Origin of the sequence: Kitasatospora phosalacinea (assembly GCF_030268885.1) — a bacterium.
Taxonomy (GTDB): domain Bacteria; phylum Actinomycetota; class Actinomycetes; order Streptomycetales; family Streptomycetaceae; genus Kitasatospora; species Kitasatospora phosalacinea_C.
Genome location: NZ_BSSA01000040.1, coordinates 1 through 53,244, shown reverse-complemented (window position 1 = coordinate 53,244; position 53,244 = coordinate 1). Strand labels below are relative to the sequence as shown.

The window sequence follows — 53,244 nt, the reverse complement described above, 5'->3', positions numbered from 1 at the left end:
AGGTGCGGGTGGTGACGGGGCCGGTCGCGCCCGCGGGCTGCACGGTGCACTGGCTGCCGGGCGAGCGCGAGCAGTGGGCGACTCCCCCGGCGGACGGCTACGACGACGACGGCCGCGTCGAGGAGGACTGGGCGCGGGCTGCGGAGCGGTTCGGCCGGGGCGAGTCGGGCGACTTCGAGGAGTGCGCGTTCGTGCTGCACGGCCCCGAGGAGCTGGTGCGCCCGCTGCTCGCCGGGTGGCGGGCGCCGGAGCGACTGCGGTGGGACGGCCTGGAGGTGCTGCGCCCGGTGGCGGCCCGGTTCGGGGCGGACGCGGTGGAGGTGCTGCTGCGGGCGGCGCGCAGTGAGCCGACGCTGCTGTCCTCGCTGCTGCTGCCGTACCTGGACGTCGAGGTGGCGCGGTGCGCGGCGGACTGGCTGGTGCGGTTGAAGTCGGCGGGGGCGACGGCCCGTTCGTGGTTCGAGCGGCACGGCGTGGCGGCGGCGCGGCTGCTGGTGCCGGACGCGGTGGGCCGGGCGGGGGCGGCCCGGCGGGCGGCCGAGCAGGGGTTGCGGCTGGTCGCGGCGGCGCACGGGGCGGCGGCGGTGTGCGGGGTGGCGGCGGAGTACGGGCCGGAGGCGGTGGCGGCGGTGGGTCTGCTGCTGTCCGCGGATCCGCTGGTGGAGGCGCTGCCCGCGAAGCTGCCGGTGGTGGAGGGCTGGGCGGATCCGCTGGCGCTGCCGCAGGTGCCGGTGCTGGGCGGCGGGGCGGCGTTGCCCGTCTCGGCGGCGCGGCACCTGGTCACGGTGCTGGCGCTGTCGCGTCCCGGCGAGGCGTACCCGGGGGTCGCCGAGGTGGTGCGGGTGTGCGAGGCGGACGGGCTGGCGGAGTTCGCCTGGGCGCTGTTCGAGCGGTGGCGGCTGGTGGGGATGCCCGCGTCGGGGGCGTGGGCGCTGCACGCGCTGGGGCTGCTGGGGAACGACACGACGGTGCGCCGCCTGGCGCCGCTGGTGCGGGCCTGGCCGGGCGAGGGGGCGCACCACCGGGCGGTGGAGGGGCTGGAGGTGCTGGCGGCGATCGGCACCGACACGGCACTGCTGCACCTGCACCGGATCGCCCAGCGCGTCCCGTTCAAGGCGCTGAAGGCGCGGGCCGGGGAGCGGATCGCCGAGGTGGCGTCCGGACTGGGGCTGACGGGTGAGCAGTTGGCCGACCGGCTGGTGCCGGACTTCGGGCTGGACGGGGCCGGGACCGCGGTCGTCGACTACGGCGCGCGGAGGTTCACGGTCGGTTTCGACGAGCAGTTGCGGCCGTTCGTGGTGGACGGCGAGGGGCGGCGGCGCAAGGAGCTGCCCGTGCCGGGGGCGGGGGACGACGCGGAGTCGGCGGCGGCCGGGCGGCGGCGGTACGCCGAACTGAAGAAGGAGGTGCGGCCGACCGCCGCGGACCAGGTCCGCCGGTTGGAGGCGGCGATGGTGGCGCAGCGCTCGTGGTCGGTGGCGGAGTTCACCGCCCTGCTGGTCGCCCATCCGCTGCTCGGGCACCTGGTGCGGCGGCTGGTGTGGCTCGCGCAGGAGGACGGGGGGCCGGTGACGGCGTTCCGGGTCGCGGAGGACGCCACGTTCGCCGACGTCGCGGACGGGGCGTTCGCCCTGCCGGAGGGGGCGCGGGTCCGGGTCGCGCACCCGGTGCTGCTGGGGGCGGAGCTGGCGGCCTGGGTGGAGCTGTTCGCGGACTACGGGGTGCTGCAGCCGTTCCGTCAACTGGAGCGTCCGGTGCACGCGTTGACGGAACAGGAGCGGGCCGGGCACCGGCTGGCACGGTTCGAGGGCGGCCCGGTGGTGCCGACGGTGCGGTTCCTCGCGCTGGAGCGGCGCGGCTGGGAGCGCGGCAGCCCGCAGGACAACGGCGTCTCGCGCTGGCTCTCCCGGCGGGTCGGCCCGGCCGGGCACCTGGTGGTCGTGCCGGAGCGCGGGATCGCGGCCGGGACGCGCGACGTCCACCCCGAGCAGTCGGTGCGGGAGGTGTGGCTGGGGCCGCGTCCCGGTGAGTACCGGGTGGCGGGGGCGGGCGCTGCGACGCTGGCGGCACTGGATCCGGTGACGGCCTCGGAACTGCTGGCCGACCTGACGGAGCTGACGGTGCCGTAGCGGGGGGCGACGAGGGCGGTCGGCGCAGGCGGCGGGGTGGGCGGTGCAGGCCGCGGGGCGGTGGAGGCGGCGGGGGCGGCGCAGGTCAGCACAGGCGGGCCAGCAGGATCCGGCCGCCCTCGTACACGCCGCCGTCGATGGCGACGACCCGGCCGTCGGCGTAGCGCAGCGGTTCCTCGACTTCCTGCGGAGGGATGCCGAAGTGCCTGGTGAGCGTGCTGTGGCCGTGGACGAGGCGGGTGCCGCCCAGGGTGTCCAGGACGAGGGCGACGGGGTCGTGGGGGTCGCCCTCCCGGGCGTTCCGGAACGCACCGCGGGAGCTCATCCGTCGGCTGAGCTCCAGCCAGGCTCCGGGGTGTTCGGCGGCGAGGGTACGGGCGGCGGCGGCGTTGACGGCGGCGACGCTCGTCCCGAGTTCGAGGTACTGGGTGGTGTCGGCGTGCACCAGGAGGTGGCCGTCGACCAGGGCCGCGGCGGGGAGCGCGGAGAGCCACTGCAGGTGGGAGGGGGTCAACCGCCGCAGGTCGGTCTCCCGGCCGCCGAAGCGGGACCAGCCGCCGTGGAAGCCGCCGGGTTGGTCCCAGCCGGGGACGGGGGTGGTCCCGAAGCGATGGGCGGCGAGCAGTTGCACCTCGTGGTTGCCCAGCAGGGCGCCCACTTCACCGCCCTCGTCGCGGGCCTGGGCGGCGAGGCGGCGGATGTCCTCGATGACGCCGATGCCGTCCGGTCCGCGGTCCACGTAGTCGCCGAGCAGCCACAGCCGGGCCCGTCCGCCGGACCAGTGCCCGTCCGCGTCGGCGAGTCCGGCGCCGCGCAGCGCGCCCAGGAACTCCGCGCGGTGGCCGTGGACGTCGGCTGCCGCGTACAGCGGGGCGGGGGAAGGGGGCACGGCGGGACGCTACCAGGACGCCGCGGGAGCGTGGCGGTGGTGGCGGCGGTGAAACGGAGTGGCACGAGGTCCGGTGTTCCGGTACGGTACGCCAGCCAACTGGCTATTTATACACACCTTATGCCCAATGGGGGGCTCCGTGAACATCGACTTCAGTCTCGACCCGACCTTCTCCTGGTACGTCGTCCTGCTGCTGATCAGCGGCCTGGCGACGGTCTGCATCGGCCTCGTCCCGGCCTCCGGGCTCAGCGCCGGCTGGCGGATCTTCAACGTGATCGCCGGTGTCGCCTTCTTCGGCTACGGCATCTACCTCGGCTTCTTCTTCGAGGGCGGCACCTACATCATCTTCTTCAAGGCGTTCATCGTTCCGATCGTGCTGATCGTCAACTTCGTGCGGTCGCTGGCGAACCGCAACAAGACGGCCGTGCCGGTCCCCCCGCAGGCCCAGGGCCCGTACCCGGGGCAGGCGCCGTTCCAGCAGTACCCGGCGCAGGCCCCGGCCCCGGCGCAGGCTCCGGCCCCGGCTCCGCAGGCCGGGGGCGAGCCGGTCGCCTGACCGTCCCGGCAGCCGGTTGACGGACGTTCAGGACCGGGGCGCCGCCGGGCTGTTGACGGACTTTACGTGTTCATGGATAGTCTCACGCGCGGGGGCGCCCCGCGCGTGAGAGGGGTGTCAGGATGGGAGTCCACGGGGTGGCGGCTACCGGCGCGCGGGAGGGGCGGGTCGATCCGCTGCTGGCCGACCGGGTCGTCGAGGCGCTGCTGCTCGTCGGCCTGCCCGTCGCGCACGGCGGCCACGGTCCCGGCGTCCACCTGCTCGCCACCGAAGGCGCCGGGGACTCCGGCGGTTTCGACGCCGACCGCTGGCCGGTGACCCTGCGGTGGATCTGCTCCCCCCGGCTGGAGGGCGCGGCCGCGGCGTCCGACGCCCGCAGCCCGTGGCCGCGGACGCGGCAGGTGGTCGCGGACAGCATGGAGACCGCACTGGCCGAACTGCTGCCCGCCCTCGGACTGCACGCCACCCGCGCCACCGCGGACGGTCCGACCCTGGTCGGGCCCGGCGACCACGACGCCCCCGCGAGGGCCGCGGCGGGCGGCTCCCCGGCCGGGGGCGCGACAGCCGCGGCCGGGGCCGAAGCCGATCCCTCCGTCGGCGCCGCCGTCCGCCGCGGCGCCGCCCTCGCGGGCCTCCCGCTCGCCCGGGGCCCCCGCACGGCCGGTGTCGCGTACGCGCCCTGCGGGCCCGCGGCGGACACGGCGGACGCCGCGGAGGCTGCGGACGGGCAGGCGACCGCGGTGGTCGACGTCACCTGGCAGCCCTCCCCGCACCTTCCCGGCACGCCGCTCGTGGCGACGGCCGTCCGGGAGGCCATGCACCACGCGGTCGGCACCGCCCTGGCCGTCTGCGGGCTCCGCACCTCCTGGCACCGGCCGGCGGACAGCGCCCCGCACCTGCACGTCGCCGACCACTGACGCCCCGCCACCCCCGCCCCTCCCCCGGCCGCGCCGCATCACCGCACCCTCACGCCGCCGCGCCCGCCGCCGACTGCTGGCGCGCGTTCAGGCCCCCTACGCAATCGGTCCGTTGGCGACCCACCCGCGCCACTCCCTGCCAGGGCCTCCCTCAGGCAATATTGAACGCGTTCAAATGGCTGGGGGCGCGATGGTGCACAGAGGCGACGCGCGGATGCTGGCCGCGGCGGCGGTGCCGTGCGCGGTGGTGTGGCTGCTGTGGCCGGTCGCGGAGGACGGCGAGGTGCTGCTCCCCGTCCTGCTGGCGGCGCCGTCGCTGCTGCTCCTGCTGCCGTGGCGGGCCCGCACCGAGGAGGGGTTCGCGGACCGCTGCTGGACGGTGGGCTGGCTGCTGGCGGGGGCCGGAGTGCTCGGGGCCCCGTTCGGACTGTTCCTGCTGTTCCCGGCGGGATCGGTGCTGCTGGCAGCGGGCTTCCGCGCCCGCCCGGAGTCGGGACGGCTCCCCGGGGTGCTGGGCTGGGCGGCGGCCGCGTTCTTCCTGCTACTGGGCACGTACCTGCTGTACGCGTGCCTGACCGACCCGTACCGAGGGCTGGAGGAGGCCCGGGAGGCGGGGCCCGCCCTGGGCCTGGCTACCTAGGTGAAATGTGAGAGCGCATGTCGGCGGGTGTTGAGAACGCTGAGGTGATCCCGGTGCTCTCGATGTCGGCGAGAAGCGAGAGCGGCCGACGTCGTGGTCGTGTCGCCGCCTGCCCGGCGCGAGTGGGGGTCCGGCGTCCTCGATCAGTCGTGCAGAAGGTCGAGTCGTTCGGTGGCCTGCTGCCATCCGCGCGCATCCGCTTCGGCACGGGCCCGTAGCTCAGCCGCTGCAGGGCCCCACCCGTTGGTGCTGGAGGCCCGGACGAGCTCAAGATCCTCGCGTTGCCGCTGCAACTCGACACCTGGGCCGGGAAGCCGCGGATCACCTTGTCCCGCAGCCACCGCGGCTGTCTGCAGACAGCGCAGGGCGCCGTCCCAGGGGCCACGGGCGCAGGCGACAACAGCCTCCGAGACTGCGTTCAGGGCGTCGAGATGCGCCATCACGGCGCCTTCGGGCACCGCCTGCTCCATGAAGTCGTCCAGGTCAACAGCGTCCTCGTCCTCGCCGTCGCCGACCGGTGTCCCGTAGGAACGGAACAATTCGGCCAGCGACAGATCCGTGTATTCGCGGGACCAGTCAGCCAATCGATCAACCAGCTCTTGGAGCTCAGCCGGGGACGCCCCTTCGTCGTTGGCGGCGTCGGTCCAGCACTTCCGGAGCAGCTCGGTGACGATCGCGGATCCCGAGTCGCCGTGTCGGCGGAAGCGTTCATCGCCAAGACACCCGGAGATCCGTGTTGCAGCTGCCAGACCCACCAGCGCCGCCCCACGGCCGTCAAGGGCGCTGAGCGCTGCCTGCCACTCGCGAAAGTCCCAGTTCTCCATGCCTGTCCTCAGCTCGACCCGTGGCGATCAACCTAGCGCGGGGCACCATGCCTGCTCCTGCCGGGCTCGGGTGGTGGCGAGGCGGTGGAAGTCGGTGCCGGTCCCGATGATGTTGCCGTCGAAGGTCAGGCGGCCGCCCCGGTGGCGGGGGCCGTGAAGGCCTCGCTCCAGCCGCCGAACGAATCACCGGCGGCGACGCCCTCCCGCTCCTCGCGCTCGGTGGGGCCCGGAAGGACAACTCGGCACCGTGGCGGTCGAGTTCCAGGGAGCCGAGCCCGTCGATCCATCACGTCGGCGCCCGCCCCGACGACGCCTGCGACGAGGTCCTGGCCCTCCTCGACCGCCCGTGGCCGTGCCTAGACGCTCGGGGCGACAAATGGTTTGCCCTCCACCGCACCGGCCTGCACACTCCCGTTCATGGTCGCAACCGTCCGCGCTCTCGCACTCGAACGCTTCCGGTGGATCGACGGCCACGCGGACGTCTGGGCCGTCTTCCGCGACCCCGAGGCGCTGGCGGCCGTGGTCCGCGGACTCGTCGCTCCCTTCCGGGACGAGAAGGTCACTGCGGTGTGCGGGATCGAGTCCCGGGGTTTCCTGCTGGGCGCCGCCGCGGCCGTCGAGCTCGGTGTCGGGTTCGTCCCGGTGCGGAAGAGCGGCGGCCTGTTCCCGGGGGACAAGGTCACGCGCCGGACCGACCCGGACTACCGGGGCCTTCGCCACACCCTGCGGCTTCAGCGGTCCTCCCTGGGACCGGGCGACAGGGTCGTCCTGGTCGACGACTGGATCGAGACCGGGAACCAGGCTGCCGCCGTCAGGAGCATGGTCGAAGAGTGCGGCGCGAGTTGGGCCGGTTGCAGCATCGTCGTCGATCAGCTCACCGGAGACACCGGACGCGTGCTCGGACCCGTCCGTGCGCTTCTCGCCGCGAGCGACCTGCCGGCCTGCGGCCCTTCGGCGTAGTCGCCGGCTCGGCACAGGCCGATCCGTGCAGGCATCCGCACGGCCGGACGCACTCGGCTCCCGGAACTCGACCGTCACGGCGCCGGACCGCTCCTCCAGGTCCCCACCGAACAGGCGGGAACCACGGCTCTCCGGAACCTCGCAGCGACTGATCAACCGCGAAGCAGCCTGGCGAGTGGCTCTCGGACGTCGGCGGGATGCAGGTTCAGCCCGTCGAACACGTCGGCCGTCACCCACCTGAGTTCGTAACTGTCCTCCGGGCCGTGCGCCTCGGCTTCGTCACCGGAGAGGACGGCGCTGCCCTCGACGTCCTTCACGAGGTGGTACCAGGCCGGTCGGCCGTTGTGTCGGCCGGTCCACGCCAACCGATCGATCCGGGCCTCGAGCATCGTCTCCTCCCGCAGCGCCGCCGTCTCGGCGCTCTCGCCGTCCTCGACATGGCCGCCCGGCGAAACGAGCGGGTTCGCCGATTTCTGGGCGGGCAGTCGCAGGAACTCGCGAGTCACATTCGGCTTCACCAAAGCGCAGAGACGGGTGCGCGCCCCGGGCTGCCGAGGTCGGGCCGGCGAAGCGGGCTGAATCGTCGGCGCGGCTAGGGTTGCGGACATGGCTGTCATGGATGTCCGCAACGATTCCAAGGGTTGGCTCGTCATGTGGCTTGAGCCACTGGGTGAGGATCGATGGCTCAGGCCGGACGAGACGTTCCGGGTTCGATCCGACTACAACGGCGATGAGCTGGCCTTCTCCATAACCTTCTGGGTGGATGACGATGACCGGTCGGCGGGGATCGAAAACGTCGCCGTCTGGATCGAGGCCGGTGACTGCTACGCGGAAGTCGTCGACAGGGCGGGCAACCTCATCGAGTGCGGCCATCAGAGGCCTGCGGAAGTCGGCAGGCGGTGGCAGGCCTCGCTCGAAGAGACGCAAAAGCGTGCGGCAGATCGGAAAGGGGGTGGAGAGACGCTCTGAAGTCCCCCATGATCTTGGACACTCGTTCCTACGCGGCGAGGGTGTGGTCACGTCCGCTGGAGTGGTGTATCGACGGCCACTCGGTGATCCGGTTTCAGGCTATGCGGTCAGGGCTGTGGGGATGCTGTCGTCGGGGGTTTCTCCCTCGATCGGGTGGAGGCGGCAGCGGCCGAGGATCTCGGAGCCGATGTAGCGGCGTTGTTCGGCCCATTCGTCGCTCTGCTCGGCTAGGACCGCGCCGATCAGCCGGATGACCGAGGAACGGTCGGGGAAGATCCCGACGACGTCGGTGCGACGGCGGATCTCCTTGTTCAGCCGTTCCTGCGGGTTGTTCGACCAGATCGACTTCCAGACCGTCCGGGGGAAGGCGGCGAAGGCGAGCAGGTCCTCACGGGCGGCCTCCAAGTGCTCTGCGGCCTTGGGGAATCGCTCGTCGAGGGCGGCGATGACGGTGGCCATCTGCTGGCGCACGGCCTTCGCGTCGGGCTGTTCGAAGACGGTCCGCAGCAGGGTGGCGACCCAGGGCTGGGCGGACTTCGGGACCTGCGAGAGCAGATTGCGCGCGTAGTGCGTGCGGCACCTCTGCCAGGACGCTCCAGGCAGAGTGGCGCCGATCGCGTCGACCAGACCGGCGTGCGCGTCGGAGACCACCAGCTTGACCCCGGTCAGGCCGCGGGCGACCAACGACCGGAGGAAGGCCAGCCAGCCGGCGCCGTCCTCGCTGGTGGCGACGTCCAGGCCGAGGACCTCGCGTTGGCCCTCGTGGTTGACGCCGACCGCGACCAGGCAGTGGACGTTGACGACCCGGCCGCCCTCGCGGACCTTCTGGGTGAGCGCGTCGACCCAGACGAACGTGTAGGGGCCCTGGTCGAGCGGACGGTTGCGGAACTCCGCGACCCGCTCGTCCAAGTGCTTCGCCATGTCGGACACTTGCGACTTCGACAGCTGGGTCACGCCCAGGGACTCGGCGAGCTTCTCCACCCGCCGCGTGGAGACGCCGAGCAGGTAGCAGGTGGCGACGACGCTGATCAGGGCCTGTTCGGCCCGGCGCTGGCGCTCCAGCAGCCAGCTCGGGAAGTACGAACCCGAGCGGACCCTGGGGATCGCGAGGTCGATGGTTCCGGTGCGGGTGTCCCAGTCCCGATTGCGGTATCCGTTGCGGGAGTTGACGCGGTCCTCGCCGGGCCTTCCGTACTCGCCGCCGCAGGCCCGGTCCACGTCCGCGGACATCATCGCCTCCGCGAACGTCTTCACCATCGCCCGCAACAAGTCGGGACTCGCCGAAGCCAGGTTCTCCTCCAGCAGGGCGGCAAAGGGCAGACTGTCAGGTGCGGTCATCGTGCTGTGACTCCTTCAAGAGCTTGGTCGTTCTCGAAGAATCAGCCGGTGGCCGTCTTACGTTCTCAGGCGACACCCGTCACAGGGACGAAACCCCCGGAACGGATGGAACCCGTACACCACTTCCCCGGACGCAACCGAGGGTGTGTCGTTGTCGGGTCTCGTGCGGGGTCAGGTAGTCCCAACTGGGGTGCTTGCGTAGCCGCCGGCGGTTGTAGAAGGTCTCGATGAAGGAGAAGACCTCGCCGCGGGCGGTTGCCCGGTCGGGCCGGATGCGGGTGCCGATCTCGGCTTTGAGGACCGCCCAGAAGCTTTCGGCTGCGGCGTTGTCATAACACGAGCCGGTGCGTCCGGTGCTCGCTCTCATGCCCAACCTGGTTGCCTCGCTGCGGAATTGAGCCGAGGTGTATTCGCTTCCGCGGTCGCTGTGCGCGATGCAGTCCGGTTCCAGGCGGCCGCGTCCGTGGGCCATCTGCAAGGCGTCGACGACGAGGTCGGCGCGGTGGTGGTCGGCCATCGCGTAGCCGACGACCTCGCGGGTGGCCAGGTCCAGCCAGCAGGCCAGGTAGAGCCAGCCCTCCTCGGTCGGCAGGTACGTGATGTCGCCGACCAGGCGGGTGCCGGGCCGGTCCGCGGTGAAGTCCCGGCCGAGCAGATCCGGCGCCGGTCGGGCCTGCTTGTCCGGGCGGGTCAGCGACCGGCGCCGGCGGCGGGTGATCCCGGCGGTGCCGTGTTCGCGCATCAGCCGCTCGATCCGCTCGCGGTTCACCTCGTGCCCCAGCCGCCGCAGCTCGGCATGCACGCGCGGGACGCCGTAGGCGCCCCTGGAGGCGAGGTGGACCACCGTGATCTCGTGCACGAGTGCATCATCGGCCCGACGGCGCGTGCGTCGTGCTTCCTCGCCGTCGGCCCAGGCGTAGAAGGAGGAGCGAGGAACTCCGAGGATGCGGCAGAGCAAGGCGACCGGGCAGGTGGCCTTCTCCGCCGCGATGAACCGGTAGATCTCGCTCACCGGTCGCTCTCCCGCGCGAAGAAGGCCGTCGCTTTTTTCAGGACCTCGATGGTCTTCTGCTGTTCGAGGTTCTGTCGGCGCAGGCGACGCAATTCCTCGTGCTCGGCGCTGGTCAGCTCACCCGGGCCGCCCTCACCGCGGTCGATCTTGTCCTGCTTGACCCAGCTCCGCAGCCCCTCCGCGCTCACTCACAGGTCCCGGGCCACCTCGGTGACCGTCTTGCTGGAGGACCGGGCCAGCGCGACGGCATCCCGCTTGAACTCCTTCGAGTACCGCTTGCCCTGCTTGTTGCTCACCTGGTTCTACTTCCTCTGGAACCTCACGTCCCAGTCTCCAGGTGTCCAGGTCCACGGGGAAGCTTCACTGCCCGTCAACGACGACAGCAACCGCCCTGGGAATCAGCCCTCCTCGATGATGGCAGCCCGCGCAGCCCTCGGCGGCCGTTGATCGGTGGTGGCCGGTCCCCAGGTGCTGCCATCTCCCGGGTTGCTGGTCCGACTTCCTTGGTACGGCTGCGTCCTGTGGCTGTTGGTCTCGCCGGGACGCCTCGCGGGTTCGGCTTCAGGTGTCTCGTTCGGGATCCTCGGAAGACGTCCGGAGGAGGTCGGTGGGGATCCGGGCGACGGCGACGGCGATCGCTTCGGCGACGGTGGTGACGCGGTGGAGGAGGGGGCCGTTCCACCACTCCCTGATGGTGTAGTCGCCGACTCCCCGGGGCGACCCGATCGAGACGAAGGACGGAGTGGAGTAGGGAGCGTCAGGCATCTCGGTGAAGCCCAGTGCCCAGTGGTTGGTGTAGGGGTAGAGCCTGCGCAGCCTCGGTTCGGCGTGGGCGGACTCGATGAGGGCTTGGTACTGCGGCCAGTCGGCGCGGTCGGCCTCCTTCAGCAGGTACTGCCACTCCGAGGCGATGACATCGGCGGGGTTGTTGTCGGGGACTTCGAAACGTCCGGTCAGGAGGTCGAAGGACGCGTTCCTCTCGATCTCGTCGAGAGCGGCTCCCTCGGCCCAGCCGCGGATCACCGGGGGAAGTTCACGCATGTCCTCGGTGCTGCCGCAGATCATGAGCCGGTTGTTGGACGAACCCCAGAAGGTCCAGTGGCGCTCGTGGTGCCCCGCCGTGACGTAGGACGAGTGTCGATGCGGCGCCACACTGGTGATCGTGGCATGACGCAGTGGATCGGACGGGGTGACGGCCAGGGGAAGGGACGTTCCTCGGGCCGCAGCTTCGGCTCGGAGGGCTGCGGCGAGGCTGCCACGGGCGGCCACGTCCGGGTAGAGGACGGCTGGGTCCGGTTCGCGACTCATGGTGTTCTGATCCTCGGTCCGGTCCGGTGCAGTGCGGCACGCGGGAGCGGCCATCATAAGTGGCTGCCGGGCAGGCGGAAGCAGGATCGGCCGGACCCGGGGCTCTGCGGGGCGTCAGCTGATCGTGGACCGCCTTCTCAGCGCGGGCTCAGCCGTGGCTCATCTCAGGTCAAGACGGGCGGCCGAGCATCGTCCGCATGACGGCAGCACCCGGAACCCGGACCTCCGCCCGCAGGCAGGAGCGTCGCACCCGGCGCACCCGGCGCACCCGGCGGATCGGACGGGCGGTGGTGGTGGCGGTGCTGCTCTCGGCGCTGGCCTCGTGGCTGGTGCTCTCCCGCTCGACGGGCGGCGAACCGGCGAGCGCGACGGCCTCGGCGACGGTCCCGACGGGCGGTGCGACGGCGGAAGGAACGGAGGGGGCGGCGGGAACGGAGGGAACGGAGGGCGCCGCGGACGCCGCGCTCGCTGCGGCGGTCGGCGCCCTCGACGGGCACTTCGCCGTCACGGTGGCCGACCCCGTCTCCGGGGCGTCCGCGACCTGGGGCGACGACTCCTTCGTCACCGCCTCGATCGTCAAGGTCGACATCCTGGCCGCGCTGCTGCTGCAGAACGACGGCGTGCTGACCGGCAGTCAGCGGTCCGCGGCCGCGCTGATGATCGAGCAGAGCGACAACGCGGCGGCCAGCACGCTGTTCGACGCGGTGGGCGGCGCGGCGGGGCTGGACGCGGCCAACGCGGCCTTCGGGCTGACCGCGACGGTCGCCGGGACGGACGGCTTCTGGGGGTTGACCGAGACCACCGCCGCCGACCAGGCGCGGTTGCTGCGGGTGGTGTTCACCGAGGACTCGCCGCTGGGCTCCGCCTCCCGCGCCTACCTGGCGAAGCTGATGGGCCTGGTCGCGGACGGCCAGGACTGGGGCGTCTCGGCGGCGGACCAGGGCGGCGCGGTGGAGCTGAAGAACGGCTGGCTGTCCCGGGACAGCACCGGGCTGTGGGTGGTGAACAGCATCGGCCGGGTCGAGTACGGCGGTCGGAGCCTGCTGGTGTCGGTGCTGAGCGACGGTTCGGCGAGCGAGGAGGCGGGCATCGCGCTGGTCGAGTCGGTGGCGTCGGCGGCGGTGCGGTCCTTCGCGGCCGACGGGCGGTAGCGGGGCCCTCCCGCTCGGGTTCAGGGCGCCGCGGCCGCGCGGACGACCGCCCGCAGGTAGCGCTCGATCGCCAGGTGCTGGAGGGCGAGCGCGACGGGGCGGCCGAGCCGGGCGTACCAGGCGGCGAGCCGGGAGAAGGCGGTGACCTCGAACCACACCTCGCCGTCCGCGTCCGTGCTCACCACGAAGGACTCCTCGCCGCACTCGGGGTGCCCGGGCAGGGTGCCGTAGGCGAAGCCGATCCGGTCAGGGGTCTCGACGGCCCAGACCACCCGGCAGGGGATGACCAGCCGGGGCAGGCGCAGCCCGGGCAGGCGCAGCCGGAGCAGGACGGTGGCACCGGGGACGGCGCGGACCGCCGCCGGGTGGACGGCGAAGCCGGAGCCGAGCTGGGCGCCCCAGCCCAGGACGTACCCGCCCGCGCGTTCCAGGACGTCCTGGCCGCGGCCGAGGTGGACGCGGCGGCGCAGTCAGGAGTAGCCGGGCGGCAGGGCGGCGTCCGCGGTGGCGCCGACCTCGGGGTAGGTGGGCGCGGCGGCGCAGGCGGCGAGGTGGCGCCGGTGCAGGTCGTTCGACGGCATCTGCCAGTTGTACGCCGCGCGGGGCCGGGTGGCCAGGGCCGCTGGTCGGTGCCGGTCCGCGGCGCCGGGCGGCGCGGCTGCTGCGCCCCGCCCGCCGGGCCCTCCGGCCGCGGGCGGGGCCGCACCGGCCGGAGGGGGCGGGCTGTCTGGGTCAGGGGTCAGCCCTGGACGGAGGCCCAGAACTCCTCGAAGGAGAGCTTGCCGTCGCCGTTGGCGTCCTTGGCGTTGATGATCGCCTGCGCGACCGTCTCGGTGACGTGGAAGTCGCCGAGCTGGGCCATGACCGTCTTGTACTCGCGCGCGGTGACCCGCCCGTCGCCGTCGACGTCCAGACGCGCGAATGCCGCCCGTGCCGCTTCGATGTCCGCCATCGGACCCACCCCTCTTCTTGCTGTCACACCGGTCTTGACGCCGTGTTCCGGCGCGCGGGCCACAATAGCCGCAGTTCCGGGCGCACCGACAGGCCGGTCCCGGTGGAGGGGGCGACGGCGGGCGACGGCCGCGGCCGGCCGGGCGCTCCGGGGGTGCGGCCGCGGCCCGCGGCCGGTGGGGTCAGCGGCCGATCTCGTCGAGTTCGGCGAGGTCCTCCTCGGAGAGCGGGCGGGCCGCGCCCGCGACGTTCTCGCGCAGGTGCGCGACCGAGGAGGTGCCGGGGATCAGCAGGATGTTCGGTGACCGCTGCAGCAGCCAGGCCAGGGCGGTCGACATCGGCGTCGCGTCCCGTCGGGCGGCCACGGCCGTGAGGGCCGCGGACTGCAGCGGGGTGAAGCCGCCGAGCGGGAAGAAGGGCACGTAGGCGATGCCCGCTCCGGCGAGTTCGTCGACGAGTTCGTCGTCGTGGCGGTGGGCGAGGTTGTACATGTTCTGCACGGACACGATCGGGGCGATGGAGCGTGCCTCGGCGACCTGTTCCGGCGTCGCGTTGCTCACGCCGAGGTGCCGGACGAGGCCCTGCTGCTGGAGTTCGACGAGCGTCCCGAACGCCTCGGCGAGCGAGCCGGGCACGGGGCCGCGGGCGTCGCCGAGCCGGAGGTTGACCACGTCCAGTGCGTCGAGGCCGAGGTTGTGCAGGTTCTCCCGGACCGCGCGGCGCAGGTCGTCGGGTTCGCGGGCCGGGGGCCAGCCGCCCTGCTCGTCGCGGGTCGCTCCGACCTTGGTGACGATGTGCAGGGAGTCGCGGTAGGGGTGCAGGGCTTCGCGGATCAGCCGGTTGGTGAGGTGCGGACCGTAGGCGTCGGCGGTGTCGATGTGGGTGATGCCGAGGTCGACGGCCTCGCGCAGGACGGCGAGGGCGCCGTCCCGGTCGGCGGGCGGGCCCATGACCCCGGGGCCGGCGAGCTGCATGGCGCCGTAGCCGAACCGGGTGACGGTCAGGTCGCCGAGGGTCCAGGTGCCGCCGGGGAGCGGAGCGGGGAGCGTGCTCATTGCTGGTGCTCTGCCTTTCGCGTCGAGCCGGGTGCTGGTGCCCGCCGGCTTCGTGCACCATCATTTGACGCGTAACTCTCCAGGGGGAAGTAGGCACCTCGGAGTGCGTAAGCCACCCGCGGGTGAGAAAGGTGGTTCCGATGGCGACGATGACGGCGGCCCAGCAGCGGGCGCAGGCCAAGGTGCAGTACGACGCGTTCGTGGCGGCGTGCCCCAGTCGGCAGCTGCTCGACCGGATCTCCGACAAGTGGGTCACGCTGGTCCTGGCCGCGCTCGGCAACGGCAGCCCGCACGAGGCGGGCACCGACTGCGCGGGCGAGCCCCGGGCGATGCGCTACTCGGAGCTGGCCCGCCTCCTGGCCGGGGTCAGCCAGAAGATGCTCACCCAGACGCTGCGCTCCCTGGAGCGCGACGGCCTGGTGACCCGTACGGTGACGCCGACCGTGCCCGTCACGGTCTCCTACGAGCTGACCGGTCTCGGCCTGTCGCTGTACGACATGGTGCGCGGCATCAAGAGCTGGGCCGAGACGCACATGGACGACGTGCTCGCCCACCGCGGGGCCTACGACGCCCGCGTCGGCTGAGCCCCGGGGGGCGGCAGGGCGTTCCCGGCTCCCCGCTCCGCGCGGGGGCCGCACCGTCCCGCTCCCGGCCGGACGGGCCGTCAGTCGCGGCGGACGCTGACGCCGCCGAGCAGGCCCCAGGCGGCGACGTGGACGGTGGGGCCGCCCTCGCGGGTGGGCCCGTCGTCGCTGACGCCCCCGAGCCGGATGCCCGTGACGACCACCCGGACGTCGGGGCGGACCCGCAGCGAGACGCCGCCGACCAGGCTGAGCTTGGTGATGCGCAGTTCGGCGCCGTCCGGGATGTCGACGTCGGTGAGGTCGACGTCGGCGCCGCCGACGAGGGAGGCGGTGAGGGTGCGGCGGTGGATCTCCTCGCCCCCCAGGCGGGTGCCGCCGATCAGGCTGATCCGGATGTCGGTGCGGTCGTTGTCCCCGGTGTTCCCCGTGTTCGTCATGTCGGCAACCCTAGGGACCGTCAGGAGGCTCGCAGAAGTGGCCCGTTGCACGGCTCGGGCATGACGGACGTCACGGGCCGACCGGCGCGCGGGCGGGTGTGCGCTCCCCCGGCGTACGGGTGGGGACGGGGTGTGCGACCGCGCGCCGCCGTAGGACGGGCGGGGGCGGAAAGGATCAGCCTCGCACGTCCGGGAGAGGTTCCAAGGAGAGGCACGGCCATGGCGAGCGAGTTCCAGCGCTACAAGTTGACCAGCGTGTTCCACGCGCTCGACACCGACGGGAACGGGTACCTCGACGAGGAGGACTTCCGGGCGCTGGCGGACCGCTGGCGGCGGCTGCCGCGGGTGGCGGCGGACCGGGAGCTGGCGGCCCGGGTGGAGCGGGTGATGCTCGGCTGGTGGGACGCGCTGTACGAGGCGGCGGACACCAACGGCGACGGGCTGGTGGACATGGACGAGGTCCTGGCCATGGTGGACCGGCTGCCCGGGATGCGGGAGGCCGTGACGGCGACGGCGGACACCGTCTTCGACGCGGTCGACGAGAACGGCGACGGCCGGATCTCGCGGGAGGAGCACCGCCGCCTGGTCGACGTGTGGAACGGGCGACCGACCGACACCGTCGGCGTGTTCGAGCTGGTCGACCTGGACGGCGACGGCTTCCTCTCCCGGGAGGAGTTCACCGAGCTGTGGGCGCAGTTCTGGATCAGCGCGGACCCGGCGGACCCGGGCAACCACCTGTGCGGGGTGCTCGCCCCGGTGGCGGCCGGCTCCGCGGAGGAGTTCACCACCGGGGCGTGAGGGCGCAGCAGTTGACGGCCCGTCGGCGCGGCGGCCCGCCGGGTCCGGCGAGTCCGGCGGGCCCGCCGGGTCCGGCGGGTCAGCGCTTGGAGATCCCGACGTTGCGGATGGTGACGGGCAGCGTCGGGTAGCCGTCCCCGGGGCCGTTCTGGTCGTCCTCGCCGCCCGCGGCGATCTTCTGCAGCACGTCGAGCCCGGAGGTGACGCGACCGAAGGGGGTGTAGGCCGGGGAGAGCTTGGTGTCCTTCCAGACGATGAAGAACTGGCTGCCGTTGGTGTTCGGACCGGCGTTGGCCATCGCGACGGTGCCCGCGGGGTAGGTGGCGCCCTCCAGGTTCTCGTCGGGGAAGGAGTAGCCGGGGCCGCCGCTGCCGGTGCCGGTGGGGTCGCCGCACTGCAGGACGTAGATCCGCTGGGTGGTGAGGCGGTGGCAGTGGGTGCGGTCGAAGTAGTCGCGTTCGGCGAGGAAGCGGAACGAGTAGGTGGTGCAGGGGGCATGGTCGGTGAGCGCCCGGAAGGTGATCGCCCCCTGGCTGGTGCGGAGGGTGGCGCTGTAGGGCTTGGCGGCCTTCGCCGCGTCGAAGACCGGGATGCCCTTGAAGTTGTCGGCGGGGACGGCCGCGGTGTAGGTGCACGCGGCGGCGGCCGCGGGCCCGGCCCCGGTCGTGGGGGTGGCGGCGGACGCCGTGCCGGCGGTGGTGGTCAGGGCGAGCGAGACCGTGGCCAGGACGGTCAGCCCGGCACTGCGGGTCGTGCGCTTCATTCGTCGGCCTCCGTGGTGGGAGCGGGTCGGGCAACGGACGGGTGCGGATCGAGCAGCGGACTGGCTTGGCAGGGACCTGCCCACCGCACCCGCCGTTCGAACCTCCCGACACCCTCGCCCCACCCTCCCGCCGACCCGCCCGGGGCGCTCCCGACCCTCGCCGCTCCCCCTCCCCGCACGTCACCACCCCGGCGGCGGGGCGCGGCGTGCAGGTGCCGGCGGGCGCGGGGCCGCCGGCGGGCGCGGGGCCGGCGGGAACTCGCGCTCCGAACGGTGGCCGTGGCCCGGCGCGGGCCGTCGGCGGGCGTCCGCTCAGTGCTGGGGCGCGCGGGCCCGGACGGCGGCGACGTAGCGGACGGTGAAGACCATCGGGACGACGAAGCCCGCGATCTGAACGGCCAGGGAGACGGTGGAGTGCCCGCTGCCGCCGTGGGCGAGGACGGCCAGGACGACGGCGGTGACCGCGAAGGCCGCGGTCCACACCGCGGTGATGACCGTGTTGACCCGGACGAACGGCTTGAGCGTCCAGAACTCCTGCGGGGTGGTGCGCTTGGCGATGCCGAGCGTGAACGGCTTGCCGATCAGCAGCGAGCCCCCGGCGATCACCGCGAGGACGGCGGAGGACAGCGCCGCGGAGTAGCCGCGGACACCGGAGTGCGGGTCGGCGAAGGCGATCGCGGCGAGGACGGCGAAGTACAGCGCGGAGCCGGTCTCGATGATCAGCGCGTCCCACCCGGCGCCCGCCCGGCGCTGCTGGGCGATGACGGCGGCGGCCGCCGCCAGACCGGCCAGTGCGGCCCACTGCCACTGGGACGCGGGGACCACCGCGAAGATGATCCAGGGCAGGAAGGTGCGCAGGTACGACATGGTTTCGAAATCCCCTCGGTGGTCGGCCGGCCTTCCCCCGGGCCGTCTTTCCGCAGGATATCCACCGTTCGGCCCGCCCGTACCGCCCGTCGGCGGGCCGGATTATGACACTCCGTCGGCTGGACGGATCATGCCACCGGCGGGCGGACGGGCGGTGCGCGTCGAACGGGCCCTCAGCCGACGGCGACCGCGGCGACGGTGGCTGCGGCGACGGTGGCCGCGCCGTGCGCGGGGCGGCCGGCTGGCTCGGGGTCGGTGGCGGTGGTGTGCGCCCGGGGGCCGGTGGTGACGGTGCGGTCGGCGGGCGAGGAGTACGCCCGGGCGCTGGCCGCGGTGAGGACCGCGGCGACGGCGAGGGCCGCGGCGGCAGCGGCGGCGCGCCGGTGGAGGGGGGTCATGCGACTCCTGGGGAGGGACTGGCTCAGCACGGGCGGAGCGATTTGAGCGCGTTGTCGTGGGCGCTGCCCCGGGCGCCGGGGGCCATCGCGCCGGCGGTGCCCGCGTAGTCCTTGCCGGGGTACCAGCAGTAGGCGACGGGCGAGTTGTTCACCCAGGCGGAGATGCCCTCCTCGCCGGTGAACCGGGAGCCGTCGGGCAGGTTCAGCCGTTCGGTGTCGGCGAGCTGGGTGCCGGGCAGCAGCGCGACGGCGGCGTGGTCGTAGTGGACGCCGTCGTAGAGGCAGACCCACCCGGCCGGGCAGGCGACGTGCCGGGCGACCCGGCTGTCGCCGTTGAGGACGTGCACGCCGGGCGGGTTGCTGACGGCGGCCGCGGGGACGGGGGGCGTGGGGGCGGGGGTGGCCAGGGCCGGGGCGGCCAGGGCGGGGGCGGCGCCGAGCACGAGGGCGGCGGCGAGGGCGAGCGGGCGCAGACGCATCGGAGGGGTCCTCCCTGACGGCGGGGCGGGGGTGCGCAGCGGGCGGTCGGCGGTCAGGAGTTCCACGGCGTCCCCAGCAGTCTGAGGTCGCTGGCCCGGTCGGTGCCGTCGGCGGTCCACCACACCTGGGCGTTGGCGCCCTTCGGGATGGCGAAGTCGGCGTGCACCGACTCCTTCGGCCCGACCTGCCGCCAGATCACGTCGCTGGTGCCCTTCAGGCTGGCGGCGCACTTCGCGGCGTCCACGGCGGGTGCCTTGCCGCCGTCGCAGTCGTACACGACCAGCGAGAGGTCGGCGTACCCGGGCCCGGTGTTGGTGAAGACCAGTCGGCCGCCCTCCCCGGTCGGGCACCAGCTGACCGTGCCGCCGGTGACCGGGACGGCGGGGCCGAACGGGCCGGTGCAGAGCGGCTCGGCGTCACGGGCGGCGGGCGGCATCGCGGCGGCCCCGCCGGGGCCGGTCGGGCTGACGGGGGCGGTGGGGCCGACAGGGGCGGTGGGGGCGGCGGCGGTGAGTGCGAGGACGCTCGCGGTAACGGCGAGGGCCGCCGGGAGGCGGTGTCGCCAAGGGGTGCGGGACATGTCTCTCCTGCTCGGGTCCTGCTGGGGTGGGACGCCCGTGGGACGGGACGGCCGCCGAACCGGTCGGCGGTCACGCTCAGTCATCACCAGGGCGGCCGTCCGCCTATCGCTTCGTTGACGCACTGTCACCCGATCGGCCAGCACCGGGCTCGCCCGGACCATCCGCCGGCGGGCCGGTGGTGACGGGGCGTCAACGCGTCGGCCCGGGCCCCGGAGTCTTCACGGGGTCCGGGCCGACGGGCGCGGGAGGAGCGGAGGTCAGACGGCCAGGAGGTGCTGGAGCAGGTCGCGGTACTCGCGGAGCGCCAGGCGCAGGTCCTCGGTGCGGGAGGAGCCGTCCGCCGTGCTCCCCTGCCACGCGTCGCGCAGCGTCGTGCGGCGCCCCTCCAGGTTCTCGACCAGCTGCCGCACCGCCTCGTCCAGCGCCTCGTCGGCCTCCCGCACCGCCCGGCCCGGGTCGTCCACGAAGCCGGCCATCGCGCGGTCCAGGCGGCGGGCCGACTGCGCGGCGAGGTCGGGCGGGAGGAGGACGGGGGCACCCGGGCCGCAGCGCTCCTGCCCGGCGCCGCCGGGGGCGGTGGCAGCAGCGGGGCGCGCGGCGGCCGGGGCGGTGGCGGCAGCGGCAGGGGCGGCCGAGCTGCTCCGGGAGGCCGGGGCGGTGGGAGCAGCGGGGGCGGCTCCGGCCGTGGCCTTCGGGTCGGCCGCGGTGCCGTGCGGCGCGCCGTCGGCCGTGGCGGCGTGCGCTGCGCCGTCGGCCGCGGTGTCCCGGTCCGGCGTCTCGTGCAGGACGGGGTCGGTCGCCTCGCCCAGGCCGTTGCGCGGGAAGTTCCGTCCGCCGGTGGTGCCGCGCTGCGGGGCGTCGGTCCGGACGAACCTGCCGGTGGGGCGGGTCCCGGTGGTGTCGCTGCGGTGGTCGTGGTCGTGCTCGCTGATGGTCATGCCGTCCTCCTCGCTGGGGGTCGGATGGGTGGTCGGGGCCGGTCGGGCTCAGGCGTGGTGCTCGCGCTGCGGTGACAGCGGCCGGGTGCGGTCGGCGGCGGGCGTCCGCGGCTTCGTCAGCACCTCGCGGCGCGCGTGCTCGGGCTCGCCGTCCGCGCCGACCAGGGCGGTGAACAGTTCGCGGGCGCCGAGCAGGGCCCGGCGCTGCTGTTCGGTGTCCGGGGCGGACCCGGCCGGGTCCGTCGTGGTGAGGGTGCGCAGCGCCCGGTAGGACTCGACGTGTTCGCCGTGGTCGACCGAGATCGCGTCGATCTGCGCGTCGACGTCGGAGTCGGGGTAGCCGCGGTCGCGGGCCACCCGGAACAGCAGCGCGTCCGCCTCGGCCAGGGCCTGCCCGGGGGCGTCCACGAAGTGCGCCTGCGCCTCTCTCCACTGCTGTTCGGCCCGGGCCCGTTCGGCGCTGCCGAGCGGGGTCAGCGTCAGTTCCCGGTGCCGTTCGAGGCGTCGGGCGAGTTCCCGTTCGGCCGCGGCGGTGTCGCCGTCGTACCGGGCGACGGTGCGCTCGTACTCGGGGCCGAAGCGGCGGCTCAGGCTGGGGTGTTGCTGGCGGCGGAGGGCGAAGACGCCGATGGCCGCCACCACCGCCAGGACCAGGACGAGCGCCACGATCAGACCGCTGGACATGCTCTGCCTCCTCACCGCGGGCACCCGTCCGCCGGGCCGCCCTGTTGGGTTCGCTCGCCGATCCGGGTGACCCGATCGGCGATCCGCAAACCCCGTGGTGCCGCTGACGCCGGGTCGGCCGGACACCGGCGGTGTCCGGCCCGTACCGACGCACCCCCCGCCGAACGGGGGAAAGGTGCGGTGAAACCGGCGGATGCGGGTAGTCGGGCACCGCGTCACCGTGCAACCCGTCGCCCCGTCCGACAGTGAGGTCCGTCCGTGCCAGGTTTCACCGCCCTCGACACCACCGCCCGCCTGCCGTACAGCTCCCACCCCCACCTGCCCGTCCGCGCGCAGTTCCGCTTCGACGCCGAACTGCCCTACGGGGTCTGCCTGGTGCTCGGCCCGGACGGGGTCGAGGACGGGGCGGTGACCTGGTACTTCGCGCGGGAGCTGCTGAACGACGGCTGCTACGGGCCCGCCGGGCAGGGCGACGTCCGGGTGGCGCCCGGGCGGCGGGGCGAGATCCGGGTGACGCTGTGCTCGCGGACCGACCAGGCCGTGCTCAGCCTCCCGGCGGCCGACGTGGTGGCCTTCCTGCACGACAGCTACGTGCTCGTCCCGCCCGGCACCGAGTCCGACTGGCTGGACCTCGACGCCGCCCTGGCCCGGATCACCGCCTGAGCAGCCGTCGGGCCGCCGGCCGCCGGGCCGTCAGCGGGGGGAGAGCCCGGTCAGCAGGAGGTCGACGACGGCGTCCAGGTCGGTGTCGTTGGCCGGGGAGGCCCAGTCGGCGGCGTGCGCGGGGTGGTGGAAGCGGGCCGTGGCCTGGAAGACGGCGCGGCCCGCGGCGGCCGGGTCGGCTGCGGCGAGGTCGCCCGCGGCCACCCCGGCCGCGACGATGCGGCCGAGCTGTCCGGCCAGTTCGGCCTCGTGGGCGGCGACGACCTCGGTGGTGGTGCTCATCAGCTCCCGGAAGGTGCGCTGCAGTTCGGGGTCCTGGGTGGCGTAGTGCCGCTTGGTCGCGTTGAGCGTGCGGATCCAGTGGCGCAGCCGTTCGGGGGCGGGGCGGGCCGGGTCGTCGGCGACCGCGGCCATCGGCGCGGAGACCCGGTGCAGCCAGCGTTCGGCGACGGCCTCGCGCAGTGCGGCCTTGGTGCCGAAGTGGCGGTAGACGCTGCCGTGGCTGACGCCGAGCGCCCGGGCGACGTCCACCACGGTCGCCTTGGCGGGGCCGTAGCGGCGCAGGACGTCCTCGGCGGTGTCGAGGATGCGCTCGGCGGTCAGCTGTTCGGTCATGGTCCGAGGTTATCGTCCGGGGACGTCAACACCGGTGCGGGCCGGTGCGGCCGGTCCGCACCGGCGGCCGCTTCTCACCGCTCGCTGTCGAGCATCCGCATCTGCGCGGGGTCGTAGCGGTCGCCGCGGGCCGAGTCGGCGGGCACCGCCGCTTCGATCTCGGCGAGGTCGGTCGCGTCCAGGGTCACGTCGAGGGCGCCGAGCGCCTCGTCGAGGCGGTCGCGGCGGCGGGCGCCGATCAGCGGGACGAGGCCGTCACCGCGGCCGAGCACCCAGGCGATGGCCAGCTGGGCGACGCTCACGCCCTTGCGGTCGGCGATCGCCCGCAGCGCCTCGACCAGGGCGAGGTTGTGCTGCAGCGCGTCGCCGCTGAACCGCGGCAGGTGGGTGCGGAAGTCCCCGGCCGCGGCCTGCGGCGTCCAGTGGCCGCTGATCAGGCCGCGGGAGAGCACTCCGTAGGCGGTGACGGCGACGCCGAGCTCGTTCGCGGTGGGCAGGAGGTCCTTCTCGATGCCGCGGGAGATCAGCGAGTACTCGATCTGGACGTCGGTGACGGGGTGGACGGCGTGCGCCCGGCGCAGGGTCTCCGCGCTCACCTCGGACAGGCCGATGTGCCGGATCCAGCCCTTGTCGACCAGTTCGGAGAGGGTGCCGACGACCTCCTCGATCGGGAACTCGGGGCTGATCCGGGCCGGCCGGTAGACGTCGATGTGGTCGGTGCCGAGCCGCTGGAGGCTGTAGGCGACGAAGCTCTTGATGGCGGCGGGGCGCAGGTCTACGCCCAGGAAGGCGCCGTCGGGGTCGCGCAGCGCCCCGAACTTGACGCTGATGACGGCCCGGTCGCGGTCGCGGCCGCGCAGCGCCTCCTGGAGCAGCATCTCGTTGTGCCCCATGCCGTAGAAGTCGCCGGTGTCGAGCAGCGTGACGCCGCGGTCCAGGGCCGCGTGCACGGTGGCGATGCTCTCGGCCCGGTCGGCCGGGCCGTACATGCCGGACATGCCCATGAGCCCCAGGCCGAGGCGCGAGACGGACGGGCCGGTGGTGCCGAGCGTGGTGTTCTCCATGGCTCCACCGTACGCCCCTCTGCTGACATATTTCAAAATCTGTCAGCCCAATTTTGTCGACGCTTGGCGTTCGGAACGCTCAGCGCAGGAGGGCGAGGATCTCCGCGTGGTGGGCGCTGACGGTCGGGAGGTCGTCGAGCGGCGCCCAGCGGTGGGCGTCGTGCTCGGTGAGCACGACGGGCGTGCCGTCGGGGACGGTGGCGGTGAAGGCGAACTGGCGGGCCCGGAGGCCGGTGCGGCCGACGAAGTCGGCGGCGTGCAGGTAGCCGAGGTCGAGCCCGGTCAGACCGGTCTCCTCGGCGAGCTCGCGGGCGGCGCCGGACAGCGGGTCCTCGTCCGGGTCGAGCGAGCCGCCGGGGATCTCCCACAGGCCGCCGAAGTGGTCGTCCGCCTTCCGGCGGACCGTCAGGACCCGCCCGCTGCCGTCCCGGACGACGACGCCGCCCAGGAGCGCCTCGATGCCGTCGGCCTGGGCCTGCCGGAGGAGTTGCTGGGAATCGGTCACTGCGGTGCCCCCGTTCGTTCGTGTGTCTCCCCCGACCCTACCGGCGACCACCGACAGCCCACGGGCGGCTTCCTGACGTCCGGTCAGCGACGGCGGGGGCGGGCCGGGACGGCGAGGACCCCGCGGTGGCGGGCGGCGGGGGACGCGCCCGGGGCGCTCCGGCTCCTCGTCCGGCGGCCGCCTCACGGGCGCCCCCCTTCCCCGGCCCGCGCGGGCGGCGGCGCGGGGGCGAGGAGGCTGTGCAGGGAGCGGTTGTGGCGGTGCAGCCACTCCCGGTAGACGGCGTTGCCGCCCGCCAGGTCCAGGTAGGCGTGGCGGAGGTCGTCCCAGAGGCCGTCGAGGGCCGGGCCGCCGACGGTGTCGGGGCGCCAGGTGAGCAGCAGCCGGACGGCGAGCGGGTCGCCGTGGACGGGTCGCAGGACGGTGCCGGGGCCGGGCGGCGAGGTGGGCTGGCAGGGGCGGACGGCTTCGCCGGAGGCGACGAGTTCGGCGGCGGTGGCGTTGTCCCGGACCTGGATGACGCGCGGGTCGAGTCCGGCCTCGGCGAAGACCCGGCGCAGTGCGGCGTACTCGTGGTCGGCGGTCGGGTCGACCATCCAGGTGTCGCGGGCGAGGTCGGCCAGGCTGACGACCGGACGTCCGGCGGCGGGGTGGGTCTCGGCGAGGGCGACGAACTGGGGTTCGCGGGCGAGCAGCACCCGCTGCTCGGTGCCGGCGGGCAGGTGCAGCGGGAAGCCCTCGCTCTCGTGGACGAAGGCGGTGTCGAGCTGTTCGGCGGCGACCAGGTGGAGCAGGGCGATCGCCGAGATGTCGATGTGGATGGTGGTGTCGGTCTCCGGGAGCCGGTCGTGGATGCGGCGCAGCCAGGCGGGGACGGCGCGGCTGCCGACGCTGCCGATCCGCAGTCGGCGGCGGCCCGGTCCGGCGGCCTCGGCGCGGGCGGCGGCGACCAGGGCGTCCATCTCGGTGATCAGGGGCCGGGCGCGGGAGAGCACCGAGTGGCCGAGGGCGGTGGGGCGGCTGCCGGTCCGTTCGCGGGTGAACAGGCGTCCGCCGACGGTCCGCTCGATGCGGTGGAGTTGGGTGGTCAGCGACGGCTGGGTCATGCCGAGTCGACGGGCGGCCTTCCGGACGCTGCCGGTGTCGGCTATCGCGCACAGCACCCGCAGGTGTCGGACGTCGAGCTCCATCACGGGAGCATAGCCAGGCGCCCACCTTCTGCCAAGAGCATGTCAAGAGATGCCCACGGCCCGTCAAACCCCTTGTCGTGCACGGGTATTGCCCGGGGCTATCGCCGGTTGGCATCTCCGCGCCCGGCCCGCCCTGCCCCAAGCTCGGTGCAACAACTCGTCACCGCGTCCCGGACGGCCCCCCACGGCGCCGGGACCCGCGAATGGAGTCCCCACATGAACCGCTCCATGACCGTGCTCGCCGCCGCCCTCGGCCTGGTCCTCGCGGCCGGGACCGCCGCCGTGCCCGCCGCGGCGGCCACCACGGCCGCCGCGCCCCCCGCGGCCGCCGCCCAGGGCTACACCCCGTCCGCGGGCGTCGCCGCCAACTCCGCCGAGGCGGCCGGCAACAAGGCGTTCTACGAGGCCGTGATGAAGTCGGCCCGCGCCAAGCAGGCCGCCAACCCCTACCTGCTGGCGGTCACCGTCACCTACGACGCCAGCCAGGCCCCGACCTTCCGCACCGTGATCTCGCAGAGCGCGCAGATCTGGAACTCCTCGGTCACCAACGTCAAGCTAAGCTCCGGCACCAACGCCGACTTCCGCTACTACGAGGGCAATGACTCCCGCGGCTCCTACGCCTCCACCGACGGCCACGGCCGCGGCTACATCTTCCTCGACTACGCGCAGAACCGGCAGTACAGCTCGCTGCGCGTCGTCGCCCACGAGACCGGCCACGTGCTCGGCCTGCCCGACCACTACACCGGCCCGTGCAGCGAGCTGATGTCCGGCGGCGGGCCCGGCACCTCCTGCACCAACCCGTACCCGAACTCCACCGAGCGCAGCCGGGTCAACAGCCTCTGGCTGTACGGCCTCGCCGCCGCGGGCTGACCCCGCCCGCCCGGGCCCTCCCCCGGCCCCCGCCCGGCCGCCTTCCTCCGGGCCCCTTCCCCGCGGCTCCGCGAACGGGCGGCCGCCGGGCGGGGGCCCGGAGCGCGTCGCGGGAACGGCCCACCGGCCCCGGACCCCTCCGGGCGCACCGGCTTGTAGGCTCGGGGGGAACAGCTCTGAACATTCTTGGAGGGGGAGCCCGGTGCACGCCCGTCGGTGGATAACGGTGGTGGCTGGAGTCGTCGCGCTGAGCAGCCCGGCGGTCGCGTACGCCCGCGGCGGAGGCGGCAGCCACGGGTTCGGTGGTGGCGGGGGCGGCGGGGGCAGCCACGGCGGCTCCCACGGGTCGGGCGGCGGCGGCGTCTTCTTCTTCGGCGGCGGTGGCGGCCACGGCGGCGGGATCTTCCCCCTGCTGGTGCTCGTGGTCGTCATCCTCCTGGTGCTGTGGTTCCTGCACCGGCGCCGGAAGGAGAAGCAGACGGCCGGCCTGAACACCGTGTCGGACCGCACGGCGCACCGCGCGGACGAGCAGGCCCGCGAGCGGGCCGCCCAGGTCGGGGCCCGGGTCGACGCCCTCGCCGAGACCGACCCGACCTTCGAGCGCGCCGCGCTGGAGAGCCGGGCGGTCTGGCTGTACGAGACCGCCCAGCGCGCCTGGAGCCGGAACGACCAGGCCACGCTGCAGCAGATCCTCTCCCCGGTGCTGTACGGCAAGTGGGCCGACGAGCTGAACGACTACGCGTCGCGCGGCGAGGTCAACGTGGTGGAGATCGTCTCCGGCCCGGTGGTCGAGCTGGTCGACCTCGCGAACCGCGCGGGAGAGGTGAACGACACCGTCACCTTCCGGATCACCGCGACGCTCAACGACTACGTGCGCAACAGCTACGGCGCCGAGGCCGCGCGCAAGGACGGCTCGACCCGCCCGGTCGAGTACTGGACGCTGCGCAAGAACCAGGCCGGGGAGTGGATCGTCTCCTCGGTGGAGCAGGCGGCCGAGGGCGCGCACCACCTGACCAACGCCATCGAGACGGACGGCTGGGACCAGAAGGAGGTCGCCCGCGAGGCGGTGCTGGAGGTGGCCGGGAGGACCGCGGTCCGGGGCGCGGGCGACCTGCTGTCGCTGACCAACATCTCGTGGAGCACGGACGCCGACACCGCCGCGGGCGATCTGAGCGTGCTCGACGGCCGGTTCGACCGGGCGGTCCTGGAGGTCGCCGTCGAGCGGTTCCTCGAGGAGTGGGTCATGAACGACGGCAGCCTGGACTTCACGTCCGTGCGCACGGCCGACCGGACGGTGATGCGCGACGCGCTCGTCAAGTCGGTCACGGTGCGCTCGCTGGTCTCCCGCGAACCGGTCGTCTTCCGGGTCGCGGCCGCCGCCGAGGGCTTCTACTACGAGGTCGACCGGCGCAGCGAGCAGGTGCTCCGCGGCGACGCGCGCGAGCGCCGGCCGATCACCCTGGTGTTCGACCTCCGGCTGGACGAGGCGTCGGACGAGGCGTGGTCCGTGGTCGCCGCCCACGTGGAGTAGCGGGTTCGCCGCGGAGGCGCCCCGGGCCCTGTCGTCGGGTCCGGGGCGCCTCCGCGCGTGCGGCGCCGGAGCTACTCGGTGGTGGTGAACTCGGCCATCATCGCCATGTCCTCGTGCTCCAGGTTGTGGCAGTGCAGCAGGAACCGCCCGGCGTAGTCGTTGAACCGGACGGCGACCTCGACGCCCTGCGCGGGCAGCACGTCGACGGTGTCCTTCCAGCCCGCGTCGTTGGCGCCGGGCCCGCCGCCGGCCCGGCCGAGCACCTGGAACGGGTCGAGGTGCAGGTGGACGGGGTGGTGGAAGTCGGTGACGAACCGCCAGACCTCGATCCGGCCGAGCCGGGGCGCGGCGATCGAACGGCCGGGCCGGTACTCCTGGCCGTTGACGGTCCAGTGCTGCTTGCCCTTCTGGAACACGAAGGTGCGGGTGTTGACGGCCTTGGCGGGGTCGAGCCGTTCCACCGAGGACAGCCTCTCGGGCAGCCGGAACCCGTTGTCGCCCGCGGCGGAGCCGACCTCGAAGGCCATCACCTCGCCGGTGGGGCCGTCGCCGAGCCGGTTGCGCAGCCGCACCCGCGTCCCGGCGGGGTAGCGGGAGAAGTCGACCAGCACGTCGCAGCGCTCGGCGGGCGCGAGGTCCACCGCGTCGTGCCGCAGCGGGCGCTCCAGCAGGCCGCCGTCGGAGCCGATCTGCACCAGCGCCCCGCCGCCGCCGGGCTGCGGGTCGAGGGCCAGCCGCAGCCGCCGGGCGTTGGAGGCGTTGAGCAGCCGCAGCCGGTACCAGGTGCGCTCGACCCGGGCCAACGGCCAGGGCGCGCCGTTGACCAGCATCACGTCGCCCAGCACGCCGTTCATGTACGCGTCCTGCACGCCGGGGGCGCCGCCCGGGAGTCCGGGGTACGCGAAGGAGCCGTCGGCGGCGAACGAGCGGTCGGCGATCATCAGCGGCAGCTCGTGCGGGCCCTGCGGCAGCCCGAGCGCGGCCTCCTCCTCGTCGCGGACCAGGTGGAACCCGGCCAGCCCGCGGTACACCTGCGGGCCGGTGAAACCCATGGTGTGGTCGTGGTACCAGAGCGTGGCGGCGCGCTGCGCCATCGGGTAGGTGTAGTCGCGCTGCGGCAGGACGGTGGCGCCCTCCGCTCCCGCCGTGCCCGGCATGTCCCCCATGCCGGGCATGTCGTGGTGGGCGGCGCTGCCGACCAGGTCGAGCGGGTGGCCGTCGCTGTCGTGCGGGGTGTGGCCGCCGTGCAGGTGGACGGCGGTGGGGCGGGGCAGTTCGCTGCGGTGCGTGACGACGGTGCGCCGCCCGCTGCGGGACTCCAGGGTCGGGCCGGGGAAGGTGCCCTGGTAGCCCCAGACCTCGGTGTCGTGGCCGGGCAGCAGCCGGGCGGTGGCCCGGCGCGCGGTGATCTCGTAGTAGTCGGCGCCCGCGTCGCTGCGCACCGGCTTCAGCACGGCGGGGACGGGCAGTTCGGCCGCGTAGCGGGCGGGCAGCGGCAGGGCGCTGCGCAGCAGCTTGCCGGGCTCCCCGCCGGGCAGCAGCCGGTTCATCAGCGGCGGCACCCCGATCGACACGCCCAGCCCGAGCGCGGCGACCCCGCCCGCGCCGAGCAGTTGGCGCCTGGTCAGCGGCCGGCTCACTCGGCACCTGCCCCGGCCACGGTGCCCTCGGCCGCGCCCTTCGCGCCCCGGACGGTCTCCTGGGCGCCCTGGGGGGCCTCCTGGGCGTCGGCGTTCCCGGCCTTGGCCCTGAACGCCTCCACCGCGGACTTCTCCGCCATCACGAACACGCCCACGCCGAGCGGGACGTGCAGCAGCAGGATCCGCTCGTCACCGAAGGCGAACTGCACGATGCACATCAGCGTGAGCACCCCGTACTGGACGGCGGGGCCGCTGGGGCCGCGCGAGACGCGCCACACCAGCAGGCCGGAGACGGCGGCGAGCAGGGCGACGATGCACAGCACCGTCCCGGTCTGCTTGTGGGCGTCCAGCAGGGGGTAGTAGCCCTGCAGGAAGCCGCCCGCCAGGAACGGCATGAGCAGGGCGAGCAGGGCGGTGAGAGCGGCCGTCACCCGGAGGGCGATCAGCGGCCAGCGCGGTGGTTCCCGGTACTCGGACATGGCATCCCCCGTGATCGAAATGATTCGCGATCATACTGCCCGACAGCCGCTAAGTCTGTTTATTTTTCAAGAACTTTGACCGACCGTCAGTTCCGGGCGACGGCGGTGCCCCGCTCCCCCGCCGAGCGGCCGGGCGGGGGAACGGGGCACCGGGTGCGGGTCAGCTGCCGGGGACGGTGTCCTTGAACGCGGTGCCGGCCGAGCGCAGCGCGGCGACGTTCGCGGCGACCTGGGCGGGGCTGAGCACTTGGTCCTTGACGAAGTACACGTAGTCGACCTGCTGGTCGTACGAGCGCGGCGTCGTGGAGTACTGCCCGGCCAGGTCGATCAGCCAGTGGTTGAAGTCGATGAACTGCGGGGTCTCGGGCAGGTAGGGCTCGCCGTGGGTGGCGACGACCTGGCCGTCGATGTAGTAGGTGATGGCGCTGTTGTCGATGGTGAACTGCAGCAGGTGCCAGCCGTCGTAGGACTGGCGCTGCTCGCCGTGGGTGTTGACGGCGTTCCACGGGTCCGGGTTGTAGGTCTCCCAGCTGGTCTCGTACATGATGTTGCTCGGCTCGCCCCAGCCGCCGTTGGGCAGGTACTCGAAGTCCTGCTCGCTGTAGTTCGGGTCCATCGGGGCGTTGAGCGGGGTGAAGGCGAAGAAGGTCTGGTTGACGTGGTCGCCGTCGGGGCCGCTGTTCGGGGCGTCGGCGAACTTGACCCGGGCCGCGTAGGTGCCGTTCTTGAACTTCCGCGCGGTCGTCTGGATCTCGGTCTCCCTGGTGCCGGAGGCCGTGCCGTCGGTGGTCAGCCGCAGGTTGAGCACCTTGCTGCCGCCGACGGTCGGGAAGGTGACGTCGGCCGGGGACCAGGTGGCGCCGGAGACGCCGGGGCCGCCCTGGCCGGACTTGACGGTCCAGCCGTGCTGCTGGACGGCGGCGTCCGAGCTGGTGGTGTAGGAGAAGTCGTCGAACAGGACGGGCGCGTTCGGGTCGACCGGCGGGGTGGAGGTCGAGCCGGACGGCGAGGGGGACGAGGACGAACTCGGCGACGGGGAGGGGTTGTTGCCGGTGGGGGCGGTGCCCCAGATCAGGGCGCCGTCCTCCTGCAGGGTGACCTTCTGCCAGTCGGCGTAGCCGGTCTGGGTGCTGCTGAAGGAGTAGTCGTCGGACTGGGTGAGGGTCTGCCAGTCCGAGCGGTAGAAGCGCAGCTGCATGTCACCGGTGGACTGTCCGGGGGCGAGCGAGCCCGCTCCGGCGGTGAAGCCGATCTCCAGGTAGCGGTCGGCGGTGGCGGTGGGGTTGGCCAGGGTGCCGAAGGTGCCGGTGATGTTGGCGCAGCCCTTCACCGCCCAGGAGCAGGCGAAGCGGTAACCGACCGACGGGCCGTCGGACTTGAAGTAGTAGCGCAGGGTGATCCGGCTGAGCGCGACGGTGCTGCTGCCGGTGTTGGTGACCTGCAGCCAGGGCTCGGACTGGTCGGCGGTCGCGCCGGAGGCGCTGGTGCGGTACTGGACGCTGAACGCGTCGGCGGCGGAGGCCGGGACGACGGTCAGCGCGGTGGCGGCCAGGCCGGCCGCGGCGAGCCGGGCGCGGCGGCTGGTCGTGCGGGGGCGTGCGGACACGGTGTTTCCTTCCGTGGGGGGAGCGCCCCGCGGTGCGGCGGGGCGGCAGGACGTTCCGGCGGTGCACGTGCGGGGTGCGGCGGCGGAGGTGGTCCGCGTGCTGCGGGCGGCCGCCGACGGTGGGTCGGCGACCGGGTCTGTGGGGCCTCGGGCCGTCAGGTGGTGAGGAGTTCGCGTCCGGCGTGGTGGACGCCGAGGGCGGCGAGGCGGGGGCGGTGCGCGGCGAGGGCGGGCAGGAAGTCCCGGACGTAGTCGCTGTCGGGGTTCCAGGCCCGGTCGGCGATGGCGCACAGCCGCGGGTAGGCGAGGTAGTCGAAGTGCTCGGCGGTGGTGACGAACTCGCTCCACAGCTGGGCCTGGGTGCCGAGCACCCGGGCCCGCTCGGCCTCGTCCCAGTGCGCGGGGGCGGCCCGGTGGGCGTGCGCGGTGGCCAGGTCGACGACGTGCTCGGCCTGGCCGAGCGGCTCGTCGGGGCGTCCGCTCTGCGGGTAGTCGAGGTAGGTGGCGCGGTGCGGGGCCATCACCACGTCGTGGCCGCGCCGGGCGGCCTCCCGGCCGTGCTCGGCGTCCCGCCAGGGCATCACGGTGAACTCGACGGGCAGCGTGGCGCCGTCGGTCTCGGCCCAGCAGACCGGGACGCGCCCGGCCGCCAGCAGGTGCCGTCCCATCTCGCCGAGGAACCAGCCGCGCAGCTGGGCGGGGGCGGCGAGGCCGAGTTCGGCGGCCCGGCGGCGGGCGGCGGGGCTGTCCTCCCACTCGACGGTGGGGCACTCGTCCCCGCCGAGGTGGACGTACCGGGAGGGGAACAGCTCCGTCGTCTCGTCCAGCACGGTGCGGCAGAACGCCAGCGCCTCCTCGTGCACGCCGAGCACGGTCTCGCACACGCCCCAGTCGGTCCACACGTCGAGCTGCCGCTCGGGGTGGTTGCCCAGGTGCGGGTAGGCGGCCAGGGCGGCCCGGGTGTGGCCCGGCATGTCGATCTCGGGGACGACGGTGACGCCCCGCGCGGCGGCGTGCGCGACCAGCTGCCGCAACTCGGCCTTGGTGTACGCGCCCTGGTGCGGCCGCGGGTCGTACGCGGTGGAGCCCGCGTGCCCGGCCATGCTGCGCTCGCGGCGGGCACCGACCTCGGTGAGCCGGGGGTAGGAGTCGACGGGCAGCCGCCAGCCCTGGTCGTCGGTCAGGTGCAGGTGCAGGACGTTCAGCTTGTGCAGGGCGATCCGGTCGACGGCGGTCAGCAGGCGGTCGAGCGGCTGGAAGTGCCGGGCGGTGTCGATCATGAACCCGCGCCAGGGGTGCCGCGGCCGGTCGGTGATCCGCACCGCGGGCAGGCTCCACTCGACGCCGCGCACCGGGCCCGCCGAGAGCGCCTCCGGCGGCAGCAGCTGGCGCAGCGTCTGCACCGCGTGCCGCAGTCCGGCGGGCCGGGCCGCGTGCAGCGTGACCTGGAACGGGTCCACCGTCAGCCGGTAGCCCTCCTCCCCCAGCTCCCGCCCGGCGGCGGGGTCCAGGGTCAGCGCCACGGTGCCCTCCGCCCCGGCCGCCAACGGCAGCCCGGTCGCGGGGCGCAGCAGGGTGCGCAGCAGGTCGGCGACGGCGGCGGCCTCGCCGTCGGCGCGCACGGTGGTCCGTTCGGTCAGGGTGAACCGTCCGGCAGCGGGAACGAGATCGACCGGGGTCGGCAGGATCACGGGGTGGTCTTCTTCCGGGGGTAGGGAGGTGGGTGGGTCGAACGGAACACCGGCGGGGCGGGTCGGCCGGACGCGAACTCGGGGCTGCGGGCTCCGGGCTGCGGGCTCCGCGCTCCGGGCGGCTCCCGGCGGTGCCCGGTCCGGGCGTTCCGGGGGCGGCGGGAGGGACGTGCACGGGTTCGGGGCCCGGCCTCCGGGCGGCGCGCCGCAGGCGGTCGCCGGTGCCGGGTCCGGGTGCTCCGGGCGTTCCGGGTGTTCCGGGCGTTCCGGGGCTCGTCGTCCTCGCTGCGGCGCGGCCGTCGGCCCGGGCGGGTCAGCCCTTGACCGCTCCGGCGGTCATGCCGGTGGTGACCTTGTTCTGCAGGAACAGGAAGACCAGCAGGACGGGGAGCATGAAGAGGCTGGCGGCGGCCATGGTGGCGCCCCAGTCGGTGCCGAAGACGTTGGCGAAGGAGGAGAGCCAGACGGGGAGGGTGCGGGCGTCCTGGTTCTTGATGATCAGCGTGTTGGCGAAGGCGAACTCGTTCCAGGCCGTGATGAAGCCGAACAGCGAGGTGGCGAGCAGGCCGGGGGCCAGCAGCGGGAGGGTGATGCGGCGGAAGGCGCCGGCCCGGGTGCAGCCGTCGACCTGGGCGGCTTCCTCCAGTTCGGCGGGGACGGCGGCGAGGAAGCCGCGCAGGGTGACGATGGTGAAGGGGAGGGTGGTCATGAAGTAGACCAGGGTGAGCATGCTGAGACTGTCGAGCATGTCGGTGTCGCGGGCGATGACGTACATCGGGATGAGCAGGGCCTCCCAGGGCGCCATCTGGGCGGTGAAGACCAGCAGCAGGAACGCGCGGCGACCGCGCCAGCGCAGTCGGCCGACGGCGTACGCGGCGAGCAGGGCGACGACCAGGGAGAGCAGGACGGCGCCGAGGGTGACCAGCAGGCTGTTGCGCCAGTAGCCGCCGAAGCCGGGGGCGTGGACCGCGGTGGAGAAGTGTTCGAGGGTGGGGTGCAGGGGGAGGAAGGCGGGAGTGGCGGACTGGATCTCGGCGGTGGGTTTGAAGGCGGTGACCACCATCCAGTACACGGGGAACGCCGCGGTGACCAGGACCGCGAGGGCGGCGAGGTTGAGCGGGAGGCGACGCAGCCGGCGGGGGGCGAGGAGGTGGCGGGGGGCGAGGGGGTTCACGCCTCGGCTCCTTCCTGGCGGTGCATCCGCCGGAGGGTGGTGACGAGCGCGGCGAGCAGGATCAGCACGGTGAGCGTGGAGGCCGCGGAGCCGAGGTCGTACTTGTGCAGGTTCTGGGCGATCTGGAAGGCGTAGACGGGCAGGGTGGTGGTGGCGCCGTTGGGGCCGCCCTGGCTGACCACCCAGATCTGGGCGAAGCACTTGAAGGTCCAGATCACTTCGAGCGAGGTGACCAGGGCGAACAGCGGCCGCAGGACGGGGACGGTGACCAGCCGGAAGGTCTGCCAGGCGCTCGCGCCGTCGATCCGGGCGGATTCGTAGAGCTCGTGGGGGATGGTGGTCAGCCCGCCGTAGAGGGTGAGCGCGGCGAACGGGACGGACTGCCAGACCACCAGCAGCACCAGGACGGTGAAGGTGGCGCCGGAGTGGGCGAACCAGGCGTAGTCGTGGTAGCCGTGCAGCCCCAACTGGTCAAGCGCCCAGTTGACCACTCCGAAGCGGGACTGGAACAGCCACTGGAACACCGTGGTGGCGGCGATCACCGGGGTCGCCCAGACCAGCACCAGGGCGCTCATCACGGCCAGCCGCATCCGTCGGCCGAGCCGGACCAGCATCAGCGCGACCAGCGTGCCGAGGCCGGTGATCAGCGCGGTGTTGAGGGCGGTCCAGCCGAGGGTGCGGACGGTGACGGTCCAGAACTTCGGGTCGGAGAGCAGCTCGGTGTAGTTGTCCAGGCCGACGAACGGGGCGCCGCCGCGGATCAGTTCGGCCAGCCGGAAGTGCTGGACGGAGATCAGCAGGTTGCGGGCGACGGGGTAGAGCAGCAGGTACGCCGCGCCCACCAGGGTCGGGGCGATGAGCAGGTAGGGCCGGATCCGGGTGCGGAACGGCGGTGACGCGTCGGCGGGCACGGCGGGGGTACTCCTGTCGGGGTCGTGCGGGGGCGGGCGGCGGCCCGGGCTGTCTCGGGCGCGGGCCCGGGCGGGCGGTGGGCCCGCGCGGGCCGGGCCGGGGAGCCCGGCCCGCGCGGGGGTCAGTTGCCGCTGAGCGCCTTGGTGATGGCCGCGCTCGCGGTCCTGCCCGCGGCGGACGGGTCGGCACCGGTGAGGACCTGGGTCATGTACTGCTTGATCGGGTTGTCGGCTTCGACGGCGGCCCAGTCGGGCGAGTTGGGGGTGGCGTGGCCGTTGACGGCGCCCGCGGCCATCGCGGCGGCGCCCTCGTCGGCGCTGAGCACGGAGGCCAGCGTGGTCCGGTTGGGGACGTAGCTCATCTGCTGGGCGATCGCGGTCTGCCACTTGTCCCCGGCCAGTGCCTTGACCACTTCGTAGGCGGCCTGCTGGTGGCGGGAGGACTCGGGGACGATCAGGTCGGAGCCGCCGGTGAACACCGCGCCGGGCTTGTCGGCGGTCTTGCCGGGGATCGGGAAGAAGCCGAGCTTGTCCTTGAGGTCCGGGTTGGCCTTGAGGATCGCGGCGGCGCCGCCGGGGGTGGAGATCACCTGCGCGGTGTGGCCCTGGGCGAACACCTCGGCCTGCGGGGGCTTGGCCTCGTCGGAGTCCTTGGGGCCCTTGCCGAGGGCCTGGAGCTGCTGGTAGAAGCCGATCGCGGCCTTGGCCTGCGGGGTGTCCAGGGTGCCGGTCCACTTGCCGTCGGAGCCCTTGGCGGCGAGGTCGCCGCCCTCGTCCCAGAGGAAGCCCGCGAGCACGTACCAGGTCTGGCCGGTCAGGTAGATGCCGTCGTTGCCGCCGGTGTTGAGCTTCTGGGTGTCGGTGATCCACTCCTCGCGGGTCTTGGGCGGGGTGGTGATGCCGGCCTGCTGGAACAGGTCCTTGCGGTAGATGACCACGCGGTTGGCGGCGTACCAGGGGATGCCGAACTGCTGGCCGCCGATGTTGCCGGGCTGGGCGAGGCCGGGGATCCAGTGCGCGCCGTCGAGTTCGGCGGTCTTGTCGCTGAGGTCGTGCACGCCGCCGCTGGCCGCGTACTGGGCGACCTGGGTGTTGCCGACCTCGATCACGTCGGGGGCGTCCTTGCTGGCCAGGGCACTGGTGACCTTCTGGCCGATGCCGTCCCACTCCTGGATCTGCACCTTCAGGGTGATGCCGGGGTGGCCGGCCTCGAAGTCGGCCTCGAAGTCCTTCAGGAAGCCGTCGGTGACGCTGTCCTTCATGATCCAGACCGTCAGTTCGGCCGGCCCGGCCGACTCCTGGGAGCCCGCGCCGGAGCCGGAGGAGCAGGCGGTCAGGGTGGCCGCGCCGAGCAGCAGGGCGATCGCGGAGCGCAGGGTGGTCGGGAGTGCGGTGGATCTCACGGTGGGTGCCGCCTCGGGGTGCCTAGGGGTGCCGGTGGGGGAGGTTCGAAGAGGGCCGACTGTTTACCAGTAGACTCAACTGGTCCGGTCGGTGGTAAGAGAAGGTGGCACAGCCGCTGCGGCCCGTCAAGGCCCTGAGCGCCCGCCTCACCTGGCCTCCGACCTGCAAAGAAGGTTTCCAGTTCGGGCCTTCCGGGGCCGGGGCGGCAACTGGTAAGGTCCGCGAACTGGTCTGGTATGGTCTGACCAGTTCGAAGCGAAGGGATGGAACGATGGCGACGGATTCGTCCGGCGGAGCGGGATTGAAGCGCGACCAGGTCCGGGAGTACCTGCGCGAACTGGTCGAGTCGCTGACCCCCGGCGACCCGGTCCCGTCCGAACGCGCGCTCTGCGCCCAACTCGGCGTCTCCCGCCCGACGCTGCGCGCCGGGGTGGACGAACTGGTGGCCGCGGGGCTGCTGGTGCGCGAGCACGGGCGGGGCATGTTCGTCGCCCCCGCCAAGATCGTCCAGGAGCTGACCCCGTCCGGCGGCCGCGAGCCGTCCTTCAACGTGCCACGGGCCTCCGGCAGTTGGACCAGTCGGCCGCTGGAGTTCAGCTCACTGCCGGCCGGTGCGGCGATCGGCCGCAAGCTGCGGCTCTCCCCCGCCGCGCCGATCCTGCACATCGTCCTGCTGCGCCTGGTCTACGGCGAGCCGATGGCCATCGAGCACCTGCACGTCCCCGCCGAGCTGCTGCCCGGCCTGGTGCCCGCCGACCTGGAGCACGGGGACCTCTACCAGCTCCTGGCCGTGCGCGGCGTCCACGTCCACGAGGCCGTCCAGGCGATCGAACCCACCGTGGTCAGCGACCGCGAGGCCCGGCTGCTGGCCGTCCCCGCCCTCTCCCCCGCGCTGCGCTTCGACCGACTGACCACCGACGCCTCCGGCCGCCCGGTCGAGTACACCCACTCGATCTACCGCGGCGACCGCTACCGGATCGTCTCCCGGATCTCGCTCGCCGACCCCTCCCCCGCCACCCCCGGCGACTCCCGCCACCACCCCGGCATCCCCCCGGGCGACCTGACCACCCGCGGCACCGGCCCCACCGTCACCACGGGGGACATCCAGCCCCTCCTGTGAGCCGGGCAGTTCCGACCCCCGACCCACGGCAGCACCCCGTGCCGTGGACGTCCTCCACGACGGGGGCGGCAGGGACGGGCGAGCCCGCCTCCGCGAACGGGGCGGCGACCGGGCCGCTGAGCGACGGGCTTCAGGGGCACCGACACCGCGCGGTCCCTGCGCGAGGACGACGAGGACGACGAGGACGTCGACGCGAACCCGGGGCCCGGCCCCCGGAACTGATCCGGGTCCCACCGACCGCCGGTCCCGCCGCAGCGGACCGACCACCGTCGGGCGCGGGAGCGGCGGGTCGGCGCTCAGTCGCGCGGGGCGCTGTACCAGCGCCACTCGGCGGGACGCTCCCGGCCGGGCAGGTCGCCGCGGCCGGTGGCCCACAGCAGGGTCGGCCAGGGGTCGGTGTCGGTCGGCGCCGCGGGGAAGAGGCGGGCCAGCACCCGGGCGCTGATCCCGGCGGGCGCCGTCCATTCCAGGCCCAAGCCGAGCGCCAGGTCCTGGGCGTGGGCGAAGAGTTCGACCAGCCCCATGGCGGCGCTGCCCTCGGCGTCCGCCGTTCCGAAGCCGTGGAAGGCCCGGTCCTGCGGCCGGGCCGTCCGGACCATCGCCACCAGCAGCGCCCCGCACGCCTCCAGCACCTGCACCAGCCCCTGCGGCCCGGCCTCCCGCTGGGCGAAGACCACGTTGGCGGGCTTGCCCGGCGCCTCCCGCCGCCAGACCAGCGGCAGGAACCCGTCGACGGGCGGCGACTGCGGCCCGAGCTGCGCGGCGTAGGAGAACAGGTCGTCCGCCAGGTGCTCGGCGGTCTCCCAGCAGCTCCACTCCAGCGTCCCCGCGGGCCGGTCCCAGTCGGCGGCCGTCGCCTGAGCCCCGCTCAGCAGGGCCACCACCAGCCGGACGCCCTCGGCGAGGTCGTCCGCCGTCACCGGGCCCGCCGTGCCGGAGGGTTCCACACGCTCGTGATCAGCCATGTGCCGAGCGTACCCACCGGACCCCGGCAAGGCATCTCGACATCAAGCATCTTGATATCAAGACATTCATCGGGCAGAGTTGCTCCTCGCACGGACGAACGACCCTCAGTACGAACGGGAGAACGGGGAGCACCATGCGCGAGCGCGCGAAGGCGGACGGACTGGTGGCCCAGCTGCGGCGCCCGCCGGGCGGCCGGGACGGGCGGACGATGCTGTGGACGCTGTTCGTCGACCGCACCGGGACGGGCGTCTGGGCGGCGGCCTGCGTGCTGTACTTCACCGAGCTGGACAAGCTGACGGCCGCCCAGGTGGGGCTGCTGCTGGGGGCGTCCTCGGTGGCGGGCATCGCGGGGACCCCGATCGCGGGGCGGCTGGCCGCCTCGTACGGGGTGCGCCGGGTGCTGATCGGGTGCCACCTGCTGCGGGTGGCGGCGCTGACGGCGGTGCTGGGGTGCTCGGCGTTCACGCCGTTGTTGCTGCTGGTCGCGCTGGCGACGCTCGGCGACCGGGCGGCCCGGGCGATGGAGATGCTGTACGCCACCGAGGTCGCGGGCGAGCGGCGCAGCGCGTACCGGGCGCTGTCCCGCACGGCGATGAACGCCGGGTACGCGGCGGGTGCCGGGGTGGCCGCGCTCGGGCTGGCCGTGGGCACCGCGGCCGCGTACCGGGCGCTGGTGGTGGTCGACGTGGCCTCCTTCCTGGTCGCGGCCGCCCTGGTGGCCACCCTCCGCGAACCGGAGCGGGCCGGGGACGGCCCCGGTACCGGGAGCGCAGCCGCCGCGGAGCACCCCGTCACCCACGCCTCGCCCCGGCCCAATCCCTGGCGGGACGCCGGCTACCTGCGCTTCGTCGCCCTCGACGCGGTGCTGACCATCGACGACGCGATCCTCAACGTCGGCCTGCCGCTCTGGCTGATCCACTCCACCCGCGCCCCGCACGCCCTGGTGCCCGCCTTCCTGGCGGTGAACACCGTCGTCGTGGTGCTGGCCCAGCTGCGGGTGTCGGCCCTGGTCAGCACGGCCCGCCAGGCGGTCCGGGTGGTGCCGTTGTACGGGTTCGCGATCCTCGGCTGCTGCGCGGCGGCGGCCCTGGCCCACCGGACGGGGGCACCGGCCGCCTCGGCGCTGCTGCTGGTCGCGGCGGTGCTGGTGACCCTGGCCGAGCTGGTCCGCTCGGTGGTCTCCTGGGAGCTGTCGGTGGCCCTGGCCCCGGAGCGGGCCCGCCCCGAGTACCTGGGGGTGGCGGGCATGGCCCACTCCACCGAGAAGGCGGCGGGTCCGCTCCTGCTCACCGGCGCGGTCCTGGCCGCGGGCCCGATCGGCTGGCTCACCCTCGGCGCGGCCACCACCGCGGCGGCCTACGCCCAGCGCCACTACGGCGCCGGACGCCTGACCCTCACCCGCTGAGCCCGCCGAGCCCGCCGAGCCCGGCGGGCACCACCGGCCCGGTGAGGTCGGCGACCTCCGCCAGCACCGTCCCGTACAGGTCGCCGACGGTGGCCAGCGCGGCAGCGTGCAGCTGCGCCGCCGGGACGACCCGGCCGTCCGGCCCCGGCAGCGGCCGGGTCGCGCAGGCTTCGGCGACCACCGTGGGCCGCCATCCCTCGCGGAAAGCGCCCTGGGCGGTGAAGGCCACGCACATGTGGGTCATGAACCCGGCCAGCACCAGGTCGCGCCGCGGCCCGTCCCCGTCGAACCCGGCCAGCACCCGGGCCAGTTCGGTGCCGTGGAAGGCGTCCGGGAAGGTCTTCACCACCACCGGCTCCCCCGCCGCTGGGGCGACCGGCGCGCTGATCGCCCCGATCTCGGCCCGGACGTCGTAGGGCGTCCCCGGCCCGCCGTCGTTGACCACGTGCACCACCGGCGCACCGGCCGCCCGGGCCGCCGCCAGCAGCCTCGCCCCGGCCGCGAGCGCCTCCTCGGCGCCGTCCAGGGCCATCACGCCCTCCCGGTAGGTGTTCTGGTAGTCGATCAGCACCAGCGTGGCGTCGGCGAGCCGCGGCGGGGTGCCGTCCAGTCCGATCACGGTGCGCAGGGTCGCGGACGCTTCTTGCATGCTCATGTCAGTAATCTCCTTCTGGTTCTGGTTCTGGTTCTGGTTCTGGTGCACAGAGGGCGGGTGCCCGGGGTGCCTCCGGCGCTGCCGGTGCCCGAGGTGCCGCTAGCTGCCGCCGTCCGCCACCCGGAAGCGCTTGCGGTACGCGGCCGGTGTCGTGCCCAGGCGGCGGCGCACCGTGCGGTGGAGCGTCTCGACGGAGCCGAGGCCGCTCGCGGCGGCCACCTGGTCGAGCGGCTGGTCGGTGCCCTCCAGCAGGCGCCGGGCGGCTTCGAGCCGCGCGGCTTCGACGTACGCCGCCGGGGTCGTTCCGGTCTCCTGCCGGAACACCCGCGCGAAGTGGCGTTCGCTGAGGCACATCCGGGCCGCCAGCGCGCCCGCCGAGAGGTCGGCGTCCGGGTGCTCGGCGATGTGCAGGCGCAGGTCGTCGATGTCCCGGCGGGAGGTGGGCGGGGCGCTGAGCGGGACGGAGAACTGGCTCTGGCCGCCCTGCCGCTTGAGGTACACCACCAACTGCCGGGCGACGGCCATCGCCAGTTCCTCGCCGTGGTCCTCGGCGACGAGGGCCAGTGCGAGGTCGATGCAGGTGCTGATCCCGGCCCCGGTCCAGATCGCCCCGGAGCGGACGAAGATCGGGTCGGGGTCGACCGTCACCTCCGGGTGGTCGGCGGCGAGTTGGGCCGCCGTCGACCAGTGGGTGGTGGCGCGCCGCCCGTCGAGCAGCCCGGCGGCGGCCAGCAGGTGCGCACCGACGCAGACCGAGGCGATCCGCCGGGCGGACGGCGCGAGCCGCCCCACCCAGGCGACCACGTCCCGGTCGATCCGGGCCCGGAAGCCCTCCCCGTCCGGCCCGGGCTCGACGGCGCCCGGCACCAGCAAGGTGTCGACGGGCCCGGCGACCTGGTCGAACGTCAGGTCGACCGCCAGCCGGACCCCGGCGGAGGTCCGGACGAGGCCGTCGGCCGGCCCGGCCAGTTCCACCCGGTAGCCGGCCCGGCCGCCGCTCTCGCGGTCGGCCAGGGCGAACACCTCGGCCGGGCCGGTGACGTCGAGCAGGTCGACGTCCGGGAAGACCGCGATCACCACGCGGCGGTTGCTGGGCATGACCCCATCCTCGGACGCCGCGGTCGGTGTCCGCAATGACACCGTTCTGTCGGATCCGGCCATCCCCCGGCCCCGCCCGCGGGCACCCCGGAGGAACGGACGGACAGCCGAACACCCGCTCGACACCGTCGCCGTCCTCCGCGCCGCCCCGCCCCGGGCACCCCGGGCACCCCGCCCAGCCCGACCTCCGCCCCGGCCGAACGGCGGCCCCGAACCCCCGCCCCGCTCAGCCCGCGGGCGGCCGGGCACCCACTCGACGCCGTCGACCTCCGTGCCCAAGTGCCCCGCCCGGCCGACGGCTTCCCGACCCGACCTCCGCCCCCGGCCGCCCGGCTCCCGCCCCGCTCAGCCCGCGGGCGTCCAGCACCCGGCCGCGGCCGCGGCGGCCACGTGCTCCTCGAAGGTGCGGGGCGGGCGGCCGAGTGCCTGCTCGACGCCGTCGCCGACCTCCGCGCCGCGGCCCTCGCGGACGTCCGTCAGCAGGTCGGCCAGCCGTCGGGCGGCCTGGGCGGGGGCGCCGTGCGCGGTGGCGGCGGCGACGAACTCCTCGGCGGTGACGTCCTGGTGGCGGACCGGGCGGCCGGTGGCGGCGGAGATCAGGGCGGCGGCCTCGGCGAAGTCGATCGCCCGCGGACCGGTCAGCTGGTAGGCGCGTCCGGCGTGCCGGTCGCCGTCCTCGGCGAGGGCCGCGGCAGCGACCTCGGCGATGTCCTCGGCGTCGACGAACGGGGTGCGCCCGTCGCCGGTGGGCAGCGCGAGGAGGCCGGAGAGGACGGCCGGGCGCCAGAAGGTCTCGCTGAAGTTCTGGGCGAACCAGCCCGGCCGCAGGATCGTCCAGTCGACGCCGCTGTCCTGCACGGCCCGCTCGGCGGCCTTCAGCGGGTGGCTGTCGTCGGCCTCGCCGACGCCGTACGCGGAGAGCAGCACCAGCCGCCGGGCGCCCGCCGCGACGGCGTGGTCGACCAGCAGCGGGAGCCGCTCGCGCCGGTCGGTGGCGGGTCGCAGCTCGGGGTCGAGCAGGTAGAGCGCCCGCACCCCGTCGAGCACGGGCGCCCAGCCCGCAGGGTCGTCCAGGTCGAAGCGGTGGCCCCCGGCGCGGGAGGCGGTGCGGGAGGCGGTGCGGACGGGGTGGCCCAGGGCGGCGAGGCGGTGGGCGACGCGGCGCCCGGTGGTGCCGGTGCCGCCGAGTACGAGGATGTCGTTCATGCCCCCAGCCAACCCTGCCGGGCCGGGACGTCCCATGGGTGTCCGTCCGCGGTCCCTTGGCGATCGTCCCGCGGCGGCCGGGCCCCCGCCGGTGACGGGCGGCGCCCGGGGGCCTAGCCTCGGCGGTCATGGACGTCCTGAGCGATCTGCTGCACCGGGCCCGCCCCCGGCACTCCCGGGTCCACCAGCTCATCCAGCGGCCCCCGTGGTCGATGGCCTTCGCGGACCCGCCCCCGCTCACCGTGGTCGCCGCGCTGGACGGCCCGGCGTCCGTCCGCCTGACCGGACCCTCCTCCGCCGCCTCCGCACCGCCCGCCCCCGTGCTGCTCGCCTCCGGGGACGTCGCCCTGGTCCGCGGCAGCGCCGGACCGTACGTCCTGGCGGACCGGCCGGGGACGGCGCCGCAGGTGCTGATCCGCGACGGGACCAAGCAGGTCGTCGACGGTGCCCCGGGCGTCGAGCGCAGCCTCGCGCCGCGCACGTACGGGGACGGGCTGCCCGGTGCGACCACGCTGCTGCACGGCGCCTACCGCTTCCACGGCGCCGCGGGCGCGCACCTGCTGGGGCTGCTGCCGCCGCTGGCCGTGCTGCCCGCCGGGGGCGGGACGGAGGCGGCGCTGCGGCTGCTGGCCGCCGAGACGGCCCGGCAGGACCCCGGGCAGGAGGCCGTCCTGAACCGGCTGCTCGACCTGGTCCTGGTCATCGCGCTGCGCGCCTGGAGCATCCGTCCGGGCACCGAACCACCGTGCTGGAACGCCGCGTTGGGCGTCCCGGCGGTCGGCGAGGCGATCCGGCTGCTGCACGCCGACCCGGCCCGCCGCTGGACGGTCGCCGAGCTCGCCGCCCGGGTGGGCCGCTCGCGCACCGCCTTCGCCGCCCAGTTCACCCGTGCGGTGGGCGAGCCCCCGCTCGCGTACCTCACCGCCTGGCGGATGGTCCTGGCCGCGGACCTGCTGCGGGACACCGACGCCACCGTCGCCGCCGTCGCCCGCCAGGTCGGCTACCGGGACGCCTTCGCCTTCAGCACGGCCTTCAAGCGCACCCGCGGTCTCACCCCGTCCGCCTGGCGCGACCTGCCGGATGACTGACCCGGGGCCGCTCCGCCCTTCCCCGCCGGGCCGCCTGACGCGACGGCAGGGCCCCGCAGGACGGCGTACCCGTCCTCGGGGCCCGGCTGCGTGCGGACCGGAGCGGCCGTCAGTAGCGCTCCTGGCCGAACAGGTCGACCCGGATCGGCTCCACCGCGGGGCCCTCGCCGGACTCGGGGTCCTGCGGGGAGAGGGCGATCGCGATGCCCGCGACGGCGAGGACGACCATGATGCCGACGGCGAGCGGCAGGGCGAACTGCGAGGCGGGCGTGCCGCCGCCGAGCGGGCGGCCGTCCAGGGTGACGGTGACGGCGGCCATCGCGGTGTAGTGCATGGCGACCACCGCGACGCCCGCGATCAGCGCGGCACCGAGCGCGGCCGCCAGGCCCTTGACGTTGAGCGTCATCCACAGGGCGGCGGTGGCCGCGGCGACGGCGATCGCCACCGAGGCGACGACCAGCGGGGTGTCGTAGGAGACCGCGCCCTCGACCTGCATCGCGGCCATCCCGAGGTAGTGCATGACGGCCACGCCGCAGCCGGTGAGGACGCCGCTGACCAGCAGGGTTCCGGTGCTCTTGCCCCGGTAGCCGACGATGCCGATGCCGAGGCCGACCACGACGACCGCCACCAGCAGGCTGAGCAGGGTGAGCGGGACGTCGTAGACCAGGCCGGAGGAGTCGACCGTGAAGCCGAGCATCGCGATGAAGTGCATGGACCAGATGCCGCAGCCGAACGCGCCCGCGGCCAGCGCCAGCCAGCCGGAGCGCCGGTTCGGTCGCAGGGTCATGGCCCGCGCGGTGCAGCGCAGTCCGATCGCGGCCCCCACGCAGGCGATGAGGTACGCCACCACGGGGTTCACCCACCCGTACTGAAAGCCGTCGAGGTGGGCCGTGGTGTCGTGGTTCATGGAAAATCCGATCGAAAACGTGTGCACGTGCGAGTTTGCCGCAGAGACAATACCGCCCGGTAAGGATTGGTCTGCACCAAGGTCGGTGTTCGGCCTTCACCCCGCCTTTTCCGCCCCTCCGCATGTCCGCGGCGGGCTCCGGCCCACTGTGGCAGGCTTGCCGACCATGGAACAGCGCGCCGAGACCACCGCCGGACCCTCCGCCGGACCGCCCGACCCGCTGCTGGTGGTGGACGGCGCCAACGTGGTCGGCTCCGTTCCGGACGGGTGGTGGCGGGACCGCCGGGGCGCGGCCGAACGCCTGCGCGACGGGCTGGTGGAGGTGGCGGCGGCCGGGGTGCCCGGGGTGCCCGGGCCGCTGGCGGTGGTGCTGGTGGTGGAGGGCGCGGCGCGCGGCGTGGCGGAGGTGCCGGGGGTGCGGGTGGTGTCGGCGCGGGGCAGCGGCGACGACCGGATCGTGGAGCTGGTCGCCGCGGAGTCCGCGCTCGCCCCGGACCGCCGACTGCTGGTGGTGACGGCCGACCGCGGGCTGCGCGAACGGGTGGCCGCCCTGGGCGCGGAACTGCTCGGCCCGCGCGCCGTCCGCCGCGACCCGCGCACGCACCGTCCGACCGACTGACCGGCCGCCCGTCCGACCGACTGACCGGCCGCCCGACCGAGCGGGCGGCCGTCCTGGATGACGTCCCGCCGGGCTGGCGCGGAGTCAGTGTTCTTGCCCCACGGGCAAACTGGCGGGCGGCCCGCCCGGCTCAGGCCAGGCGGCTGCGGGCCGCGGCCGGGTGGGTGCGACCGCGGGAGCTGACCGCGGGACGGGTGGGGCGGCGGTCCGGGCGGGGCGGCTGCCCGGCCCCGGTGACCGACCCGGCCGCCCCGGCTGCCCCGGCTGACGGGCCCGGCCGGGCGGCGAGGGCGGACTTGAGCGCGCGTACGGCCAACAGGACTGCGACGGCGGCGAGTTCGGCGGGTTCGGTGGCCCCGCGTTCGGCCGCGTCGCGCTGACAGGCGGAGCACCAGACCGCGCTGGCCCGGCCGCCGTCGGGGTAGTCCAGGCCCACCGGCACCAGGTAGTGGCAGCCGCAGGCCTGGCAGACGAAGAGCAGTCTCACCGCTGCACCACCCCCGAGCCCCCGCACACCGAGCACGGCGACCAGTAACTGCGCTGCACCGGTTGCTGCCTCCCCTGCGGGTCGGTCTCCACCGAGTGCTCCGTCTTCTCCGTTCCGCGCGCCCCGCCGCAGCCGGGGCAGGTCTGCTGCTCAGCCATCGGTCACCTCCAGACCACAGACCGTAGCGCGCCGACCCCGTCCGCGACAGCGGTTCGCGCTCGGAGCACACCCGAGCTTTACCCGCCCGCCCGGAGAACACCCGCAGGACGCCCGGAGAACGCCCGGAGGAGAGCCGGAGGAGGTCCGGAGGAGGGCCACCGGGGCCGTCCTGACGGGGCGGCGGCGCACCGCCCCCGCAGGGGCTCGGAGGATGTGCCCTGCGCCGGGGCGGTGCTCCGCGCGCCGTGTCCGATTCCCGCCAGCCGGGCGGACGGACGGTGCGCGATGATCGCGCGCATGAACACGAACTCGCAGGGCGTCCGGATCGAGCACCGCGGCGCCGCCCCCCAGGTCCACCCCACCGCGTACGTCGCGCCGACGGCCACCCTGGTCGGCGACGTCCGGATCGGCCCGCGCGCCCGGGTGATGTACGGCGCGGTGCTGGACGCGGAGGGTGCGCGGATCGAGGTCGGCGAGGCGGCGGTGGTGTGCGAGAACGCGGTGCTGCGCGCCTCCGCCGTCGCCGCCGAGCAGCCGGTGCTGGTCGGCGACCACGCGTTCGTCGGCCCGCACGCGACCCTGCTGGGCTGCACCGTGGAGCGCGCCTGCTACCTGGCGACCTCGGCGAGCGTGCTGCAGGAGGCCGTGGTGGGCACCGGTTCGGTGGTCGCGGTGGCCGCCCTGGTGCACGCCCGCACGGTGCTGCCCCCGGAGTTCTTCGTCCCGCCGTACACCACGGCCCTCGGCGAGCCGGTGCGGCTGCTGGCGCCGGGCGACCCGGAGCTGCCGCAGGCGATCGGACGGCTCGGCTTCGCGGGGACGGCCTTCGGCGTCGACGCCTCCTGGACCGACCGCGTCGCCCGGCACGAGCGGATCGCCGAGATCCGCTCGGCGGAGTTCGGCGCGCACCTGGACGACCGTCCTGCCACCGACTGAACCCGCCCCCGGACCGGACCGGGCGTCCCGCGGGCGGCTCAGCCTCCCGCGGGGCGCTCCGACGCACTACCGGGCGCGGCCTCCGGCGTCGCGTCCGGCCAGTCCGCGGGGGACGCCTCGACGTCGTTGCCGCGCACCCAGACGGTGGAGACCCCGAGCAGTCGGCGCATCACCGCGAAGCCGCCCTCCCAGCCGTCGGGCAGCCGCAGGCGGCCGGACCGGATGCTGCCCGCGCTGAACCGGGTGTCGCCGCTCTCCAGCACGCCGGTCCAACCGGGCAGGCCCATCTCCGGGACGTTGCCGGTCAGTTCGGCCTGGACCTGGATCTCCAGTCCGTCGGCCAGCAGCAGGGCGGGGCCCCGGTACACGGGTGAGGTCATGCCTAGAAGGGTGCGGGAGGCCCCCGGTCCGCGCAAATCACGCAATCCCGGTGGTTCCGGGCGGGCCGGGACCGTTTCGTCGGGTGGAGTCGTCCGTTCCGTCACCCTCCGGCTACCTTCCCTCACCCTCCATCATGCAATATGACATTGCACAGCCGGGAAGGACCCGGCTGGAGGAGCAACGGGAGAACCCTCATGATCAAGCCCCTGGCCGCCCTGGCCGGTGCGGCAGCCCTGTCGGCGTCCCTCACCGCCCCGGCAGCGGCATCCACCTCCGACACCGCGCAGAGCACCACCGTGTGCAGCCCGTACGCCCTCCAGGGCGGCCTGGCCACGCACCTGTGCGCCGAGCGGACCGGTGACCAGGTCCGGCTGTACGGCACCCTCGCCCTGGCCGGGCCGCCCTCCCCCGGCACCCCGCTGCCGTACCGGAAGGACGTGACCGTCGCCCTGACCGGCACCGCCCCGGCGGGCACGGTCGACCGGTACGTCCTGTTCACCGGCTCCTACCAGGAGGTCGGCGCCGTCACCGGCACCGTTCCCTGCGACGCCCCGGTCCGGGGCAGCTTCTCGGTGTCCTCCTACCCGCTGGGGCCCGACCCGGTCCGGCTCGACGCCGTCGTCCCCTGCTGACACCCGTCCACCGGCCCGCCCCTCGGCGGAGGGGCGGGCCGGCCCGGGCGCTCCGTGTCCGCCCTCGGCGATACCGGTGCGCGGCGCCGCCGCCGCGGGCAGGCTGACGGCATGGCACCGCGCATCGAGGTCGTCCTGGGCGACCTGACCGAGCAGGACACCGACGCCCTCGTCACCGCCGCGAACGAGTCCCTGCTCGGCGGGGGCGGCGTGGACGGGGCGGTCCACCGGGCGGCCGGGCCGCGACTCGCCGAGGCGGGCGGGGCGCTGGCCCCGTGCGAGCCGGGCGACGCGGTGGCGACCCCGGCCTTCGACCTGTTCCCGCCCGTCCGCCACGTGATCCACACCGTCGGCCCGGTCTGGGACGGCGGCGGGTACGGCGAGGCGGAGATCCTGGCCTCCTGCTACCGCCGCTGCCTGGCCGTCGCCGACCGGATCGGCGCCGCGAGCGTGGCCTTCCCGGCGATCGCCACCGGCGTGTACGGCTTCCCCGCCGACCTGGCCGCCCGGATCGCCGTGGACACCCTCACCGGCACCCCCACCGACGTCGCCCTGGTCCGCCTGGTCGCCTTCGACGCGCCGTCCCACGCGCTGCTGCGCGCCGCCCTCGCCGGAGGCTGATCCGCCACCGGGTGGTCGTCACCCGGTCGGCGACCGTGAGGGGGGCCGCAGTCCGGGCAGGTCGCGCGAGGCCGAAGAGGTGGCGCAGGGCGTGAGCGACGGGGCGGTGCCCGTCGACGAGGGCGCGGGCGTGCAGGCGGTGGGCCGGGGCCGAGCCGCCCGGGAGACGCGGCGTGCAACGGCGTCCGCTCGACGTCGGGGCGGTCGTCCTCGTCGGTGGTGGCGTGGCAGCCGGAGCCCGGAGCAGTCCTCCGCGCCGCCGGTCACCAGCAGCACGGGGACGCCGCAGGTTGGCTGCGTACTTCTGTGAGGCGGACGCCCAGGGGGAGTTCACCGCACATCGCTCGAGGTGAGGCTCTGGCACCATACTGCTGTGGAGACGGGCACAGCGGAGGCTGTCATCGAGGCCGAATGGGCAGAGCTCTTTGCCTCGGATCGCGTCGAGGGGAGCCTGGTGCGCGCCGCCTACGCAGAACCCAGACTGCGACAGCTCTTCCCGTGGGTCGGCATGTGGGAGCTGCACTTCAGCCGGTGCACCGAGCATCCCTGCACGTGGGACGTGCCCTATATCGCCCCACGGCGGGGTGGGGGCTATGTTGTGGCAGGCCCGTCGAGGGAGCAGTGGGTCGGCGAGGCCGATACCGCTGAGGCGGCCGTGAACATGGTGGCGGAGCATCTGCCTCCGGGCTGCGGTCGAGCCGTGGTCGGCAACCGCCACGACGTTGCCGCGTTGGTGCAGGAAAGCTGACGATCGGGTCGCGGCTCCCTGAGCGACGCACCCGCAGAAGTGGGACCAGAACCGAAACTCGGCACCATCACTCTCCCGTGGCACAGGGTGCTCTCGCTGTCGAGCGACAGGTGCTCTCACCACTCAGGTTCTGGCTCGATTTCCGTGATGCAGATACGGTGAGTGATCGTCAGTGGTTGAGCGCGTCGAGAATCATCTCCACTTCACGGCGCCATTCGCTGGCGTCGCTGCTGTCCGTCCAGCCTTGTGCAAGTTCGGAGCCATCGCCGAGGACTCGTTGAAGTGCACTGCGGGCCAGTGAGTGCAACGAGGACGGCAACGGAGGCAACGGTTCCTTCGGCCCGTCGTCCGGGTCTATGAAGATCCCGCTGTCAGGAAGCTGCGCGGCAACCAGCACTGCCGCGGCCACGGCTTCCTGTCCGTCCCCGCCATCGACATGGTCGCCGGCGCTGACGACCCGCTGGAGCGCGCTTCCCAGCACTGCGACGAGTTCTTGCGCTGGGAGCCCGTTGAGTCCATCGATGAAGTCACCAGCGAGATCACTGTCGAATGGTCCGGTTCCCCACGTTCCCATCATCAACTCCTGGTAGTGCTGATCTGTGTCGGAGGCAGCATGACATCAACTACCGGCGCGGCAATATCACGGGGCCATAAGTACCCGCTTGCCGAGCAGTCGGAAGCCTGCGCGGCCGAACATCTGAAGTTCCTCCATGATCTTGGACACTCGTTCCTACGCGGCGAGGGTGTGTCGTTGTCGGGTCTCGTGCGGGGTCAGGTAGCCCCAGCTGGGGTGCTTGCGTAGCCGCCGGCGGTTGTAGAAGGTCTCGATGAAGGAGAAGACCTCGCCGCGGGCGGTTGCCCGGTCGGGCCAGATGCGGGTGCCGATCTCGGCTTTGAGGACCGCCCAGAAGCTTTCGGCTGCGGCGTTGTCGTAACACGAGCCGGTGCGTCCGGTGCTCGCTCTCATGCCCAACCTGGTTGCCTCGCTGCGGAATTGAGCCGAGGTGTATTCGCTTCCGCGGTCGCTGTGCGCGATGCAGTCCGGTTCCAGGCGGCCGCGTCCGTGGGCCATCTGCAAGGCGTCGACGACGAGGTCGGCGCGGTGGTGGTCGGCCATCGCGTAGCCGACGACCTCGCGGGTGGCCAGGTCCAGCCAGCAGGCCAGGTAGAGCCAGCCCTCCTCGGTCGGCAGGTACGTGATGTCGCCGACCAGGCGGGTGCCGGGCCGGTCCGCGGTGAAGTCCCGGCCGAGCAGATCCGGCGCCGGTCGGGCCTGCTTGTCCGGGCGGGTCAGCGACCGGCGCCGGCGGCGGGTGATCCCGGCGATGCCGTGTTCGCGCATCAGCCGCTCGATCCGCTCGCGGTTCACCTCGTGCCCCAGCCGCCGCAGCTCGGCATGCACGCGCGGGACGCCGTAGGCGCCCTTGGAGGCGAGGTGGACCACCGTGATCTCGTGCGCGAGTGCATCATCGGCCCGACGGCGCGTGCGTCGTGCTTCCTCGCCGTCGGCCCAGGCGTAGAAGGAGGAACGAGGACCCCGAGGATGCGGCAGAGCAGGGCGACCGGGTAGGTGGCCTTCTCCGCCGCGATGAACCGGTAGATCTCGCTCACCGGTCGCTCTCCCGCGCGAAGAAGGCCGTCGCTTTTTTCAGGACCCGGCTGAGGGTGGGCTGCATCCGCTGGCAGCACGATGGGACACCGATCGCTGGCGACTCGCAGCAGGTCCTGGCCCGCGACGCGGTCTGCCTGCTCGACGTTCCCACCCACAAGACCGGCACCGCCTTCACCAAGCCGGTCGACCCGATCCTCGGCCAGGCCGTCGACGCTTGGCAGGCCGTCCGCCCCGACCAGCCGAAGTTCACCGACGCACCGGCGAGCTGGTCGACCCGCTGTTCGCCGTCCGGGCCCGCCGCGTCTCCACCAGCTACATCAACAACACCATCATCCCGATGCTGTGTCGCAAGGCCGGAGTCCCGGCCGCCGACGTCCGCGGCAACATCACCAGCCACCGCGCCCGGTCCACCATCGCCAGCCAGCTTTACAACGCCAAGGAGCCGATGACCCTGTTCGAGCTGCAGGCCTGGCTAGGACACCGATCCCCGCAATCCACCCAGTACTACGCGAAGATCGCACCCAACACTCCGTCCAAGGCCTACTCCGAAGCCGGCTACTTCGAGCGCAACGTGCGCACCATCGAGGTCCTGGTCGACCGCGACGCTGTCGCCTCCGGCGCCGCCGCGGCCGGTGAGCCCTGACAGCACTACGACCTCGGACACGGCTACTGCAGCCACACCTTCTTCGAGCAGTGCCAGCACCGCATGGCCTGCGCACGCTGCGACTTCTACACCCCAGAGGAATCCACGCGATCCCAACTCCTCGAAGCCAAGACCAACTTGCAGAAAATGAGCGTTGCCATCCCGCTCACTGACGACGAGCAGGCCGCGGTCGAGGACGGCCAAGCCGCCCTCGACCGGCTCCTCAACGGCTCGCCGACGTCCCCCCTGCTGGCTCAACACCCCGCGACATCGGAGTCCCGGCAGCGGCGACCTTGTTGCCCATCGTGGAGGTGAGACAGGCACGGCCCACGCCACTATGACGGTCCCGAGCAGGTCGTCACTCTTGGACCGGATATCCGATCTGGGCGACGTCCTCCGCGAGGCGGGAGATGTCCAGCTCCGGGTTCAGCAGCGACACGATGTGCTGGGTGAGAGGGCGCAAGGCATAGACATGCCGGACGGCAGCTATGTCCACCGCTAGCTCGTAGTACTCCTCCGCGAACTGCTGATATGCCTCGGGCCGGCCATCCAGCAGAACATCGAACAACCACTCGGCGCTGCCGCCGTCCTCCACGTCCTCCGGCAGGGGCTCGACGGGCCCTGCCCTCCACTCGGTGTCGGCTTGTTCGCGCCAGAAGCACACCGTCGCTCGCGGCGTCCCACTGTCGCTGAAGGCGGGCTCTGCTACGTGGGCGCGGAGTGCCTCCGGCACCCCGTCGAACAGGCCCGGCCACGGTGCCGGGGGTGTCACTCGATACGGAGTCATCGGCGACTCGTGATCGAATCCGCGGGCAAAGACACCCGCCGGTGAGAAGACGATCGAGTATTCGTTTCCGCAGCCGTCTCGCATCGAGGCCATCGCCTCCGTCGATGACCAGCGGGAGTCGAACGAGAAGTACCGATCCCCCCACTCCGGGCTCAGGATGGCGTCCAGCATCGCCATAGCGCGGGACCGGTCCCGGACAAGCGAAATCTCGGGCAACTGGTGGATCAGATCAGAGACAGGCACGGCCACATCAAAGTCGATCCCACTGACAACGCCCACACCGCCCACCACCCTGAACACACATGCGAGATCGCCAACCCCGCAGCTTGACATCGCTGATTCCACAGAATGATCCGGTTGACGTGGCCTTCGACGAGGGTCTGTAAAAAGAACGGTGTAACTCCCGATCAAGGAAGTAGCACCTGATGACAGACGTGACCGTCTCGGCCGAGGCCGTGGAGGCCGTGCGACCGGTCGAGTTGCAGCCGGACGCCCTGGACGACCAGTTGATCGGGCAGCTGGTCGACCGTGCCCGCGCGAGCGGGCTGCAGCTCACCGGCACCGGCGGCCTGCTCCAGCAACTGACGAAGAAGCTCCTGGAG

The 53,244-nt window shown here is 73.7% G+C and carries 62 protein-coding genes and 1 pseudogene (1 of these 63 only partly in view); 22 read left to right on the top strand and 41 right to left on the bottom strand.

The features are described from left to right. Positions 1–2,129: the 3' portion of a DUF4132 domain-containing protein gene (locus QSK52_RS35675; RefSeq protein WP_285740418.1), read on the top strand. Its footprint begins 1,222 nt before the window's first position; 2,129 of the gene's 3,351 nt are visible here — the last part of the coding sequence; its start codon lies beyond the left edge, outside the window; the stop codon is at positions 2,127–2,129. A gap of 85 nt (positions 2,130–2,214) precedes the next feature. On the opposite strand, the gene QSK52_RS35670 is transcribed toward QSK52_RS35675, so the two are convergent. After that, positions 2,215–3,018, bottom strand: coding sequence for a metallophosphoesterase (locus QSK52_RS35670; protein WP_285740417.1), 804 nt, complete (start codon positions 3,016–3,018; stop codon positions 2,215–2,217). A 127-nt stretch (positions 3,019–3,145) separates the two neighbouring features. Here QSK52_RS35670 and QSK52_RS35665 point away from each other — a divergent pair, with 127 nt between their 5' ends. The 3 genes from QSK52_RS35665 (at position 3,146) to QSK52_RS35655 (ending at position 5,131) form a co-directional block, all read left to right on the top strand. Next, positions 3,146–3,574: a hypothetical protein gene (locus QSK52_RS35665; protein ID WP_285740416.1), complete on the top strand. Its 429-nt coding sequence runs from the start codon at positions 3,146–3,148 to the stop codon at positions 3,572–3,574. Between the two features lie 122 nt (positions 3,575–3,696). Further along, the gene (locus QSK52_RS35660; RefSeq protein ID WP_285740415.1) at positions 3,697–4,491 is read left to right on the top strand and encodes a hypothetical protein; all 795 of its coding nucleotides are present in this window, start codon (positions 3,697–3,699) and stop codon (positions 4,489–4,491) included. Positions 4,492–4,681: 190 nt separating this feature from the next. Next, positions 4,682–5,131, top strand: a complete 450-nt coding sequence (locus QSK52_RS35655; RefSeq protein WP_285740414.1) for a hypothetical protein — start codon at positions 4,682–4,684, stop codon at positions 5,129–5,131. Positions 5,132–5,274: 143 nt separating this feature from the next. Here QSK52_RS35655 and QSK52_RS35650 read toward each other — a convergent pair whose 3' ends face one another. Further along, on the bottom strand, positions 5,275–5,955 hold the full coding sequence (locus QSK52_RS35650; RefSeq protein WP_285740413.1) for a hypothetical protein: 681 nt from the start codon (positions 5,953–5,955) through the stop codon (positions 5,275–5,277). 417 nt (positions 5,956–6,372) lie between these two features. Between QSK52_RS35650 and QSK52_RS35640 the strand changes: the two genes are divergently transcribed. Beyond that, the gene (locus QSK52_RS35640) at positions 6,373–6,915 is read left to right on the top strand and encodes a phosphoribosyltransferase family protein (protein ID WP_285740412.1); all 543 of its coding nucleotides are present in this window, start codon (positions 6,373–6,375) and stop codon (positions 6,913–6,915) included. A 152-nt stretch (positions 6,916–7,067) separates the two neighbouring features. Here the strand turns inward: QSK52_RS35640 and QSK52_RS35635 are convergent, their stop codons facing one another. Further along, on the bottom strand, positions 7,068–7,421 hold the full coding sequence (locus QSK52_RS35635; protein WP_285740411.1) for an NUDIX domain-containing protein: 354 nt from the start codon (positions 7,419–7,421) through the stop codon (positions 7,068–7,070). Positions 7,422–7,521: 100 nt separating this feature from the next. On the opposite strand from QSK52_RS35635, the gene QSK52_RS35630 reads away from it, so the two are divergent. Then, a complete protein-coding gene (locus QSK52_RS35630; RefSeq protein WP_285740410.1) occupies positions 7,522–7,884 on the top strand; it encodes a hypothetical protein in 363 nt (120 codons plus the stop codon). Between the two features lie 99 nt (positions 7,885–7,983). Here QSK52_RS35630 and QSK52_RS35625 read toward each other — a convergent pair whose 3' ends face one another. The 5 genes from QSK52_RS35625 to QSK52_RS35605 all read right to left on the bottom strand — a co-directional run bounded on the left by QSK52_RS35625 (position 7,984) and on the right by QSK52_RS35605 (position 11,386). After that, positions 7,984–9,222 (bottom strand): IS256 family transposase, encoded by a 1,239-nt coding sequence (locus tag QSK52_RS35625; protein ID WP_285740409.1) that lies wholly within the window; start codon positions 9,220–9,222, stop codon positions 7,984–7,986. A gap of 79 nt (positions 9,223–9,301) precedes the next feature. Next, positions 9,302–10,234 carry an IS3 family transposase gene (locus QSK52_RS35620; protein WP_285740408.1) on the bottom strand — a complete coding sequence of 311 codons (933 nt, stop codon included), beginning with the start codon at positions 10,232–10,234 and terminating at the stop codon, positions 9,302–9,304. Continuing rightward, positions 10,231–10,422, bottom strand: coding sequence for a hypothetical protein (locus tag QSK52_RS35615; protein WP_285740407.1), 192 nt, complete (start codon positions 10,420–10,422; stop codon positions 10,231–10,233). Before QSK52_RS35615 ends, QSK52_RS35620 begins: the two co-directional genes overlap by 4 nt. Further along, positions 10,423–10,530, bottom strand: a complete 108-nt coding sequence (locus QSK52_RS35610) for a transposase (RefSeq protein WP_285740406.1) — start codon at positions 10,528–10,530, stop codon at positions 10,423–10,425. A 265-nt stretch (positions 10,531–10,795) separates the two neighbouring features. Next, positions 10,796–11,386 carry a DUF6193 family natural product biosynthesis protein gene (locus QSK52_RS35605; RefSeq protein WP_285740405.1) on the bottom strand — a complete coding sequence of 197 codons (591 nt, stop codon included), beginning with the start codon at positions 11,384–11,386 and terminating at the stop codon, positions 10,796–10,798. A 353-nt stretch (positions 11,387–11,739) separates the two neighbouring features. Here QSK52_RS35605 and QSK52_RS35600 point away from each other — a divergent pair, with 353 nt between their 5' ends. After that, a complete protein-coding gene (locus QSK52_RS35600; RefSeq protein ID WP_285740404.1) occupies positions 11,740–12,693 on the top strand; it encodes a serine hydrolase in 954 nt (317 codons plus the stop codon). Between the two features lie 20 nt (positions 12,694–12,713). Here the strand turns inward: QSK52_RS35600 and QSK52_RS35595 are convergent, their stop codons facing one another. The 3 genes from QSK52_RS35595 to QSK52_RS35585 form a co-directional block, all read right to left on the bottom strand. Beyond that, positions 12,714–13,163 carry a DUF1990 family protein gene (locus QSK52_RS35595; protein WP_285740429.1) on the bottom strand — a complete coding sequence of 150 codons (450 nt, stop codon included), beginning with the start codon at positions 13,161–13,163 and terminating at the stop codon, positions 12,714–12,716. Positions 13,164–13,432: 269 nt separating this feature from the next. After that, a complete protein-coding gene (locus QSK52_RS35590) occupies positions 13,433–13,645 on the bottom strand; it encodes an EF-hand domain-containing protein (RefSeq protein WP_285740403.1) in 213 nt (70 codons plus the stop codon). 181 nt (positions 13,646–13,826) lie between these two features. After that, on the bottom strand, positions 13,827–14,699 hold the full coding sequence (locus QSK52_RS35585) for an aldo/keto reductase family oxidoreductase (protein ID WP_285740402.1): 873 nt from the start codon (positions 14,697–14,699) through the stop codon (positions 13,827–13,829). Positions 14,700–14,839: 140 nt separating this feature from the next. On the opposite strand from QSK52_RS35585, the gene QSK52_RS35580 reads away from it, so the two are divergent. Continuing rightward, on the top strand, positions 14,840–15,283 hold the full coding sequence (locus QSK52_RS35580; RefSeq protein WP_285740401.1) for a winged helix-turn-helix transcriptional regulator: 444 nt from the start codon (positions 14,840–14,842) through the stop codon (positions 15,281–15,283). A gap of 80 nt (positions 15,284–15,363) precedes the next feature. Here QSK52_RS35580 and QSK52_RS35575 read toward each other — a convergent pair whose 3' ends face one another. Continuing rightward, entirely contained in the window at positions 15,364–15,720 is a 357-nt protein-coding gene (locus tag QSK52_RS35575; protein WP_285740400.1) for a hypothetical protein, read from the bottom strand. 219 nt (positions 15,721–15,939) lie between these two features. Here QSK52_RS35575 and QSK52_RS35570 point away from each other — a divergent pair, with 219 nt between their 5' ends. Further along, positions 15,940–16,518, top strand: coding sequence for an EF-hand domain-containing protein (locus QSK52_RS35570; RefSeq protein ID WP_285740399.1), 579 nt, complete (start codon positions 15,940–15,942; stop codon positions 16,516–16,518). Between the two features lie 79 nt (positions 16,519–16,597). Here QSK52_RS35570 and QSK52_RS35565 read toward each other — a convergent pair whose 3' ends face one another. The 7 genes from QSK52_RS35565 to QSK52_RS35535 form a co-directional block, all read right to left on the bottom strand. After that, positions 16,598–17,281: a peptidylprolyl isomerase gene (locus QSK52_RS35565; RefSeq protein WP_285740398.1), complete on the bottom strand. Its 684-nt coding sequence runs from the start codon at positions 17,279–17,281 to the stop codon at positions 16,598–16,600. A gap of 312 nt (positions 17,282–17,593) precedes the next feature. After that, positions 17,594–18,148: a hypothetical protein gene (locus QSK52_RS35560; protein WP_285740397.1), complete on the bottom strand. Its 555-nt coding sequence runs from the start codon at positions 18,146–18,148 to the stop codon at positions 17,594–17,596. A gap of 173 nt (positions 18,149–18,321) precedes the next feature. Next, positions 18,322–18,546, bottom strand: a complete 225-nt coding sequence (locus tag QSK52_RS35555; protein WP_285740396.1) for a hypothetical protein — start codon at positions 18,544–18,546, stop codon at positions 18,322–18,324. A gap of 23 nt (positions 18,547–18,569) precedes the next feature. Beyond that, positions 18,570–19,025, bottom strand: a complete 456-nt coding sequence (locus QSK52_RS35550; RefSeq protein ID WP_285740395.1) for a peptidase inhibitor family I36 protein — start codon at positions 19,023–19,025, stop codon at positions 18,570–18,572. A 53-nt stretch (positions 19,026–19,078) separates the two neighbouring features. Further along, positions 19,079–19,606, bottom strand: coding sequence for a hypothetical protein (locus QSK52_RS35545; protein ID WP_285740394.1), 528 nt, complete (start codon positions 19,604–19,606; stop codon positions 19,079–19,081). 258 nt (positions 19,607–19,864) lie between these two features. Then, positions 19,865–20,545: a hypothetical protein gene (locus tag QSK52_RS35540; protein WP_285740393.1), complete on the bottom strand. Its 681-nt coding sequence runs from the start codon at positions 20,543–20,545 to the stop codon at positions 19,865–19,867. Positions 20,546–20,593: 48 nt separating this feature from the next. After that, positions 20,594–21,229 (bottom strand): hypothetical protein, encoded by a 636-nt coding sequence (locus tag QSK52_RS35535; RefSeq protein ID WP_285740392.1) that lies wholly within the window; start codon positions 21,227–21,229, stop codon positions 20,594–20,596. 258 nt (positions 21,230–21,487) lie between these two features. Here QSK52_RS35535 and QSK52_RS35530 point away from each other — a divergent pair, with 258 nt between their 5' ends. Then, positions 21,488–21,892, top strand: coding sequence for an SsgA family sporulation/cell division regulator (locus QSK52_RS35530; RefSeq protein ID WP_285740391.1), 405 nt, complete (start codon positions 21,488–21,490; stop codon positions 21,890–21,892). Between the two features lie 30 nt (positions 21,893–21,922). Here the strand turns inward: QSK52_RS35530 and QSK52_RS35525 are convergent, their stop codons facing one another. The 4 genes from QSK52_RS35525 to QSK52_RS35510 form a co-directional block, all read right to left on the bottom strand. Continuing rightward, positions 21,923–22,507 carry a TetR/AcrR family transcriptional regulator gene (locus tag QSK52_RS35525; protein WP_285740390.1) on the bottom strand — a complete coding sequence of 195 codons (585 nt, stop codon included), beginning with the start codon at positions 22,505–22,507 and terminating at the stop codon, positions 21,923–21,925. 74 nt (positions 22,508–22,581) lie between these two features. After that, a complete protein-coding gene (locus tag QSK52_RS35520) occupies positions 22,582–23,571 on the bottom strand; it encodes an aldo/keto reductase (protein ID WP_285740389.1) in 990 nt (329 codons plus the stop codon). Between the two features lie 79 nt (positions 23,572–23,650). After that, positions 23,651–24,076 carry an NUDIX hydrolase gene (locus QSK52_RS35515; protein WP_285740388.1) on the bottom strand — a complete coding sequence of 142 codons (426 nt, stop codon included), beginning with the start codon at positions 24,074–24,076 and terminating at the stop codon, positions 23,651–23,653. Positions 24,077–24,258: 182 nt separating this feature from the next. Beyond that, positions 24,259–25,266 (bottom strand): LysR family transcriptional regulator, encoded by a 1,008-nt coding sequence (locus QSK52_RS35510; RefSeq protein ID WP_285740387.1) that lies wholly within the window; start codon positions 25,264–25,266, stop codon positions 24,259–24,261. Between the two features lie 216 nt (positions 25,267–25,482). On the opposite strand from QSK52_RS35510, the gene snpA reads away from it, so the two are divergent. Together snpA and QSK52_RS35500 are read left to right on the top strand one after the other, a co-directional pair. Further along, complete coding sequence (gene snpA, locus QSK52_RS35505; RefSeq protein ID WP_285740386.1) at positions 25,483–26,136, top strand: snapalysin; 654 nt, start codon at positions 25,483–25,485, stop codon at positions 26,134–26,136. A 229-nt stretch (positions 26,137–26,365) separates the two neighbouring features. Continuing rightward, positions 26,366–27,667 carry a Tim44 domain-containing protein gene (locus tag QSK52_RS35500; protein WP_285740385.1) on the top strand — a complete coding sequence of 434 codons (1,302 nt, stop codon included), beginning with the start codon at positions 26,366–26,368 and terminating at the stop codon, positions 27,665–27,667. Positions 27,668–27,738: 71 nt separating this feature from the next. Here QSK52_RS35500 and QSK52_RS35495 read toward each other — a convergent pair whose 3' ends face one another. The 7 genes from QSK52_RS35495 to QSK52_RS35465 all read right to left on the bottom strand — a co-directional run bounded on the left by QSK52_RS35495 (position 27,739) and on the right by QSK52_RS35465 (position 36,571). Next, positions 27,739–29,307 (bottom strand): multicopper oxidase family protein, encoded by a 1,569-nt coding sequence (locus QSK52_RS35495; protein ID WP_285740384.1) that lies wholly within the window; start codon positions 29,305–29,307, stop codon positions 27,739–27,741. Continuing rightward, positions 29,304–29,786, bottom strand: coding sequence for a hypothetical protein (locus QSK52_RS35490; protein WP_285740383.1), 483 nt, complete (start codon positions 29,784–29,786; stop codon positions 29,304–29,306). Before QSK52_RS35490 ends, QSK52_RS35495 begins: the two co-directional genes overlap by 4 nt. A gap of 160 nt (positions 29,787–29,946) precedes the next feature. Beyond that, complete coding sequence (locus QSK52_RS35485) at positions 29,947–31,392, bottom strand: cellulose binding domain-containing protein (RefSeq protein ID WP_285740382.1); 1,446 nt, start codon at positions 31,390–31,392, stop codon at positions 29,947–29,949. A 155-nt stretch (positions 31,393–31,547) separates the two neighbouring features. Continuing rightward, positions 31,548–33,083, bottom strand: a complete 1,536-nt coding sequence (locus QSK52_RS35480; protein ID WP_285740381.1) for a beta-N-acetylhexosaminidase — start codon at positions 33,081–33,083, stop codon at positions 31,548–31,550. A gap of 313 nt (positions 33,084–33,396) precedes the next feature. Further along, positions 33,397–34,257 (bottom strand): carbohydrate ABC transporter permease, encoded by an 861-nt coding sequence (locus QSK52_RS35475; protein WP_285740380.1) that lies wholly within the window; start codon positions 34,255–34,257, stop codon positions 33,397–33,399. Next, positions 34,254–35,168, bottom strand: a complete 915-nt coding sequence (locus QSK52_RS35470; protein ID WP_285740379.1) for a carbohydrate ABC transporter permease — start codon at positions 35,166–35,168, stop codon at positions 34,254–34,256. Before QSK52_RS35470 ends, QSK52_RS35475 begins: the two co-directional genes overlap by 4 nt. A 122-nt stretch (positions 35,169–35,290) precedes the next feature. After that, entirely contained in the window at positions 35,291–36,571 is a 1,281-nt protein-coding gene (locus tag QSK52_RS35465) for an extracellular solute-binding protein (protein WP_285740378.1), read from the bottom strand. Positions 36,572–36,843: 272 nt separating this feature from the next. Between QSK52_RS35465 and QSK52_RS35460 the strand changes: the two genes are divergently transcribed. Then, positions 36,844–37,692: a GntR family transcriptional regulator gene (locus QSK52_RS35460; protein WP_285740377.1), complete on the top strand. Its 849-nt coding sequence runs from the start codon at positions 36,844–36,846 to the stop codon at positions 37,690–37,692. 296 nt (positions 37,693–37,988) lie between these two features. On the opposite strand, the gene QSK52_RS35455 is transcribed toward QSK52_RS35460, so the two are convergent. Further along, positions 37,989–38,657 carry a hypothetical protein gene (locus tag QSK52_RS35455; RefSeq protein WP_285740376.1) on the bottom strand — a complete coding sequence of 223 codons (669 nt, stop codon included), beginning with the start codon at positions 38,655–38,657 and terminating at the stop codon, positions 37,989–37,991. Positions 38,658–38,791: 134 nt separating this feature from the next. Between QSK52_RS35455 and QSK52_RS35450 the strand changes: the two genes are divergently transcribed. Beyond that, positions 38,792–40,063, top strand: a complete 1,272-nt coding sequence (locus tag QSK52_RS35450) for an MFS transporter (RefSeq protein WP_285740375.1) — start codon at positions 38,792–38,794, stop codon at positions 40,061–40,063. Here the strand turns inward: QSK52_RS35450 and QSK52_RS35445 are convergent. From QSK52_RS35445 to QSK52_RS35435, 3 genes are all read right to left on the bottom strand, one after another. After that, positions 40,053–40,718, bottom strand: coding sequence for an isochorismatase family protein (locus tag QSK52_RS35445; RefSeq protein WP_285740374.1), 666 nt, complete (start codon positions 40,716–40,718; stop codon positions 40,053–40,055). The genes QSK52_RS35450 and QSK52_RS35445 overlap by 11 nt on opposite strands. Before the next feature lie 99 nt (positions 40,719–40,817). Then, a complete protein-coding gene (locus tag QSK52_RS35440) occupies positions 40,818–41,816 on the bottom strand; it encodes a GlxA family transcriptional regulator (RefSeq protein WP_285740373.1) in 999 nt (332 codons plus the stop codon). A 345-nt stretch (positions 41,817–42,161) separates the two neighbouring features. Then, positions 42,162–43,022, bottom strand: a complete 861-nt coding sequence (locus tag QSK52_RS35435) for an NAD(P)H-binding protein (RefSeq protein ID WP_285740372.1) — start codon at positions 43,020–43,022, stop codon at positions 42,162–42,164. A 128-nt stretch (positions 43,023–43,150) separates the two neighbouring features. Here QSK52_RS35435 and QSK52_RS35430 point away from each other — a divergent pair, with 128 nt between their 5' ends. Further along, entirely contained in the window at positions 43,151–44,110 is a 960-nt protein-coding gene (locus tag QSK52_RS35430; protein ID WP_285740371.1) for an AraC family transcriptional regulator, read from the top strand. A 109-nt stretch (positions 44,111–44,219) separates the two neighbouring features. On the opposite strand, the gene QSK52_RS35425 is transcribed toward QSK52_RS35430, so the two are convergent. After that, the gene (locus tag QSK52_RS35425; RefSeq protein WP_285740370.1) at positions 44,220–45,017 is read right to left on the bottom strand and encodes an MHYT domain-containing protein; all 798 of its coding nucleotides are present in this window, start codon (positions 45,015–45,017) and stop codon (positions 44,220–44,222) included. A 166-nt stretch (positions 45,018–45,183) separates the two neighbouring features. Between QSK52_RS35425 and QSK52_RS35420 the strand changes: the two genes are divergently transcribed. Then, on the top strand, positions 45,184–45,636 hold the full coding sequence (locus QSK52_RS35420; protein ID WP_285740428.1) for an NTP pyrophosphohydrolase: 453 nt from the start codon (positions 45,184–45,186) through the stop codon (positions 45,634–45,636). A gap of 130 nt (positions 45,637–45,766) precedes the next feature. Here QSK52_RS35420 and QSK52_RS35415 read toward each other — a convergent pair whose 3' ends face one another. Together QSK52_RS35415 and QSK52_RS35410 are read right to left on the bottom strand one after the other, a co-directional pair. Then, a complete protein-coding gene (locus QSK52_RS35415) occupies positions 45,767–46,123 on the bottom strand; it encodes a hypothetical protein (RefSeq protein ID WP_285740369.1) in 357 nt (118 codons plus the stop codon). Further along, positions 46,120–46,281, bottom strand: a complete 162-nt coding sequence (locus tag QSK52_RS35410; protein WP_285740368.1) for a hypothetical protein — start codon at positions 46,279–46,281, stop codon at positions 46,120–46,122. Before QSK52_RS35410 ends, QSK52_RS35415 begins: the two co-directional genes overlap by 4 nt. Before the next feature lie 298 nt (positions 46,282–46,579). On the opposite strand from QSK52_RS35410, the gene QSK52_RS35405 reads away from it, so the two are divergent. Beyond that, positions 46,580–47,218 carry a gamma carbonic anhydrase family protein gene (locus QSK52_RS35405; RefSeq protein ID WP_285740367.1) on the top strand — a complete coding sequence of 213 codons (639 nt, stop codon included), beginning with the start codon at positions 46,580–46,582 and terminating at the stop codon, positions 47,216–47,218. A gap of 38 nt (positions 47,219–47,256) precedes the next feature. On the opposite strand, the gene QSK52_RS35400 is transcribed toward QSK52_RS35405, so the two are convergent. Next, a complete protein-coding gene (locus tag QSK52_RS35400) occupies positions 47,257–47,598 on the bottom strand; it encodes a hypothetical protein (RefSeq protein WP_285740366.1) in 342 nt (113 codons plus the stop codon). A 195-nt stretch (positions 47,599–47,793) separates the two neighbouring features. Between QSK52_RS35400 and QSK52_RS35395 the strand changes: the two genes are divergently transcribed. From QSK52_RS35395 to QSK52_RS35385, 3 genes are all read left to right on the top strand, one after another. Next, entirely contained in the window at positions 47,794–48,231 is a 438-nt protein-coding gene (locus QSK52_RS35395) for a hypothetical protein (protein WP_285740365.1), read from the top strand. 111 nt (positions 48,232–48,342) lie between these two features. Next, the gene (locus QSK52_RS35390) at positions 48,343–48,852 is read left to right on the top strand and encodes a macro domain-containing protein (protein WP_285740364.1); all 510 of its coding nucleotides are present in this window, start codon (positions 48,343–48,345) and stop codon (positions 48,850–48,852) included. Between the two features lie 373 nt (positions 48,853–49,225). After that, complete coding sequence (locus QSK52_RS35385) at positions 49,226–49,600, top strand: DUF6193 family natural product biosynthesis protein (RefSeq protein ID WP_285740363.1); 375 nt, start codon at positions 49,226–49,228, stop codon at positions 49,598–49,600. Between the two features lie 169 nt (positions 49,601–49,769). On the opposite strand, the gene QSK52_RS35380 is transcribed toward QSK52_RS35385, so the two are convergent. Next, positions 49,770–50,174, bottom strand: a complete 405-nt coding sequence (locus tag QSK52_RS35380; RefSeq protein ID WP_285740362.1) for a DUF4259 domain-containing protein — start codon at positions 50,172–50,174, stop codon at positions 49,770–49,772. 156 nt (positions 50,175–50,330) lie between these two features. Next, positions 50,331–51,152: an IS3 family transposase gene (locus QSK52_RS35375; protein WP_285740427.1), complete on the bottom strand. Its 822-nt coding sequence runs from the start codon at positions 51,150–51,152 to the stop codon at positions 50,331–50,333. Positions 51,153–51,426: 274 nt separating this feature from the next. Between QSK52_RS35375 and QSK52_RS35370 the strand changes: the two genes are divergently transcribed. Next, positions 51,427–51,855, top strand: coding sequence for a tyrosine-type recombinase/integrase (locus tag QSK52_RS35370; protein WP_285740361.1), 429 nt, complete (start codon positions 51,427–51,429; stop codon positions 51,853–51,855). A 358-nt stretch (positions 51,856–52,213) separates the two neighbouring features. On the opposite strand, the gene QSK52_RS35365 is transcribed toward QSK52_RS35370, so the two are convergent. Beyond that, positions 52,214–52,942: a hypothetical protein gene (locus tag QSK52_RS35365; protein ID WP_285740360.1), complete on the bottom strand. Its 729-nt coding sequence runs from the start codon at positions 52,940–52,942 to the stop codon at positions 52,214–52,216. Positions 52,943–53,067: 125 nt separating this feature from the next. Between QSK52_RS35365 and QSK52_RS35360 the strand changes: the two are divergent. Continuing rightward, a pseudogene (locus QSK52_RS35360) lies at positions 53,068–53,244 on the top strand (IS256 family transposase); the annotation flags it as partial.

What these genes read in the sequence shown, in the direction of transcription:
- QSK52_RS35585 (WP_285740402.1), bottom strand. Translation starts at nt 14,699, where the DNA reads ATGAGCACGCTCCCCGCTCCGCTCCCCGGCGGCACCTGGACCCTCGGC.
- QSK52_RS35625 (WP_285740409.1), bottom strand. Translation starts at nt 9,222, where the DNA reads ATGACCGCACCTGACAGTCTGCCCTTTGCCGCCCTGCTGGAGGAGAAC.
- QSK52_RS35575 (WP_285740400.1), bottom strand. Translation starts at nt 15,720, where the DNA reads ATGACGAACACGGGGAACACCGGGGACAACGACCGCACCGACATCCGG.
- QSK52_RS35660 (WP_285740415.1), top strand. Translation starts at nt 3,697, where the DNA reads ATGGGAGTCCACGGGGTGGCGGCTACCGGCGCGCGGGAGGGGCGGGTC.
- QSK52_RS35405 (WP_285740367.1), top strand. Translation starts at nt 46,580, where the DNA reads ATGAACACGAACTCGCAGGGCGTCCGGATCGAGCACCGCGGCGCCGCC.
- QSK52_RS35425 (WP_285740370.1), bottom strand. Translation starts at nt 45,017, where the DNA reads ATGAACCACGACACCACGGCCCACCTCGACGGCTTTCAGTACGGGTGG.
- QSK52_RS35525 (WP_285740390.1), bottom strand. Translation starts at nt 22,507, where the DNA reads ATGACCGAACAGCTGACCGCCGAGCGCATCCTCGACACCGCCGAGGAC.
- QSK52_RS35450 (WP_285740375.1), top strand. Translation starts at nt 38,792, where the DNA reads ATGCGCGAGCGCGCGAAGGCGGACGGACTGGTGGCCCAGCTGCGGCGC.
- QSK52_RS35570 (WP_285740399.1), top strand. Translation starts at nt 15,940, where the DNA reads ATGGCGAGCGAGTTCCAGCGCTACAAGTTGACCAGCGTGTTCCACGCG.
- QSK52_RS35650 (WP_285740413.1), bottom strand. Translation starts at nt 5,955, where the DNA reads ATGGAGAACTGGGACTTTCGCGAGTGGCAGGCAGCGCTCAGCGCCCTT.
- QSK52_RS35445 (WP_285740374.1), bottom strand. Translation starts at nt 40,718, where the DNA reads ATGAGCATGCAAGAAGCGTCCGCGACCCTGCGCACCGTGATCGGACTG.
- QSK52_RS35560 (WP_285740397.1), bottom strand. Translation starts at nt 18,148, where the DNA reads ATGTCGTACCTGCGCACCTTCCTGCCCTGGATCATCTTCGCGGTGGTC.
- QSK52_RS35420 (WP_285740428.1), top strand. Translation starts at nt 45,184, where the DNA reads ATGGAACAGCGCGCCGAGACCACCGCCGGACCCTCCGCCGGACCGCCC.
- QSK52_RS35410 (WP_285740368.1), bottom strand. Translation starts at nt 46,281, where the DNA reads ATGGCTGAGCAGCAGACCTGCCCCGGCTGCGGCGGGGCGCGCGGAACG.
- QSK52_RS35540 (WP_285740393.1), bottom strand. Translation starts at nt 20,545, where the DNA reads ATGACCATCAGCGAGCACGACCACGACCACCGCAGCGACACCACCGGG.
- QSK52_RS35435 (WP_285740372.1), bottom strand. Translation starts at nt 43,022, where the DNA reads ATGAACGACATCCTCGTACTCGGCGGCACCGGCACCACCGGGCGCCGC.
- QSK52_RS35430 (WP_285740371.1), top strand. Translation starts at nt 43,151, where the DNA reads ATGGACGTCCTGAGCGATCTGCTGCACCGGGCCCGCCCCCGGCACTCC.
- QSK52_RS35520 (WP_285740389.1), bottom strand. Translation starts at nt 23,571, where the DNA reads ATGGAGAACACCACGCTCGGCACCACCGGCCCGTCCGTCTCGCGCCTC.
- snpA (WP_285740386.1), top strand. Translation starts at nt 25,483, where the DNA reads ATGAACCGCTCCATGACCGTGCTCGCCGCCGCCCTCGGCCTGGTCCTC.
- QSK52_RS35535 (WP_285740392.1), bottom strand. Translation starts at nt 21,229, where the DNA reads ATGTCCAGCGGTCTGATCGTGGCGCTCGTCCTGGTCCTGGCGGTGGTG.
- QSK52_RS35630 (WP_285740410.1), top strand. Translation starts at nt 7,522, where the DNA reads ATGGCTGTCATGGATGTCCGCAACGATTCCAAGGGTTGGCTCGTCATG.
- QSK52_RS35395 (WP_285740365.1), top strand. Translation starts at nt 47,794, where the DNA reads ATGATCAAGCCCCTGGCCGCCCTGGCCGGTGCGGCAGCCCTGTCGGCG.
- QSK52_RS35455 (WP_285740376.1), bottom strand. Translation starts at nt 38,657, where the DNA reads ATGGCTGATCACGAGCGTGTGGAACCCTCCGGCACGGCGGGCCCGGTG.
- QSK52_RS35390 (WP_285740364.1), top strand. Translation starts at nt 48,343, where the DNA reads ATGGCACCGCGCATCGAGGTCGTCCTGGGCGACCTGACCGAGCAGGAC.
- QSK52_RS35510 (WP_285740387.1), bottom strand. Translation starts at nt 25,266, where the DNA reads ATGGAGCTCGACGTCCGACACCTGCGGGTGCTGTGCGCGATAGCCGAC.
- QSK52_RS35565 (WP_285740398.1), bottom strand. Translation starts at nt 17,281, where the DNA reads ATGAAGCGCACGACCCGCAGTGCCGGGCTGACCGTCCTGGCCACGGTC.
- QSK52_RS35580 (WP_285740401.1), top strand. Translation starts at nt 14,840, where the DNA reads ATGGCGACGATGACGGCGGCCCAGCAGCGGGCGCAGGCCAAGGTGCAG.
- QSK52_RS35550 (WP_285740395.1), bottom strand. Translation starts at nt 19,025, where the DNA reads ATGCGTCTGCGCCCGCTCGCCCTCGCCGCCGCCCTCGTGCTCGGCGCC.
- QSK52_RS35380 (WP_285740362.1), bottom strand. Translation starts at nt 50,174, where the DNA reads ATGGGAACGTGGGGAACCGGACCATTCGACAGTGATCTCGCTGGTGAC.
- QSK52_RS35590 (WP_285740403.1), bottom strand. Translation starts at nt 13,645, where the DNA reads ATGGCGGACATCGAAGCGGCACGGGCGGCATTCGCGCGTCTGGACGTC.
- QSK52_RS35640 (WP_285740412.1), top strand. Translation starts at nt 6,373, where the DNA reads ATGGTCGCAACCGTCCGCGCTCTCGCACTCGAACGCTTCCGGTGGATC.
- QSK52_RS35490 (WP_285740383.1), bottom strand. Translation starts at nt 29,786, where the DNA reads ATGTCCGAGTACCGGGAACCACCGCGCTGGCCGCTGATCGCCCTCCGG.
- QSK52_RS35460 (WP_285740377.1), top strand. Translation starts at nt 36,844, where the DNA reads ATGGCGACGGATTCGTCCGGCGGAGCGGGATTGAAGCGCGACCAGGTC.
- QSK52_RS35655 (WP_285740414.1), top strand. Translation starts at nt 4,682, where the DNA reads ATGGTGCACAGAGGCGACGCGCGGATGCTGGCCGCGGCGGCGGTGCCG.
- QSK52_RS35440 (WP_285740373.1), bottom strand. Translation starts at nt 41,816, where the DNA reads ATGCCCAGCAACCGCCGCGTGGTGATCGCGGTCTTCCCGGACGTCGAC.
- QSK52_RS35665 (WP_285740416.1), top strand. Translation starts at nt 3,146, where the DNA reads ATGGGGGGCTCCGTGAACATCGACTTCAGTCTCGACCCGACCTTCTCC.
- QSK52_RS35545 (WP_285740394.1), bottom strand. Translation starts at nt 19,606, where the DNA reads ATGTCCCGCACCCCTTGGCGACACCGCCTCCCGGCGGCCCTCGCCGTT.
- QSK52_RS35555 (WP_285740396.1), bottom strand. Translation starts at nt 18,546, where the DNA reads ATGACCCCCCTCCACCGGCGCGCCGCCGCTGCCGCCGCGGCCCTCGCC.
- QSK52_RS35600 (WP_285740404.1), top strand. Translation starts at nt 11,740, where the DNA reads ATGACGGCAGCACCCGGAACCCGGACCTCCGCCCGCAGGCAGGAGCGT.
- QSK52_RS35400 (WP_285740366.1), bottom strand. Translation starts at nt 47,598, where the DNA reads ATGACCTCACCCGTGTACCGGGGCCCCGCCCTGCTGCTGGCCGACGGA.